Source organism: Cyclobacterium plantarum, assembly GCF_011290685.1.
In the GTDB taxonomy this organism is placed as follows: domain Bacteria; phylum Bacteroidota; class Bacteroidia; order Cytophagales; family Cyclobacteriaceae; genus Cyclobacterium; species Cyclobacterium plantarum.
Genome location: NZ_JAANYN010000003.1, coordinates 115,344 through 173,014, shown reverse-complemented (window position 1 = coordinate 173,014; position 57,671 = coordinate 115,344). Strand labels below are relative to the sequence as shown.

The 57,671-nt window shown below is 43.2% G+C and carries 41 protein-coding genes and 1 pseudogene (2 of these 42 cut by a window edge); 19 read left to right on the top strand and 23 right to left on the bottom strand.

All coding sequences use genetic code 11. The features are described from left to right. Nucleotides 1-73, bottom strand: partial view of a tRNA dihydrouridine synthase DusB gene (dusB, locus tag G9Q97_RS08695; protein WP_166145704.1) — the start only. 917 nt of this gene lie to the left of the window's left edge; 73 of the gene's 990 nt are visible here — the first part of the coding sequence; the start codon lies at nucleotides 71-73; its stop codon lies off the left edge, out of view. A gap of 148 nt (nucleotides 74-221) precedes the next feature. Between dusB and G9Q97_RS08690 the strand changes: the two genes are divergently transcribed. From G9Q97_RS08690 to G9Q97_RS08675, 4 genes are all read left to right on the top strand, one after another. After that, nucleotides 222-1,169, top strand: a complete 948-nt coding sequence (locus G9Q97_RS08690; RefSeq protein WP_166145701.1) for a CPBP family intramembrane glutamic endopeptidase — start codon at nucleotides 222-224, stop codon at nucleotides 1,167-1,169. Beyond that, a complete protein-coding gene (locus G9Q97_RS08685; protein ID WP_166145698.1) occupies nucleotides 1,153-1,359 on the top strand; it encodes a putative signal transducing protein in 207 nt (68 codons plus the stop codon). The genes G9Q97_RS08690 and G9Q97_RS08685 overlap by 17 nt, the downstream gene beginning before the upstream one ends. Continuing rightward, complete coding sequence (locus G9Q97_RS08680) at nucleotides 1,343-2,182, top strand: phosphatidate cytidylyltransferase (protein ID WP_166145695.1); 840 nt, start codon at nucleotides 1,343-1,345, stop codon at nucleotides 2,180-2,182. Before G9Q97_RS08685 ends, G9Q97_RS08680 begins: the two co-directional genes overlap by 17 nt. A gap of 108 nt (nucleotides 2,183-2,290) precedes the next feature. Beyond that, nucleotides 2,291-2,953: a phosphatidylserine decarboxylase family protein gene (locus tag G9Q97_RS08675; protein WP_166145692.1), complete on the top strand. Its 663-nt coding sequence runs from the start codon at nucleotides 2,291-2,293 to the stop codon at nucleotides 2,951-2,953. A gap of 1 nt (nucleotide 2,954) precedes the next feature. On the opposite strand, the gene G9Q97_RS08670 is transcribed toward G9Q97_RS08675, so the two are convergent. From G9Q97_RS08670 to G9Q97_RS08655, 4 genes are all read right to left on the bottom strand, one after another. Beyond that, complete coding sequence (locus G9Q97_RS08670; RefSeq protein WP_166145689.1) at nucleotides 2,955-3,599, bottom strand: response regulator transcription factor; 645 nt, start codon at nucleotides 3,597-3,599, stop codon at nucleotides 2,955-2,957. After that, nucleotides 3,592-4,371, bottom strand: coding sequence for a sensor histidine kinase (locus G9Q97_RS08665; protein ID WP_166145686.1), 780 nt, complete (start codon nucleotides 4,369-4,371; stop codon nucleotides 3,592-3,594). The genes G9Q97_RS08670 and G9Q97_RS08665 overlap by 8 nt, the downstream gene beginning before the upstream one ends. Next, nucleotides 4,361-4,957 (bottom strand): hypothetical protein, encoded by a 597-nt coding sequence (locus G9Q97_RS08660; protein WP_166145683.1) that lies wholly within the window; start codon nucleotides 4,955-4,957, stop codon nucleotides 4,361-4,363. Before G9Q97_RS08660 ends, G9Q97_RS08665 begins: the two co-directional genes overlap by 11 nt. 115 nt (nucleotides 4,958-5,072) lie before the next feature. Next, nucleotides 5,073-5,420, bottom strand: coding sequence for a hypothetical protein (locus G9Q97_RS08655; protein WP_166145680.1), 348 nt, complete (start codon nucleotides 5,418-5,420; stop codon nucleotides 5,073-5,075). Nucleotides 5,421-5,737: 317 nt separating this feature from the next. Here G9Q97_RS08655 and G9Q97_RS08650 point away from each other — a divergent pair, with 317 nt between their 5' ends. After that, the gene (locus G9Q97_RS08650; RefSeq protein ID WP_166145677.1) at nucleotides 5,738-6,286 is read left to right on the top strand and encodes a LemA family protein; all 549 of its coding nucleotides are present in this window, start codon (nucleotides 5,738-5,740) and stop codon (nucleotides 6,284-6,286) included. A 1-nt stretch (nucleotide 6,287) separates the two neighbouring features. Then, a complete protein-coding gene (locus G9Q97_RS08645; protein WP_166145674.1) occupies nucleotides 6,288-8,213 on the top strand; it encodes a DUF2207 domain-containing protein in 1,926 nt (641 codons plus the stop codon). A 65-nt stretch (nucleotides 8,214-8,278) separates the two neighbouring features. Here the strand turns inward: G9Q97_RS08645 and G9Q97_RS08640 are convergent, their stop codons facing one another. Together G9Q97_RS08640 and G9Q97_RS08635 are read right to left on the bottom strand one after the other, a co-directional pair. Next, a complete protein-coding gene (locus G9Q97_RS08640) occupies nucleotides 8,279-9,280 on the bottom strand; it encodes a hypothetical protein (protein ID WP_166145671.1) in 1,002 nt (333 codons plus the stop codon). A 43-nt stretch (nucleotides 9,281-9,323) separates the two neighbouring features. Then, nucleotides 9,324-18,224, bottom strand: a complete 8,901-nt coding sequence (locus G9Q97_RS08635; protein WP_166145668.1) for a non-ribosomal peptide synthetase — start codon at nucleotides 18,222-18,224, stop codon at nucleotides 9,324-9,326. A gap of 294 nt (nucleotides 18,225-18,518) precedes the next feature. Here G9Q97_RS08635 and G9Q97_RS08630 point away from each other — a divergent pair, with 294 nt between their 5' ends. Further along, a complete protein-coding gene (locus tag G9Q97_RS08630) occupies nucleotides 18,519-19,352 on the top strand; it encodes an ion transporter (RefSeq protein WP_166145665.1) in 834 nt (277 codons plus the stop codon). 22 nt (nucleotides 19,353-19,374) lie between these two features. Here the strand turns inward: G9Q97_RS08630 and G9Q97_RS08625 are convergent, their stop codons facing one another. Together G9Q97_RS08625 and G9Q97_RS08620 are read right to left on the bottom strand one after the other, a co-directional pair. Beyond that, nucleotides 19,375-20,139 (bottom strand): SDR family NAD(P)-dependent oxidoreductase, encoded by a 765-nt coding sequence (locus tag G9Q97_RS08625; protein ID WP_166145662.1) that lies wholly within the window; start codon nucleotides 20,137-20,139, stop codon nucleotides 19,375-19,377. 1,274 nt (nucleotides 20,140-21,413) lie between these two features. After that, nucleotides 21,414-21,596: pseudogene (locus G9Q97_RS08620) on the bottom strand (cytochrome d ubiquinol oxidase subunit II); the annotation flags it as partial. Nucleotides 21,597-21,710: 114 nt separating this feature from the next. Here G9Q97_RS08620 and pelA point away from each other — a divergent pair. Together pelA and G9Q97_RS08610 are read left to right on the top strand one after the other, a co-directional pair. Then, nucleotides 21,711-22,817, top strand: coding sequence for a pectate lyase (gene pelA / locus G9Q97_RS08615; RefSeq protein WP_166145659.1), 1,107 nt, complete (start codon nucleotides 21,711-21,713; stop codon nucleotides 22,815-22,817). 713 nt (nucleotides 22,818-23,530) lie between these two features. After that, nucleotides 23,531-24,349, top strand: a complete 819-nt coding sequence (locus tag G9Q97_RS08610) for an HAD-IIA family hydrolase (protein ID WP_166145656.1) — start codon at nucleotides 23,531-23,533, stop codon at nucleotides 24,347-24,349. Between the two features lie 1,118 nt (nucleotides 24,350-25,467). On the opposite strand, the gene G9Q97_RS08605 is transcribed toward G9Q97_RS08610, so the two are convergent. From G9Q97_RS08605 to G9Q97_RS08590, 4 genes are all read right to left on the bottom strand, one after another. Beyond that, the gene (locus G9Q97_RS08605) at nucleotides 25,468-26,292 is read right to left on the bottom strand and encodes an N-acetylmuramoyl-L-alanine amidase-like domain-containing protein (protein ID WP_246255538.1); all 825 of its coding nucleotides are present in this window, start codon (nucleotides 26,290-26,292) and stop codon (nucleotides 25,468-25,470) included. A gap of 1,225 nt (nucleotides 26,293-27,517) precedes the next feature. Further along, the gene (gene rluF / locus G9Q97_RS08600) at nucleotides 27,518-28,240 is read right to left on the bottom strand and encodes a 23S rRNA pseudouridine(2604) synthase RluF (protein WP_166145650.1); all 723 of its coding nucleotides are present in this window, start codon (nucleotides 28,238-28,240) and stop codon (nucleotides 27,518-27,520) included. Between the two features lie 20 nt (nucleotides 28,241-28,260). Continuing rightward, on the bottom strand, nucleotides 28,261-29,250 hold the full coding sequence (locus G9Q97_RS08595; RefSeq protein ID WP_166145647.1) for a D-alanine--D-alanine ligase: 990 nt from the start codon (nucleotides 29,248-29,250) through the stop codon (nucleotides 28,261-28,263). Between the two features lie 393 nt (nucleotides 29,251-29,643). After that, on the bottom strand, nucleotides 29,644-30,954 hold the full coding sequence (locus tag G9Q97_RS08590) for a TolB family protein (protein ID WP_166145644.1): 1,311 nt from the start codon (nucleotides 30,952-30,954) through the stop codon (nucleotides 29,644-29,646). Between the two features lie 354 nt (nucleotides 30,955-31,308). Between G9Q97_RS08590 and G9Q97_RS08585 the strand changes: the two genes are divergently transcribed. The 3 genes from G9Q97_RS08585 to G9Q97_RS08575 all read left to right on the top strand — a co-directional run bounded on the left by G9Q97_RS08585 (nucleotide 31,309) and on the right by G9Q97_RS08575 (nucleotide 37,847). Further along, a complete protein-coding gene (locus G9Q97_RS08585; RefSeq protein WP_166145641.1) occupies nucleotides 31,309-31,872 on the top strand; it encodes a Crp/Fnr family transcriptional regulator in 564 nt (187 codons plus the stop codon). A 67-nt stretch (nucleotides 31,873-31,939) separates the two neighbouring features. Next, entirely contained in the window at nucleotides 31,940-33,208 is a 1,269-nt protein-coding gene (locus G9Q97_RS08580) for an MFS transporter (protein WP_166145638.1), read from the top strand. Nucleotides 33,209-33,557: 349 nt separating this feature from the next. Next, nucleotides 33,558-37,847 carry a DUF7507 domain-containing protein gene (locus tag G9Q97_RS08575; protein ID WP_166145634.1) on the top strand — a complete coding sequence of 1,430 codons (4,290 nt, stop codon included), beginning with the start codon at nucleotides 33,558-33,560 and terminating at the stop codon, nucleotides 37,845-37,847. A 305-nt stretch (nucleotides 37,848-38,152) separates the two neighbouring features. Here G9Q97_RS08575 and G9Q97_RS08570 read toward each other — a convergent pair whose 3' ends face one another. The 4 genes from G9Q97_RS08570 to G9Q97_RS08555 all read right to left on the bottom strand — a co-directional run bounded on the left by G9Q97_RS08570 (nucleotide 38,153) and on the right by G9Q97_RS08555 (nucleotide 41,524). Next, nucleotides 38,153-39,811 (bottom strand): hypothetical protein, encoded by a 1,659-nt coding sequence (locus G9Q97_RS08570; protein ID WP_166145631.1) that lies wholly within the window; start codon nucleotides 39,809-39,811, stop codon nucleotides 38,153-38,155. A gap of 223 nt (nucleotides 39,812-40,034) precedes the next feature. Continuing rightward, nucleotides 40,035-40,559 carry a hypothetical protein gene (locus G9Q97_RS08565; RefSeq protein ID WP_222851955.1) on the bottom strand — a complete coding sequence of 175 codons (525 nt, stop codon included), beginning with the start codon at nucleotides 40,557-40,559 and terminating at the stop codon, nucleotides 40,035-40,037. Between the two features lie 64 nt (nucleotides 40,560-40,623). After that, a complete protein-coding gene (locus G9Q97_RS08560) occupies nucleotides 40,624-41,127 on the bottom strand; it encodes a hypothetical protein (RefSeq protein WP_166145628.1) in 504 nt (167 codons plus the stop codon). Between the two features lie 175 nt (nucleotides 41,128-41,302). Beyond that, nucleotides 41,303-41,524: a hypothetical protein gene (locus G9Q97_RS08555; protein ID WP_246255536.1), complete on the bottom strand. Its 222-nt coding sequence runs from the start codon at nucleotides 41,522-41,524 to the stop codon at nucleotides 41,303-41,305. A gap of 190 nt (nucleotides 41,525-41,714) precedes the next feature. On the opposite strand from G9Q97_RS08555, the gene G9Q97_RS08550 reads away from it, so the two are divergent. The 7 genes from G9Q97_RS08550 (at nucleotide 41,715) to G9Q97_RS25010 (ending at nucleotide 48,562) form a co-directional block, all read left to right on the top strand. Beyond that, nucleotides 41,715-41,972, top strand: coding sequence for a PqqD family protein (locus G9Q97_RS08550; RefSeq protein ID WP_166145625.1), 258 nt, complete (start codon nucleotides 41,715-41,717; stop codon nucleotides 41,970-41,972). After that, nucleotides 41,965-43,005, top strand: a complete 1,041-nt coding sequence (locus tag G9Q97_RS08545; RefSeq protein ID WP_166145622.1) for an ATP-grasp domain-containing protein — start codon at nucleotides 41,965-41,967, stop codon at nucleotides 43,003-43,005. The genes G9Q97_RS08550 and G9Q97_RS08545 overlap by 8 nt, the downstream gene beginning before the upstream one ends. Before the next feature lie 21 nt (nucleotides 43,006-43,026). Beyond that, a complete protein-coding gene (locus tag G9Q97_RS08540) occupies nucleotides 43,027-44,385 on the top strand; it encodes an alanine racemase (protein WP_166145620.1) in 1,359 nt (452 codons plus the stop codon). 13 nt (nucleotides 44,386-44,398) lie between these two features. Further along, complete coding sequence (locus G9Q97_RS08535; RefSeq protein ID WP_246255535.1) at nucleotides 44,399-46,435, top strand: urea transporter; 2,037 nt, start codon at nucleotides 44,399-44,401, stop codon at nucleotides 46,433-46,435. Between the two features lie 124 nt (nucleotides 46,436-46,559). Further along, nucleotides 46,560-47,915: a tetratricopeptide repeat protein gene (locus G9Q97_RS08530; protein ID WP_166145617.1), complete on the top strand. Its 1,356-nt coding sequence runs from the start codon at nucleotides 46,560-46,562 to the stop codon at nucleotides 47,913-47,915. Continuing rightward, nucleotides 47,903-48,295, top strand: coding sequence for a tetratricopeptide repeat protein (locus G9Q97_RS25015; protein ID WP_246255533.1), 393 nt, complete (start codon nucleotides 47,903-47,905; stop codon nucleotides 48,293-48,295). The genes G9Q97_RS08530 and G9Q97_RS25015 overlap by 13 nt, the downstream gene beginning before the upstream one ends. 45 nt (nucleotides 48,296-48,340) lie before the next feature. Beyond that, entirely contained in the window at nucleotides 48,341-48,562 is a 222-nt protein-coding gene (locus G9Q97_RS25010; RefSeq protein WP_246255531.1) for a tetratricopeptide repeat protein, read from the top strand. Between the two features lie 26 nt (nucleotides 48,563-48,588). On the opposite strand, the gene G9Q97_RS08520 is transcribed toward G9Q97_RS25010, so the two are convergent. The 6 genes from G9Q97_RS08520 to G9Q97_RS08495 all read right to left on the bottom strand — a co-directional run. Then, complete coding sequence (locus G9Q97_RS08520) at nucleotides 48,589-48,963, bottom strand: hypothetical protein (protein WP_222851954.1); 375 nt, start codon at nucleotides 48,961-48,963, stop codon at nucleotides 48,589-48,591. A 40-nt stretch (nucleotides 48,964-49,003) separates the two neighbouring features. Next, nucleotides 49,004-50,218, bottom strand: coding sequence for a DUF4998 domain-containing protein (locus G9Q97_RS08515; protein WP_166145611.1), 1,215 nt, complete (start codon nucleotides 50,216-50,218; stop codon nucleotides 49,004-49,006). A 2-nt stretch (nucleotides 50,219-50,220) separates the two neighbouring features. Next, the gene (locus G9Q97_RS08510; RefSeq protein ID WP_166145608.1) at nucleotides 50,221-51,435 is read right to left on the bottom strand and encodes a DUF5000 domain-containing lipoprotein; all 1,215 of its coding nucleotides are present in this window, start codon (nucleotides 51,433-51,435) and stop codon (nucleotides 50,221-50,223) included. Between the two features lie 22 nt (nucleotides 51,436-51,457). Further along, nucleotides 51,458-53,362: a RagB/SusD family nutrient uptake outer membrane protein gene (locus G9Q97_RS08505; protein ID WP_166145605.1), complete on the bottom strand. Its 1,905-nt coding sequence runs from the start codon at nucleotides 53,360-53,362 to the stop codon at nucleotides 51,458-51,460. Nucleotides 53,363-53,373: 11 nt separating this feature from the next. Beyond that, nucleotides 53,374-56,934 (bottom strand): SusC/RagA family TonB-linked outer membrane protein, encoded by a 3,561-nt coding sequence (locus G9Q97_RS08500; protein WP_246255529.1) that lies wholly within the window; start codon nucleotides 56,932-56,934, stop codon nucleotides 53,374-53,376. 106 nt (nucleotides 56,935-57,040) lie between these two features. Next, nucleotides 57,041-57,671, bottom strand: the 3' portion of a protein-coding gene (locus G9Q97_RS08495; RefSeq protein ID WP_166145602.1) for a FecR family protein. Its footprint extends 425 nt past the window's final position; the window shows 631 of its 1,056 coding nt (coding positions 426-1,056); its start codon lies beyond the right edge, outside the window — the gene reads right to left on this strand; the stop codon is at nucleotides 57,041-57,043.

The window sequence follows — 57,671 nt, the reverse complement described above, 5'->3', positions numbered from 1 at the left end:
GATCACTGACATCTTCCATAGGGGCCAGTAAAAGGGGAAATTCCCCCAGATTTAAATCTCCGATTTTTATCACGCCTGGGATTTTTTTGCAAAAATGATTGTTTTTCCTTGAATATCAATAAGATTGCCAATATTCTGGGCGATATGGCTTGAATTTATTTAAATGCTAATAGGGCAAGTACCTTGTGGTGCCCGCTAATTCATGTAAATTTACTGAGAATATGGAAATATATGAACATCGAGCAGGCCACAGCGTAAACCAACATTGGTTACTTTCCATCACCGTACTGGTATTGATCGTTTTTGGCACGCTGGCAATTTTACAGACCATTGCCATAGGTTTGATCCCGGTATTCTTCGGCATTTCGTTTGATGAACTTCCCGGCCTGCTCGCTACAACACTCGATCATCCCAACAGCAGAATGGCATTTTTGTTTATTCAGGGCCTGGGCGGGGGATTGGCTTTTCTGCTAGGTGGCTGGTTATTTATCCGGTTGGTGGATAAAAAGACGCTAAAAATCAAAAAACAATTTGCCAGGACAGCGCCCGGTAAATTATGGATAATACTCCCCTTACTTTTTGGCTTTGTGCTCTTCAATTCACTTTTGGTCTATCTGAACATGAACGTGGAATTTCCCGAGGCTTTGAGCGAACTGGAAGCCATGTTCAGGGAGAAGGAAGACCAGCTCATGGAATTGACCAAGTTCCTGACGGATTTTGATTCCACCGCTGAATTATTAATGGGAATATTGGTTATAGGCATACTGGCAGGTGTGGGCGAGGAATACCTTTTCAGAGGAATTATACAGCCCAAATTACATAATTACACCGGAAATGCTCATTTGGGTGTTTGGATCACAGCATTCATTTTTTCAGCCATTCATTTTCAGTTTTATGGATTTTTACCCAGACTCATGTTAGGAGCATTATTTGGTTACCTTTACCTTTATTCAGGTACTTTGATTTACCCGATGCTGGCACATATTCTAAACAATACATTTACATTAATCCTGGTCTATTTGAATAAACTAAGCCTTATCGAGTTCGACATGGAAGATGCATCGAACCTCTATTGGGAATATGTAGTCCTGGGATTGATTGTTTTTCTAATCAGCTGGAAAAAGTTTTTAACCTTCCAGAAATCCGAAACCTATGGGGAAGTGGCATAAAGTATTCGAAACGGATTCTCCGATCAGAGCTGAGATCGTGAAAGGAGTTTTGGAAGAAAAAGGCATAGCAGCAGTTATTTTAAATAAAAAAGACCCGGTTTACAGGATTCATGGTAACATCGAAGTGATGGTATTCACGGAAGATGCCGTTAAGGCAATAAATATTATTGATCATGAGATCTCGTTTTAGTATCAGCAATTACAGCAATCTCGCCCAACGCGTGATCACCGCACTGATTGGGGCCATTGCCATCATCAGTAGTGCCCTTTACAGCGAATGGTCTTACTTTGTCATATTTGCCATCATTCTTGGTTTTACCCAAATGGAATTTTATAAGCTTTCGGGATTGGACGGAATGCTGCCACTCAAAAGCTTTGGCACCTTTGTGGGGCTTTTGATTTTTACCTTTACTTTTCTGGAAGAAATGAAAATCATCCCCATTGCCTATTACTTTCTTGTATTTCCGCTGGTTTCGATGATTTTTTTCATCAAACTTTACAGGAAATCTGACAAAAAACCCTTCACCGGCATTGCCTATACCATTTTGGGTATATTCTATGTGGCCATCCCCTTTTCCCTATTAACCGTTGCTGCATTTTCCGTAGACAAGACATTTCATTACGAAATTGTAATTGGCTCGCTTTTTATCCTCTGGGCAAGTGATTCCGGGGCTTTTTTTGCCGGCACCAAATTCGGAAAAACCAAACTATTTGAGAGGGTTTCTCCTAAAAAATCATGGGAAGGTAGCCTAGGTGGGGCTTTTACTGCAATAGTGGTCACGTATTTTATTTCCAAAAATTTTACTATTCTTCCGGAATGGCAATGGTTTTGCATCATGACCATCATTATCATTGCGGGCACCTATGGCGACCTGATAGAGTCACTCTTTAAAAGAAGCATTGCCATCAAGGATTCCGGAAAAGGCCTTCCCGGGCATGGAGGGTTTATGGATCGTTTTGATGGATTATTGTTATCCACCCCATTTATCGTAGCATTCTTGAAAATATTTTAATATTTCCTTAAAAAAATTTTAATATTGTAAGGAGATGTGCCCACCTTATCGGTTTCCCGCTTTAAAGGGAAGCCAGGGAGCCTGTTTTTGAATTAACGTTTTATTACCATGACCATTCATAAAGAAGGAAAATCACTTTTGTTCTGGACGCTTATTGTCCTTGCCGGCATCAATATAGGACTGCATCAATTGATACCTGAAATGGATTTGTTTCTGAATCTGTTTTTATTGGGCAGCATCATATTGTACCTTGCTGTGTTGCAATTCTTCCGAAACCCTGCCATACCCCTTCCTGATGATCCACAGCTGATCTATGCTCCCGCTGATGGAAAAGTCGTTACCATAGAAAAAACCCTTGAGGATGAATTCCTTAATGAAGAAAGGTTGCAGGTATCCATTTTCATGTCTCCGATCAATGTACATGTCAACAGGTCTCCCATTACGGGCATCCTTAAGTATTTTAAGTACCACCCCGGCAAATTTCTGGTGGCCTGGCACCCAAAATCAAGTTCAGACAACGAGAGAACTTCTCTGGTAATTGAGCACCCCAGTGGCGTTCAGCTAATGGTGCGCCAAATTGCGGGTGCTGTGGCCAGGAGGATCAAATGGTATGTATCAGAAGGAGACCCTTTGGTACAGGGGCATGAATTTGGGTTCATCAAATTCGGGTCCAGGGTGGATGTTTTTATACCCACTGATGCTGAAATTTTGGTGGATGTCAATCAAAGTACCAGAGCAGGGATTACCCCCCTGGCCAGGTTCAAGGCCTAAGCTACCCCAGGCCCATCTCCAATGCCTTTTTGACCAATTCTGCCATAGAAGATACTTCGAGCTTTTGATGCAGGTGTTTCCGGTGTGTCTCCACTGTAAACACGCTCAGGTGAAGTGCATCGGCAATCTCCTTACTGGTTTTACCTTTTGCAATCCACTTTAATATCTCAATTTCTCTTTTGGAAAGTTTAAAGGCCATTTTGAAGTGATCGTATTGCTCAAAGTCATCGTCTTCAGCTTGCTTCAATACGTGGTCAAAATTGGCCAGGTACCGGTCTTCCATCACCTCTCTGATAGTAAAGATCAGTTCGTCAGTATCTGCATTTTTCAGCATATAGGCATTCACACCCTGTTTGATACATTTCCGGAAAATTTCTTCTTCATCGTACATGGAGAGTACGATTGTTTTGATTTTCCACCTTTTCTTTTTGATGTGCTGAAGAATCGCCAGGCCATTTGTGCCAGGCATGTTCATATCTGTGATCACGAGGTCTACCTTTGAATTTTCCAGGGCCTCCAGTGCCTCTTTACCGTTGTGGAATACCCCTACTATCTCAAAATCTGCCTCCCTGGAAAGCAGGTTTTGAATACCTGCCGCAAAAAGCTTGTGATCATCTGCCAATAATATTCTGGTTTTATTAACCATGTTTACTCAAAATATTTTTTTCTAATGATATGCATATATGTGTTCCCTTTTGCGGGGCAGACCTCACTTCTACCTGGCCTTCAATAGCCTGAATTCTGGATTTGAGGTTCTTTATACCTAAGCCATTGGAAGGCTTTGAGGCATCAAAACCTACCCCATCGTCTTCTATGGTCAATAAAAACTTTTCTTCATCCATAGAAAGTTTGATGCTAATCAAGGTAGGAGAGGCATGTTTTATGGCATTGTTCAGACACTCCTGAACCATTCGTATCAATACCAACTTTTTGTCTCCATCAATCACGTTGACCGGACTTCCGGATTTTTCGAAAGCCGTAGCGCAATAACCGCTTTTCTCGATCCTATCCAACTCCTCCATGAGAAAACGCTCAAATTCAACATCCCTGATATAATCCCTGTTGATGGATTTGGACAAGCTCCTTACCTCCCTTATGATTTGATTGATCAATTTCTTCCCTTCACTAAGGCCTGAACCATCCGGGTTATTCAAAACCAATTTCGTGAGAGACAACAACTGTCCGATGTTGTCGTGCAATTCCTGACTCACATGATACAAGGTTTGCTCACGGATCTCTTTTTCCGCGTTCAATATAGTGTTTTCATAGTCTGCCTTCAGAATTTGTATTTTGTGCCGGTTTTTAACTTGTCGCTGTCGGTGAATAACCACGATGGTAATAATAAATACTGCCATGATGACCATTAATACTACTCCGGTAAGAATGGCAAGGAAAGTATTTAACGCACTATCTTCCATTCCTGCTCATCCTATAGATCAAAGTAGAGTAAAAGGACAATCCAAAAATTAAATAAAGCAGGGCAGCAAAAATCCTGTTCATGGAAGCAAGTATCGTAAGGTACCATTTATCAATATCCCATAAAATATTAATGGAACCGAAATAAATGAAATTAGGGCAATAAAAAAGAAGGATGGCCGCAATATTCCAAAAATGGGGAACACTCAACAGCGGTTGATCCCAATAGCCTTCCACCAAAAAGACCCGGTACAACAGGTAACAACAAACTACAATAATACCAATGCTTCCCAAAAGATGTGTGTAATGCTGAAACATCAAGGTGGGGTTTTGGAAAAAAAAAGAATTGATAGTAGCGCAGGTCAAAAAAAAGAAGATAAAAATCAACAATAGCCGTTTTACCTTTACCTGATCTATCAGGGAATTCAGGTAAGCCAAAATCAATAAGGTCTCCCCGATCACGAAAAAAAGGTTGTAAACCAATACATTCCTTTGCTCCTGTTTAAAAAGGTAAAAGGCGTACAACTCAAAGGCCATGACGTATAGAATAATAAAAAAAATAAGTAGATGCGTTTTTTTCTCTTCCAAACCATATCTATGGTTAAAATAGAAAAAAACCAATGAAAAAGACAGTCCTAAACCAATAAAGGAATAGTATAAGAGCGGTGTCATGGGAATGGGTGGAATATATCAGGAAGCAATATCAACAATCCGGAGGGCAAACCTTGCCCCCATTTATGATCAGGGTTTCCTGATCGGGATCCTGATTATCGTCTGATGCCGTAAGCACCAGGGTTAATTTACCAATATACGCTTCGGCACGATCCTGGTCTTCTCTTTCTGACAAGGTATCCTTATCATACATGCCCAGAAAAATTTTAATCCCCCCTGATTTTGGATCAGTCTGTGCCAATAATTTTTCTATGGTTTCCCTGTCAAACCAAACGGACCTGGTCTGATCCTTTGCTGTTTCTTTATTGATGGCCTCTTCAGCTTCGGTGATAAACTTTTTGTAATTCAGCTTAAGGCTTTCAAATTTTTTAAAATCCATTATGATTTATATTTTTAGGTGATACTGTATAAGTCAAAATTAACCATTATTGTGTATAATTGATCCATTATTAAAAAATAATTCACCAGTTTGTTCTTGAAAAATAGTAATTTCAATCGTGAAACGTAAGGCAAATATATGCCCATATGCAATCCAATTTTGGGCTCCTGGCTTTTCCACAAAAAAATTAGCCGTTTAAATGGTCCTTATTTGTAAATTAATTGTACAAATAAAAAGACATAAACAGGATGCGATTTCTTTCAGAATAAAATGGTTATTTTGGTTCTTTATATTTACAATTAATTTCATTTGATGTCATGATTGTTACCCTTTTGGTCATTGGCCTTCTTATCTTCCAGGTCATTTTTATTTACAACCGCCTCATTCGCCTGAGAAATAACGCCCGCGAGGGGTGGAGCGGAATTGATGTTCAATTGAAGAGAAGGGCGGACCTGGTGCCCAATCTGGTCACTACCGTAAAAGGATATGCTACCCATGAAAAGCAGCTTCTGGAGGAAATTACCACCCTCCGTAACCAAAGCATTGCCGGGCAGACAGTTCCCGATCAGGCCAAAACTGCCTCCGAATTGGGCAGGTCCCTAAAGCGGCTGATGGTAATTGCCGAAGCTTATCCTGATTTAAAAGCAGATAAAAATTTTTTAAAGCTTCAGGAGCAACTTTCGGAAATAGAAAACTACCTGCAAAAATCCAGAAGATATTATAATGGAACAGTCAGAGAACTTAACATCAAAATAGAATCTTTTCCTTCCAATCTGATTGCCAGACTTTTTGGTTTTGCGAAGTTTGATTTCTTTGCACTTACGGATGAATCAGACAGAATGGTACCAGAAATCAATTTAAACTAATATGCGCCACATTATACTTTGTATTTTCACAGTTATTTTGGTTGGCACTTCCCCGTTAATCGCTCAGGACCGGGAAGAAATACTAAAATATCACAGTGAAATAGAAATCCAACCGGATGGATCTTTAAAGGTAACAGAGGAAATCCAGGTTAGAAGTACGGGAAATGCCATACAGCGGGGGATTTTTCGAAGTTTTCCTGTAAGATACAGGGACCGTTTCAACAATCAGGTAAGGGTAGGTTTCGATGTGCTGGAAGTCAGGAAGGATGGCACAAGGGAACCCTACCAAATTATCCGTCAGGGTGACTATGAAGTGGTAAGAATCGGAGAAGAGAACACTTTGCTTGAACCTGGAATATATGATTACACCATTATATACACCACCAACCGGCAGATTGGGTTTTTCGATACCTTCGATGAACTTTACTGGAATGCCATTGGGGACAACTGGGAATTTAGGATTCTGGAGGCAACTGCAAGAGTCATTCTTCCTCCAGGTGGTGTAATCGGCCAATATGCCGCCTATGCAGGCCCCTCCGGAAGTACAAATTGTCCCTGCAACATCAAAAAGGAATCCGAAAGGGAATTGTTTGTGGAGGTAACGGAACCATTAAATTCCAGGGAGCCATTAACCCTGGCCGTTTCCTGGCAAAAAGGTTTGATTGAGCCACCAGGTACTGCTGAAAAAACGAGAAATTTTTTGCGCGAAAACGCAGGAATTTTTGCTTTGCTAATCGGATTGTTGCTGGCTTTTGCCTATTACTTTTACGCCTGGACCAGAGTAGGCAAAGACCCCCATAAAGGAGGTATTTACCCGATTTTTGAAGTCCCTGAAGGGCTAGACGCAGCAGGGGTTAGGTACCTTTATAAAATGGGATTTGATACAAAAGCCTATGTTTCTGCCATAGTGGCACTGGCAACCAATGGCTGGTTAAAGATTTTAGAGGAAAAGAAAAAAAAGTATGTGTTGGAGAAAATTGATTTCCCCGAGACGACAAACAGTGGATATCAGCGCATTATGTCCAATTTATTCCCGGGGGGAAACCAGACGATCAGCCTGGACCAGAAAGAACACAAAAAGATTGGAGCAGCGATGAAAGGACTGCAAAAGGATTTGTACGAACGGTTCCATAGCACTCATTTTAAAAACAACTACGCCTGGTTGGTTCCAGGAATATTGATATCTATTATTAGTTTGGTATTAGGCGTAAAATATACCATGGATAATTCGCTGGAATCGGAGAATGTTTTCCTGATTATGGGTCTGTTTTTTTGTTTCTTTTTCCTCATGTTCTTGAGAAAGGTGTTTCTGACAGTGATGCATTACCTGGATTACGGTCATGTGAAAATAAGTACCATTATCAGTGAAGGCTTCAGCTTTCTTTTCATCCTGGCCTTCCCTTTTATTGCCATTTATTTCTTTGATGCCCGGTTTTCGTTTGGCTTTTTATTCGTTGCGCTGATGTTGGGACTTGTCAATGTAATTTTTGCATTTCTGATGAAAGCTCCCACGGAAAAAGGTAGAAAAGTAATGGATGAGATTGAAGGTTTCAGAATGTACCTGAATGCCGCTGAAAAGCCGTTATTGGAGTCCTTTAATCCACCTGGATTGACACCTGAAATTTTTGAAAAGTTTCTTCCTTTTGCCATCGCATTGGATGTGGGGGAAGCCTGGGGAAAAGCCTTTGAAAACAAAATAGATTCCCTGTCCTCCGATGACAAGCAAATGCGAAGTCGATACCGTCCTTCCTGGTATACCGGAACCGCCTTTGCTGCAGGTTCTCTGGCCGGATTTTCTTCCGATCTTGGAAAAACCTTTGGTTCTGCGTTGAGTAATTCAGCCAGCCCACCGGGTTCTAAATCCGGTAGTGGAGGTGGCGGCAGCTCCGGTGGTGGCGGCGGCGGAGGCGGCGGAGGCGGCTGGTAAAAAAAAGACACCCCTGAGCAGATCACTACTCAGGGGTGTTTTTTAATTAATTTTAGTTTGATTTACTATTCTTGTTGCAATACCATCTTCATGGCTTCCAGATAAGAAGGTTCAGGGACTTCCTGCTCTTGTAACAGCATTACAAAATGTTCTGCCAGTATTTCCTCGGGATGAAGGTTATAGTCGGTATTGTCTCCGATTTTCTGTTTCAGATCCGTTGCCGCAGCAAAGTTTTTAAGCACAGGCATATTGTCTACCAGGGATGCTTTTTTATCATCGGCTGCACCCTCAACAAACATCAATCTTTGTTTCAGGTAAGTAAAGAAGGAGCCCCCGTCCCATTCCTCTTCCGAGATCAGGATAAACACCACCTCTTCGCTTTCCCCGTCGATTTGCAAGGTAATGGTATGCTCCAGAAACGGTGCGTCCGGATTGGTGATGATAAAATCCCGGATCCCTTCCGGGTAAGTGATCCTGTTACTTTCGGTAAAATTGATGGTTTCGAATAGGGCGTTCCTTTTCTCCGGCTTAAACCGGGTTAATATATGAAACAGCTCGTGAATCAGAAAACTCTCATTGACCAACCCTCGGACGACAATGTAATTTTCCCGGGTATAACTTACCGCCCCGCCTTCTTCCAGCATGCTGGATTTAATTAGAAGGATTTCCTCAGGAAATTCCAACTGAAGTCCCATGTCCTCAATTTTATCCTTGATTCCCAGAATTCGCTCTTCCAATACTGTCTTTTCTTCCTCAGTCCATGCCTGCGCTTGCTGAGATGCGAAGGTCAGGTAATCCTCCTCTTCGGTACTTTCTTTATTTTGTGTCCTGGATGCCAGATCAAATTTACTCAATACCTGGGTATAGCTATCCGAAGTACCAAGCCTTTCTTCCGCTTCATCCAGGGGGGTAAAAATAATATTGGTTCCTTCAATAAATGGTACTTCAACATCCGGATCTCTGGGATTTTCCGGTTCTTCCGGCTCTTGCGGAGGAGTGGGTTCTTCTACGGTACAAGCTGCAAACAGCAAGAGCAGGAACAAGGGGTAAATAGCTAGTTTTTTCATTTTTAATTAATTAATAGATAGAAATGTTTTTATGTTTTATTTTTTATTCTGTATCAATGACCTGTTGCAATAACCTCGCAAAGGAGGCATCATTGGGTGTGGACAGCATGGTAATGTGCTCACCTTCTGCTTCCCAAACCCTCAGCTTGCCAACAAATGGTTTCCAGCCAAAACAGGTTTTATCGGGCAGATAACCAGCGGCTATTTTGGCCTTTATTAATTCGACCGATCCGGGGTATTTTTTGATTTCATATTCCTTACAAGCTTCCTTATAAACGTATTCTACTCTTTTATAAGTTTTCAATAAAGAAGATTCAGGATCTTCATCCACAGGGTTAAACCATTTATTAATTTTATTTATTTTCTTTTCAAATGATGCCTTCTTTTTCCTTTTAAATATGGATGGTTGATGAACCAGTAATTCAATATCGAATATTCTTTTTCCAATAAAATGCCTGATTTTATTGATGGTACGCTTCCAGACAGGTTTTTTATGATCGCTTTGAAATGCATAGGTATCAAACAGGACCAGTTTTTCTACATGCTTACCCATTTTAATCAATTGGGTTGCCATTTCAAAAGCTATAATTCCTCCTAACGAATATCCTGCCAAAAAGTATGGACCATCAGGGTTTTGTTTCAAAACTTCTGACAAATATTGGGTTGCGATCTCCTCAACTGTATTTAGCGGCTGTTCTATTCCATCCAATCCTTTGGCCTGGATTCCAAAAACCGGCTGATCCCGATCCATTTTTTTTGCTACTGCATAAAAAGGTAAAATATTCAATCCTCCTCCATGAATGATATACAAGGGGGGTTTAGTACCTGTTGTTTTGATAGCCACCAGACTTTTCCATTCACTATCACCTAAAACACCACTCCTCAAAGCCTGAGACAATTTCTGCACTGTAGGATATCTGAAAAGAACGGATAATGGCAATTTGATCCCATATGCCTTTTCTAATTGTACCATTACCCTAACTGCAGTAAGCGAATGACCTCCAATTTCAAAAAAATTATCTCCCTTATTGATGACGTTTAGTCCCAGGGCATTTTTCCAAATATCTGCAACCAACCGTTCTTCCGGACTCATTTCTTCCCGAACAGAGACAAAAGGGTGAGCTACCCTGTCAGGATAGGGCAAAGCATTCCGGTTGACTTTCCCGTTTTGCATAAGGGGAAACCTTTCCATCAAAACAAAATCCGTTGGGACCATATAATCAGCCAGCCTAAGGCTAAGTTGATTTTTCCATTGCCTGACCTGGCTTTGATTGAGCTGCTTTGATTCGAATTCCCTTTTGCCTGGACCAGCAGTCGGAATAATGTAGGCAACTAAAAACGCCACTTCATTTAAATCCCTTTTAACATGAACAATGGCATCTCCTATACCTTCCAGCCCACGAACGGCACTTTCTACTTCACCCAACTCCAACCTGTAGCCCCGTATTTTCACCTGATGATCCACTCTACCAGAAATTTCCAGTTCGTCCGCAGGATTAATGGTACCCAAATCACCGGTTTTATATAACCTGAGCCGTTGGCCTTTCTCCCCATTGATTTCTATAAACTTTTCTTTGGTAAGTTCAGGGCTATTGATATATCCCCTGCCTACCCCATAGCCTTCAATGTATATTTCTCCCCTTAACCCCTTTCTGACAGGATTTCTTTCGGTATCCAAAATATGAATTTTGGTATTTGATACCGGTTTCCCAACAGTAACCTGTTCGTCGGTATCCTTTACCTGCTTAATCGTGGAATAAACTGTGGTTTCAGTGGGGCCATAAACATTCCATACTTCCTTGCAAAGCGGCAATAACCGATCTGCCAGTGCTTTTTCAAGGGGTTCCCCTCCACTGATAATCTTAAGTCCTTCAAATTTTTTATCCCAACCATTCACAAGCAGCATTTTCCAGTGAGATGGGGTAGCAAACATGATAGTAATTTGATCTTTGCCCAACTTATCGAGGATAAGGTCGGGTTCTTTGCGCTCCATTTGGCCTAGCATAAAGGTTTGCGCTCCATACACCAGGGTAAGCAGTGTTTCCAATATTGCAATATCAAAAGATACCGAACTGACAGCCAACACCCTATCGGAAGAAGAAAGGCCAGGTTGCTCATTCACTACCGATATAAAATGGTATACATTTAAGTGGTCCAATCGCACTCCTTTGGGTTTTCCCGTAGTGCCCGATGTATAAATGATATAAGCAGCGTCGTCAGGAAATATTTGTATTTCCGGATTATCCCCGGAATAGGAAGTCCTGACGGCAAGGAAATCATGCCAAAGGATTTTTTCCACCGAAGTCTCCAAGGCAGTGTGCACTCCCTCCTGAGAAAGATAAAACCTGCATGAATCCTCTAGCTTGTAGTTGATTCTGTAGTCAGGTTCATCAGTATCCAGCGGCATATAAGCTCCTCCGGCTTTTAAAACAGCCAAAATACCTATGAAAAATTTAGGAGACCTCTCCAAAAGCAACCCTACGATATCTCCCTTTTTCAGCCCCCTTTCCAATAAATAAAAAGCCAGTTGATTGGCCTGACTATTCAATTCAGCAAAGCTCAGCTGCTGGTTACCAAAAATCACTGCCGTCTTAGCTCCATGATTTCTTACCGTATTTTCAATCAAACGATGCACAGGGGTGAAATGGCCTTCAATTCCATCCTTCCCATAATTTATCTCCCCAATAGTTTTTGCGGTCTGATCTGTCAATACATGTTTTAGCTTTTGGTCTGGGTTCTCCAAAAGGGCATCAAGGATGCATGCATAATCAAGAGAAAGTTTTTCTATAAATTTTTTTGCAAACAAGGCCCTTGCATACTCTATCCTTATATTGATGCCATTCTTGTCTTCATTTACCAAAAAGGTCAGGTCAAACTTGGAAGTATTCTGTTGAAAAGGAACGACCTCCATGGATAACCCTTCAGAAAAATTTTGATTCTCATTTCCGTACTCCATGACAAACATGACCTGAAACAATGGGTTTACACCCAATTCCCGTGATTGTACAGTGGCGGCAACTATTTTCTCAAATGGAACATCTTGATGTTCATGGGCTTCCAGTGCTTTTTGCTTCACCTGCAAAAGTATTTCTGTAAACGTACTATCGGGATTCAAACAGGTACGAATAGGAAGCGGATTTACGAAATAGCCCAAAAGGGCCTCGATTTCAGCCTTTCTTCTACCCCCCAAAGCTGTGCCCACACAGATATCCTGTTGACCGCTCAGTCTCTCCAGCAGGGATTTAAAGACAGCCAGTAAAATCATAAATGGGGAAAGCCCTAATTTTTTTCCCAATTCAAGCATTTCACGCTTTTGGGCAAGCCCAATCCGGAAGTCAAATGTTTCTCCTACATTGTTTCTTCTTCCAGGTTTACTAAATGGCTCCTGAAGTTTAATCGGTTTGACGCCCCTTAAATGCTCTTTCCAGTAATCCAGTTTTTTTTCTAATGTCGTTCTGGTAAACTTATTTCTTTGCCACAGGGCATAGTCTGCATATTGTATTTTCAGGTGGGGTAAAAGCAGGCTCTCTCCAGAAAGATCTGCTTTTAAAAGGGCAAAAAGTTCTTTGATAAATAAAGGAATGGACCAGCCGTCGAAGGCAACGTGGTGCACCACCACCATCAACAGACATTCATTTTCTCCAGTAATAAATTGCCTGGCCCGAAGCATAAAATCGTTTCCAAGGTCAAAGGGTCGATCCAGAAATTCTGCCATTTGCAAATCCAGATTTCCACTGTTTCCTGCCTGGTGATCAACGGTCATCTCCCATCCCAAAACAGGCATAACCTCCTGCCAGGTGTCTTCATCCATTTCTTTAATTACCGTCCTGAGAATCTCGTGACGTTCCATGATGCTTCGGATGCTGTCCATTAGCAAACCAGAAGATACAGCTCCTTTGATTTTCAGCAGAATGGGAATATGGTACTGTACGGATCCTTCCAGTTTATCCGTCAGCCACAGACTTTCTTGTCCAAAAGACAAGGGAATAAATTCAGGCCTGGGTTTTTGCGATGGAATGCGTTCCGATTCCCCTTCCTTAAGTCCCTTTCGCTCAATCAAAGTACTTATTTGTCTTACGGAAGGATGACCGAACAGCTCACTGATGCTGATGTCAAGACCCAAAGATTCCTTGATTCGGCCAATAAGCCTGACGGCCAATAAGGAATTTCCGCCATAGTCAAAGAAATCATCCTTCACTCCAAGACCATCGAATTGGAGCACTTTTTTCCATATTTCCAGTAAATCATTCTCCAAAACACTTGAAGGTGCTTCAAAAGGTCTGCTTTGATCCAAGGAGCCTGGATTCACTTTCACAGTCTCCAGCACCTTCCGGTCTATTTTCCCGTTGGGGGTCAGGGGTAATTTTTCCAAAATTTGTACCCTGGAAGGTACCATGTATCTGGGCAGACGATCGGATAGGGCTACCAACAAATCCTTCTCAATCAACTCTTCATGAGACTCCACAAAACCTACAAGCTGTTTTTCTTCGGTATTTCCGGTTTGTAACACAGCCACAGCATTTTTTACCCCTTTCAGGGATTGAAGCACTAAAGAAACTTCATCCAGCTCGATACGGTGACCATTCAGTTTGACCTGATTATCCAGTCTGCCAAGAAAATCAATTTTCCCCTCCTTTGTCCAGGCACCCAGATCTCCTGTTTTATAAATGGGAGGGCTGTCTTCCAAACCAAAAGGATCAGGAATAAATTTCTCAGACGTAAAACCTGGTTGGTTAAGGTATCCTGCAGCTACACCATGCCCACCAAGGTAGATTTCCCCGGGTACACCGATAGGGCAAGGCATCAAATCCTGATTTAAAATATAGGCAAAACTACCCGCAATGGGTCTGCCTATTGAAACCGGTTCACCTGGCGCAAGGATTTGACAGGTAGAATAGGTAGTATCCTCCGTAGGACCATAAAGGTTTCTTACTACCAGTCCTCTCCAATCAAGCTTTTCCAAAAGTTTGGCTGGTACTGGCTCCCCTGCCATGTTCAGTAAGCCAACCCGGTTGAAGTCCATCCTGGCCTCTACCAGTTTTTGCACCACACTGGGAACGGTATTGATCAAAATCTTATTGTCGCTTTCCAGGAATGCAGGAATATGCAGCGCATCGGGAAGTATCCTGACAGGCTTCCCAAAGGCCAAAGGGAAAAACAATTCGAAAACCGATAAGTCAAAACACATGGACGTTACCGCATATATTACCTCAAAATCATCCAGGGAAAACTCCCTGCCACACCAGTCCAGGAATGCGGCCAGATTGGCCTGTGTCAAGCTCACTCCCTTTGGCTTACCGGTACTTCCTGAGGTATAAATCACATAGGCCAGCCTATCTAAAGTGGTTACCGGATAAGACCTGGCAGAAAAATCTTCCGAAACCTTTTCCTTATCCAGGTTGACAATCAATTGTTTTCCTGAATCCTTAGACTTGCCTTCTGAAAGGGTATCAGTCAATAAAAAACTGGCAGCACTATCCGCTAAAATATAATTAATCCTTTCCTGTGGGTAATTTGGATCCACCGGAACATATGCTGCGCCCACCTTCCAAATACCCAGCATCCCAGCCACCATATCCAATCCCCTCTGAACCAACAGGGCCACTAACTCACCCTGCCTGACTCCTCTTTCCATTAACAGGTCTGCAACCTGCAATGCCCGAGTATTAAGGTTCTGAAAGGAGATTTCCTCCCCTTCAATTTTAATGGCTGTAGCATTGGGACGAAGATTAACCTGCTTTTCAAAACGCTCAAAAAAAGCCGTATGGAAAGCGGCTTCCTGATAGGTATCCCTTCCTGAAAGCTGGTTCAATTCATTGGCTGAAAGTAAATTGCAATTTTTAACCGGCTTGTCCGGGGCTTTTGGCAGCTGCAGGACCAACTCCTGAAAATGGGCCACCATTCTTTGAATCGTCTCAGGCAAAAACATGGCCTTGTCAAATTCAACATGTCCCTTTATCCCCCCATTTTCTTCAACAAGGGTAATGGTAATGGCAAATTTTGAGCTTTCCGGATCAACATTCAGCCGCTGGGAGACGATCCCTGGAAATTCCGGCATTTTGGGGTCCTCAGACCCTTCATGCATGACAAACATCAGGTCGAAAAAGGGTTTATGGTCCTTTTGTTGAGATACTGGAATGCTTGATACAAGCTTAATAAAGGGTACATGGGCATACTTTAAGGCAAACAGCACCTCATTCCTAATGGACGTCAAAAATTGTTCAAAGGAGGAATTCGGGTCCAAAGCAGCTCTAAGGGGTAAAGTATTGATAAAATATCCTATTGTCCCTTCGGTTCCGGGCAAACTTCTATCCACCACTGTGGTGCCTACACAAATATCTGTCTGATTACTGTAGCGGTAAAGCAATACCTTAAATACTGCCAGTAAGGTCATGAAGGGTGTAGCATCATGGCTTTTTCCAAATCCGGCCAAAGGTCTGAGGAGTTCCTTATCCCAGGTAAAACGAAATACTCCTGCCTCATGACCATTTTTTTCCCTGAAAGGAAAATCCCGTGGTAGTCTTAGTTTTTCCAGGCCTGACAATTTTTGCCGCCAATAATCCAAGCCCTCATTACTTCGGCTGCTTTCCATGATACCCTGCTGGTACTGTGCATGGCCTGTAAATACAGCAGAAGAAGCATCAGGAAAAATACCCTTTTCAAGAAATTTATAATTTTCAGACAGCTCTCTGAGAAAGATTCTCATGGACCAATCATCAAAAGCAATGTGATGGAAAACCAGCCCCAGCACATGTACCTGATCTTGAAAGCTGACCAATTGAGCTCTGATCATAAAATCGGCTGCAAGGTCAAAGGTCCGTCTGGAAAAAGGGATAAAGGCTTTGAAAAATTGTTCCCGGGAATAAATTTCTTCTGTTTTATTGATCAGGGTCAAATTCCACTCCTGTTCAGATTTAAATGAAACCTGGTCGATTCCCTGAAAGGTGGTTCTCAATACCTGATGTTTCCGGATAATCTCCCGGATGGCATTTTCCAAAAGCCCTGGATTGATGTCTCCCGATAGTTGGTATGCAACAGGTAAATGATAAGCCTTTGATCCTTCCATGTGATCAATTAGCCAAAGTGACTGTTGGGCAGGAGACACCATGGGTAAATCGGCTTTAAGCTCAGATAGGGAATTGACCTTTTCTTTCCCCACTTGATGCTTGATATGATGATACAGTCCCGAAACAGTGGGAAAATCAAAAATGTCTTTTATGTCAACCGTCAAATCCAGCTTGTTTTTTAAAATTGACAGCAGACGCATGGCAGCCAGAGAGTTGCCTCCCATTTCAAAAAAGTTCTCAGACAAGCCAAAATTAGTTTGTCCCAAAGTCTGGCTAAAGGATTGGTACAGCCTTTCCTGCAGCACATCAGTAAAAACCGGCAAATTTGATGAAGAGCCTGACTGCCGGAGTGCCGATAACAATGCAGGCAGATCCACTTTTCCATTTTCTGTAAGGGGAAAAGCAGCTACTGTTTCGATTTTAGAAGGAAGCAGGTAGGCAGGCAGTTTTGTTTTTAATTTTTCCCTCAACAATGATAGGTCAGACAAACCATTTGGAATTACGAAAGCTGCAATTTGATCAGGTATGCCATCATTCTGGGTAAAGGGGCTCACCAATACTTCCTTGATTTCACCTGTTTCCAGAAAGGCCTGCTCTATTTCTGAAGGATCTATCCGGTTACCCTGCCATTTAAACTGTCTGTCTTTTCTTCCCTCAAACAAATAACATCCATCCGGAAGCTGGCAGACCAGATCCCCAGTGGCATACAATGTTGCACCTTTTTTATCAGTATAGGGGTCTGGAATAAATTTTTGAGAAGTAAGGCTTTTATCTATCCAATAGCCGTTTGCCACCTGGTCTCCACCAATAAAGAGCTCACCGATACCTCCCGATGGAACTTCTCTTCCATCCTCTCCAAGGACATGACAGCTTACACCGGGGATTGGCTTACCAATCGAAATCACTTTATCATCAGGCTTTATGGATGCCACTGTAGCCCAAATGGTGGTTTCCGTTGGTCCATATTCATTGAAAAGCTGCGCTTTGGGCTGATGGTGAAAATGGGAATCGGCAAGTTCCTTTGGCAAACTTTCTCCTCCCAATATTACCCTTTCCATATTCAGGTCAGCCATTAAGCCTTCTTCCAGCAAGAACCTGTAATAAGAGGGTACACATAGCAAGGTGTCTGTACCCCGTAGCAGAGCAGGAATAATTTCGACATCTTGAAGGGATGCCTTTTTGGCCATGGTAAGCTTTCCACCTGTACACAATGACCAGAATATGGCAGCCTGAGCCGCATCAAAACTGGGAGCAGGTATCAGTAATAATTCCGGACTGCAACCATAGTGATTGATTCTTTTTTGGGTAGCATGATAAAGTTGGGAATGACCAACCATTACCCCTTTTGGAGCACCGGTACTGCCTGAAGTATACATGACATAGGCCAGGTTTCCTGCAAGGAATGGCTCCGGAAATTCGTTGACTTCTATCTGCCCTGATGAAAATTGTTTCCAGGATAATACCGAAAACTGCCTATGTTTTGTTTGACCAAAATCGTTTTCCGGTTCACCGGAAAGAACCCATTTGGCAGCTACCTGCTTCACAATATCACGCTTTCGGTTTTCCGGCCAATCCGGGTGAAGGGGTACAAAAGCCAGTCCGGATTTCAATACACCAAGCAGGGTAGCCACCAATTCAAAGGTAGGCTGCATACAAACCGGTACAATGCACTGATCGCTTGCGATTGACTTTTGCAAAAATACAGCTATCCGGTTGGATATAACATCCAACTCTTCGTAAGAAATCAATCGCTTTCCATCGGCAATGGCCGTTTTTCGTGGATTTGATTTCACCTGCTGCTGAAACAAATCGATCACGGTAATTGGATTACCTTTGGAAAAGGATAGATGAAATTCTGTTTTCAGTACATCAGACAAATTCAATGCAATTTTATTTTCAGGCTTTTTTCCCTGGATTGGGGAGAGAAAACCTTGTAAAGTTTTATAGGTTTAATAAATTTCGCTACCCAGTGAAATATTCATAATTCATTTTTTTGGTTACGAAATACAAATATATTGAATTTAAAATGAATTTGACTAGTCCTATAGTAAAGTATATTTAATTTTGATGTTTTGCAAAAAAAATTAAATCTGCTATTACATTCCAATAAATCAAAAAGTGTGCTTAATTTATAATCAGCAGTAAAAAAATGAAATAAATCTCGATTGCAGATGACATTCCTCCCCTCAAAAAAACGATTGGCGCATATTGTTTATGAATCTGACGACAGCGCATCTAAAAATTTCGATTTAATTCTTTTGGCTTTAATTCTTTTAAGCGTGTTGGTCGTTATCCTGGATTCTGTTCAGGATATCCATCAAAACTATGGCACATTTTTGTATTGGCTGGAGTGGTTTTTTACCATCGTATTTAGTGTAGAGTATTTATTGAGGATATGGCTGAGCAATGATAAGCCGGGGTATATCTTTGGTTTTTATGGTATTGTGGACTTGTTGGCTATTTTACCTGCCTTCTTGAGTTTAATTTTGGTTCAAAGCCAGTACTTAATGGTGGTTAGGGCATTGCGGTTTTTGAGAATTCTAAGGATTCTGAAATTACCAGAATACCTTAGAGAAGCTTCCCTTCTGATAAGCGCCCTGAAAAGCAGCCGGGCCAAAATCCAGATATTTGTGGGATCGGTTTTGACTATCGTGTTGGTTATGGGCTCAGTCATGTATATCATTGAAGGTCCGGAAAACGGCTATACTTCTATTCCCAGGGCCATGTACTGGGCCATTGTTACACTAACCACCGTTGGTTATGGAGATATTTCTCCCAACACCGATTTGGGTCAGTTTATGGCATCCATTATCATGCTGCTTGGTTATGCCATTATTGCGGTGCCCACCGGAATAGTCACTTCAGAGTTGACCCATGCCAAAAACAAAAGTGAAAAGTCAGATCGCCATCAATTTAAAATTTGTCATGGCTGTTCCCTGCAAAAGCACAGCCCGGATGCCATCTACTGCCGGAAATGTGGTACCAAGCTGGAGTCCCCGGAATAGCAATACCGGGAACTCCGGTTAGTCAGATCGTAAAACCGCCATCGATGACATAGGTAGCGCCGGTTATAAACTTACTTTTGTCAGAAGCCAGAAACAATGCCAGATCTGCGATATCTTCATTGGAGGCATACCTGCCCAGAGGAATCATTTTGGTGAAATTTTCCTTTACCGTATCTCCCATTCCTGGCGCAAAGCCCTCTTCAAGAGACCGCATCATGCGGTTGTCAACAGGAGAGGGATGTATGGTATTTACCCGGATCTTATCAGGGGCCCCTTCCAATGCACCTACACGCATCAAACCTACAGTGGCATGCTTGCTGGCCACATAGGCACTTACCTGAGCCGTACCCCTCAATCCGGCAACCGAGGAAGTGATGATGACGGAACCTCCCCCGTCTGTTTTCATAATGGGAAAGGCATATTTCATACCCAGCCAGACCCCTTTTACATTTACCCCAATAACCTGATCAAATGTCTCTTCCGGATAATGCTCCATGGTTTTTACCACTCCCTCCGTGCCGGCATTCAGAAACAAGATGTCAATTCTTCCCCATTCTGTTTTTACCTTATTGGTATAATTCTTTACTTCCTCAGCCTGACTGACATCTGCCTGTATGTACATCAGTTTGTCAGTACCGAGAACCTTCTCTGCCTCCTTTAAATTATCCTTACTGTAATCTATTATGGCTACTCCTTTGGCTCCTTCTTCCAAAAACAACCTGGCAGTCGCCAGGCCTATTCCGCCAGCTCCTCCGGTAATCAATGCAATCTTGTCTTTTATCTCCATGACCATGAATGTTTTATTAAACTTTTTCCCTTTGGTTTATTGACTTAAATGTAAAGCCTTTATAAAAAGAATATACAAAGACTTCTCAGCAATAAACATGAGAAATATCATGGAATAGGTTTCAGAAGTTCTTCCAGAGACACCCAGTCATAACCCATTTCCCGTATCAAGGTCAGAAATGACGAGATTTGGAAATAGAATTTATCCATTCTGCCCGAACCGGCACCGATATGCATCAGCAGAATAAATCCTTTGGGCTGCTGCTTGTTTAACAGTTAGGAGTAAAACAATACCAACCAATACTTGAATTCGAATGGTCAATGAAGCCTAACTGATCATGTCCTTTCACTTTATATTTACCAAAGCATTGTTCAAATTTCCTCAACCGGTGTATCACTGATTCCCTTCAGAAGTTACTCTCTTTTCTCCTGCTATACCAGTTTTATGGTGAAAAAGTGTTGTATAGTGAATTGTGGAAATGGGTTACGGGACTGATAAAGAAGAGACTACGGAACGAATGGGCGGGGAGATCTGGGAATTTTGAGGGGAGGAAAAAGAGATTGGCCTTCGACGAGCTGCCGTTTTAGGCTGATTTTTTTCAGTCCGACAAGCTGCCTTCGACAGGCTCAGGCACCCCAGGCACAATAGGGACCCGGTTGAAAAAAATTTAGAGAAGCACCAAATTCATTGAGCAATTTGCGCATTCTTGGTGTTTTATATGACTAATCTTTTGGTTTTATTAGGCAAGAAAAAAGCCATGAAACACTGTTCCATAGCTTTAGTCAATTAACAATAAACCCAAAATAACCTGCTGTAGGAGAAGGAGTCGAACCTCCACGGAGCAGTTGGGCAAAATACGAGCTCGCTATTTGCTTTTTCCTGTGATCTCCACCCCCGAGACAGGAGGGCATGTCTGCCAGTTTCATCACCCTACAGTGTGTGATCTTAATTTGTATGGAGATGAAAATGAAAAAGCAATATTACTTTTTACTTGCCTGCCGAAGGCAGGTTTCATCATCCTACAGTATCGTGTCAAATATTCCGGTTGCCAGAAGCAAGCTTCTTTACCAGATCAAGACCTTTTATCTTTATTTGATATTCCAAAGGTAATAAAGAAGTTGGTTTAATAAAAATAAAATAATAAAAATGATTAATTTATATATTATTTATATTATACAACTTATTTTATTGAATAAAATGTAATTAATAGGCTATAAAAAATGCTCCTGATTGTAAACTTTTTAATGGAGTAATCAATGGGTGATCCCAAGGGTCTAATTTCCTTCAGCATTCGAATCCACCTTACCCCAAAATGTCCTGTAGACAAAATAACTGTACAATAGCAACAGCGGACCTCCAACAGCTACGAAACCCATCATTATTTTTAGGGTCTTGGTGGAAGCTGCAGCATTGTATATCGTAATACTATTTTCCTCAATGGCATTGGACCACAATAACCTTGGATAAAGTTACTTTTAATAATTTGTGTTTTCTCGTTTTATTTCTGCTATTTTACTGATGTAGTTGTATGACGGAACCTGGAACTTTCCCCATTGAAAACCAAAATTTCCATGAATTCTTTACCCAAAAATAATCTTTACATAAAAATCAGTTTATTGTTGCTTTTTATGGTCCAGGCCATGAGCACTTTTGCCCAAAACATAGAAAAAGTGCCCTGGAAAAGAATCAATGAACAACCTGATACCTGGTATGAGAGTGAAGAAGCGATAAGAATCGCTGAAAACATGCTCCTGCACCAAAAGGACATTGGTGGATGGTACAAAAACATTGACATGTCCGTGCAGCTCAGTGAGGAAGAAAAAAGTCGACTCAGGAAGGATAAATCATCCAATATGGGTGCAACGCTTGACAATGATGCTGGCTTTATTCAAATAGCATTTTTATCAAAAACTTACCGTGAGACCAAGGATCCCAGGTTTAGTCAGGCAGTTTTTAAAGCCCTAGATTACATGATGGATGCCCAGTATGAAAATGGAGGCTGGCCTCAATACTATCCCATCAGAGAGGGATATTATGAACACATTACTTTTAATGACGGGGCCATGATTCAAGTCATGCAACTGCTCAGGAATGTGGCTGATGGTAAGAAAACCTATGATTTCGTAGATGCGGATCGAAAACAACGGGCCCAAAAAGCCATTGAAAAAGGGCTGGAAATTATTTTGAGAACCCAAATCAAAGTAGATGGAACCCTTACTGCCTGGTGTGCCCAGTATGATAAGGATGACCTCAGCCCGGCGAAGGCCAGGGCCTATGAATTGCCCTCCATCAGTGGCTCAGAAAGTGTGGGAATTGTCAGGTACCTGATGGCCATAGAAAATCCTGAGCCGAAAGTGGTCCAAGCCATAGAAAGTGCGATAGCCTGGTTTGAAGTAGTGAAACTGGAAGGAATAAAGTTGGTACAGAAAGAAGATGAAACTTTACCCCGGGGATATGATAGAATCGTGGTGAAAGACGAAACTGCAGGACCCTTGTGGGCCAGGTTTTACGAAATTGGCACCAACCGCCCCATGTTTGTGGGCAGAGACAGCGTGGTACGGTATGCCTTACACGAGATAGAACACGAAAGGCGGGTGGGCTATAGCTATCTCGGGCCCTATGCAAAAGAGCTGCTGGAAAGTGACTATCCGGAGTGGAAAAGAAGGATGGGGGATTGAGGGACGGAGGGACTTGGAGAATAATAGACTAAGGGACGGGGATACTGAGGTAGAGGAGGATTTGAGGACGATTGTTTCGGTGGAGACGAAGTGACGGAGAGAGGGGGAGTATTGGGGACGATTTTTGGTCTGAGGTGGTAAGACTTTTGAGTCACAAAGGACGCAAAGAGCCACGGAGGGCACGAAGGTTTTTGAGTTGGAGACTAAAAGACAGAAGAATGGTGAGATTTGGGGAGTGGGGGATTCGAGGACGAATATCTGACATGGGGACATAAGAGTTTCAGTCACAGCGACGGATGAGGAACGAAGGGCGTAGTGGGATTTGTGGAAAAAAATTGGGGTAAGATCAAAAAAAATGGAGAAAAATTTACTTCTGATTTGAGCAGTTAGACTTTCTCAATATAAAACTAAAATAATCGAAGCTCTCCATTCTTTACGAAAATTGGCGGGATCGGCACAAAACCGGGCAGTGCGGTAGGATGGCGTAGGATTAAAAAGGATTGAAAAAGATTGAGCGGGAGAGGAACGTATGAACTTTGTTGTTTGGTGGTAATCCAAAATCGAGGACACCAACAAAAATAGTTTTCTCAATATAAAGGTGTTTTTGATAATTAAATGTTAATTTTATGTTATTTTTGTTAAAAATAAAATAATAAATTTGCATTAAAATTACCTATATTGTAATTTTGAGTTTCACTAAAAATGAACTTGAAATGAAAAAAGATATAGGATTTTTGATCGATATGGATGGGGTGATTTATCGTGGAGGTGAATTGATCCCCGGAGCAAAGGAATTTATAACGAAACTTCTCAGGGAGGATTTTCCATTCCTGTTCCTTACCAATAACAGCCAAAGAAACTGCAGGGATGTGGTAGCGAAATTAAGCCGGATGGGTATTGAGGTAGGGGAAAAACATATATTCACCTGTGCCATCGCCACGGCCAGATACCTGGCCTCCCAAAAACCTAACGGAACGGCCTATGTGATCGGCGAGGGAGGACTGCTTACTGCCCTACACCAAAACGGCTATTCCATTGTGGATGATGAGCCCGATTACGTGGTGATCGGGGAAGGTAGAACCATTATGCTGGAATCGGTGGATAAAGCCATCAACATGGTCATGAGAGGTTCCAAATTAATAGCTACCAACCTGGACCCCTATTGTCCAAGTTCAAATGATTCCATTCGCTCTGGTTGTGGCGCATTTGTATCGATGATCGAACTGGCTACCGGCAAAAAAGCCTTTAGCGCAGGCAAGCCAAGCCCTGTGATGATGCGGATTGCCAAGGCCGAACTGGAAACCAGGTCGGCCAATACCATCATGATCGGGGATACCATGGAAACAGATATTTTGGGCGGAGTGCAGATGGGATTTAAAACCGTATTGACCCTGACAGGTTCCACCAAAAAAGAAGACCTTAAAGCGTTTGCCTACAGACCTGACCATATCATTCAAAGCATCAATGATTTGATAAACCCTGAAATTTTTGACAGCATCATTGATCGGGAGATGGTTTTAAGCCATGGATAAAGTTGTTTATTTTTTATTGATTTTTGCCTTATTCAAGGCATATTAAAATGAATTTTTGAATACCGGGAACCTCCGTTTCCGGTATTTTTATTTTTCAACGCCATGAAGCAACAGCTATTTCTGGTTTTTTGTAACATCCATTTTCGCTGAGTAGTGGACAGGGTGATTGACCCTTAACCATTGACAAGCTGGGCAAGCGACCATGCGTACCCCTTTATAAAAATTCTTTGTGACCTCTGCGTGATCTCTGTGACCAAAAAATTAGTTTTTTGGTGCAAGAAAAAAGCCATGAAACACTGTTCCATAGCTTTAGTCAATTAACAATAAACCCAAAATAACCTGCTGTAGGAGAAGGAGTCGAACCTCCACGGAGCAGTTAGGCAAAATACGAGCTCGCTATTTGCTTTTTCCTGTGATCTCCACCCCCGAGACAGGAGGGCATGTCTGCCAGTTTCATCATCCTACATTGTGTGATCTTAATTTGTATAGAGATGAAAATGAAAAAGCTGTATCACTTTTTACTTGCCTGCCGAAGGCAGGTTTCATCATCCTACAGTATCGTGTCAAATATCCCGGTACCAGAAGCTAGCTTCTTTACCAGATCAAGACCGTTTGTCTTTGTTTGATATGTCAAAGGTAATAAAAAGATTGACCTATTAAAAATAAAATTATAAAAATTATTTATTTTTATGTTATTTTTAATTATATCGGTCTTTTATTAAATAATATGTAATATAGATTTATGGAAGAATTATTCTGATGCAAATATTAAAACTGACAGTCGGAACCAGGTAATATTTCCCTTTTGGGTTTGGTGGTATTATTTGTTTCCGAACCTGAGCTCGAAGTATTTTTGTGAAAAAATCGTCATCGGTATGCCAGGTAAGCCATCCGATCCGGAGCGTGGGCAAAAGCTCTTCGAAAAATGACAGCAAGATCGAAATGACCTTTACCTGTTCCTGCGGACTGCCGTGAGTGCCGGGCGACTTTGGTCCATTCGGCCAAATACCAGGTTTACACCCCGACGATGACCTAATTGGAACTGTTTTTTTGTTAAGTATAACTCCTGAAGAAATTTAAAAAAGAAGACCTATAATAATACGCAAATAGGGCTGGACTCAGGGTGAGACTAACCTACCCACCATAATCCCCGACTGAGATTTATTGCCATTCAAATAATCAGTCAAAGGTATATCAGAAATCTCTACTTTCCCGGATCGGGTTCCTGCATGTAATAAATGAATGTGCCCATTTTGTTCAATGGCAAAACCGACATGCACGATATCCAGGTTTTTCATACTTGTGGTGATGGCAATCAGATCTCCGGGCTTGATTTTATCCACATGTCTGCTCAATTCCTCCTTGGGAACAAAAAAATATTTTCTCAATTTGATCTCTTCTTCGGTAGCTTTTATCTGAACCAAAAATTCAGGATTGCTCAACTGTGCATAAAACCGGGGGTTGGCTGACATAAAGGAGGGTGTATTTTCATAAAACCGGCCTCCTATATCCTCAGTAATATCCTTTGAAATCCCCTTAAGCTGATTTTCATATATCCAGTCTGAGAAATAATGCAATCGGGAAGTATAGTCCTTCCTGATACCGTCCCGGTACCTCACAAATTCAAGTTCCTGCTCATAATTCTCAAATGACAGACGCTCTTGTTTGGCAAGCCTGGCCAGGGTAACAACAGTCTCCAAAAACGTGGTGCAGTCCAGGCCCAGCAAATCAATCACTAATTTTTCTTCACCTGGCAATTCCAGGGTTTTCTCCACGTAGGGTGTATGCATAAATCGCCTGCCTATGTGGAGAATCAAATCATTCATAGACATTTTTGAATAGGCTGTTTGTGAAAGCTCACTGAAGGAAGCTTCAAGAATATCCCTGCTCTCTAAAGTGCAGACCGTCTGCCCCTGAGTCATTGCTGGAATAAATAAGAGCATTATGACAATTAATCGCATGGAATTCAAAAATCAAGTTACCCAAAGCCCTGTACCAATTATTGGTGGTTTTAAGTTACGAATCTTTTTAAAATTTTTGCTCTGGAATGCAAAAAAGAAAGCCTTAACGCTTTTACGAAAAAATGTAATCACATAGAAAAGGGTATATACAGGCTGTTAGAAAAAAGACTTTTTCTGATAAGAGACTGGGCGTAAAGGGGACTTAAGAATATATAGATGGAAAGAAATTGACCTTCGACAAGCTCAGCCACATAAGGTCTGGTTTGAAAGAGATTGGCTTCGACAGGCTGATTTTTTTCAGTCCGACAAGCTGCCTTCGACAGGCTCAGGCACCCCAGGCACAATAGGGACCCGGTTGAAAAAAATTTAGAGAAGCACCAAATTCATTGAGCAATTTGCGCATTCTTGGTGTTCTATATGACTAATCTTTTGGTTTTATTGGGCAAGAAAAAAGCCATGAAACACTGTTCCATAGCTTTAGTCAATTAACAATAAACCCAAAATAACCTGCTGTAGGAGAAGGAGTCGAACCTCCACGGAGCAGTTAGGCAAAATACGAGCTCGCTATTTGCTTTTTTCTGTGACCTCCACCCCCGAGACATGAGGGCATGTCTGCCAGTTTCATCACCCTACAGTGTGTGATCTTAATTTGTATGGAGATGAAAATGAAAAAGCAATATTACTTTTTACTTGCCTGCCGAAGGCAGGTTTCATCATCCTACAGTATCGTGTCAACTATCCCGGTTGCCAGAAGCAAGCTTCTTTACCAGGTCAAGACCGTTTGTCTTTGATTGATATTTCAAAGTTAAATAAAAGGGTCTAAAATTAAAATTAATTCAACAAAAAGATTTAAAAAATACATAATAATTAATTTTTATTAACTATTAATGTGAATTCCTTAAATTTGGTTCTAAAAATAACTTTGTTTTTGTCATATTTTCAGTGGTTAAAACAGGTGAAAGACTGTTTAAATGGATAAGGATAACAGAAGAAAAAAAACGTCTGCTATTTTTAGATAAATCAAAAAGAAAGGGAATTTAGGGTTAAAAATCTGCATTAAGTCCAATTTATGCAAAATTGGTTCTGCTTAAAGATAAAAACCAACTACTAGGTGGGAATAACTTAATATGCCTTCGGATTTTCCGATAGGCAACCTACGGTTTTCCATAGCATAAACCTTCTAGCTCAATGATAAACTAATTACCTTTCAATCGAAGGTTTTGGAAGAATCCGCCACCAGGGCATTTAATTCCTCCAGTTCTTTAGGGCTTAGATCTCTCCATTGGCCTACAGGAACGTCAAGATGGATATGCATGATCCTTGTCCTTTTCAGGGCAACCACCTCATAGCCCAGAAAATCACACATCCTTCGGATCTGCCGGTTCAGGCCCTGGGTAAGGATGATTCTGAAGGTGAATTTCCCGGTTTGCGCCACTTTGCATTTCTTAGTTACCGTATCCAAAATAGGAACCCCCTCCCGCATTTGCCGGATAAAATCCACCGTAATGGGCTGTCGTACTTTTACCTGGTACTCTTTTTCATGGTTGTTTTTGGACCTGAGAATCTTATTCACGATATCTCCATCACTGGTGAGCAGGATGAGTCCCTCACTGGGTTTGTCCAGTCTCCCTATGTGAAAAATCCTTTTCGGATGATTGATATAATCAATGATATTGTCCTTTTCTCCTTCCGTATCTGTGGTGCACACGATGCCCACCGGTTTGTTAAAAGCAATGTACACATGCGCTTCTTTCGGTGTTGAAATCAATGCTCCATCTACCCTGACCTCATCCCCCGGACTGATTTTAGTGCCCATTTCCGGCACCTGCCCATTGATGGTCACCCTACCGGCCTCAATCAGCTTGTCCGCGGCCCGGCGGGAACAATAGCCTACTTCACTCAAATACTTGTTGATTCTGACCTTGTCCATCAGTTACTAGATTCAATTTTTCATCTCCACATTTCTTCGATCAGGTCGGTATAAAAATCTTTCAGGCTCATCCCCATAGCCCTGACTTGCTGGGATATCAAACTGGTTTCGGTTTGTCCTGGCACGGTATTGATCTCGATAAAATAAAACTTTCCGGTATCTTTTTCCAAAAAATAATCCATCCTTACCGATCCCTTGCAATTGAGTTTGAGGTACACTTTTTCCGCAATCTGCTTTACCCTTTCCACTTCCCTTTCATCCATCCTTCCCGGGGTGATCTCTTCCGATACTCCGGGGATATATTTCGCTTCAAAATCAAAAAACTCCCGGGAACTGATTATTTCGGTAGCCGGCAATACGGTAACCTGCCCCGATGTTTTGTATATCCCGATAGAAAACTCCCTGCCTGTGACAAATTCTTCCACCAGCACCTGTTTGTCTTCTTTGAAAGCTCTTTTCAAGGCTTCTTCCAGTTCCTCCTCCTTTTTTACCTTGCTCATGCCGATGCTGCTGCCGCCATTATTGGGTTTGACGAAATAGGGAAGTCTGAGTTGATCCAGGACCATCGGGACATTATCCGGAAGATTGGAAAAAAGCTGCATGGACCTGGCCATGTACAGGTCATCAATACCCGATAGAATGGCCTTGGTATAACCCTTGTTCATGGTAATGGAGGAGGTCAGCGCATCACAGGTAGTATAGGGGATGTCCAGCATATCAAAATACCCGGCCAGTTTACCATCTTCTCCCGGAGTGCCGTGTATGATGTTAAAAATACCATCGAAGGCAAGCTCTTGCCCATTTTTCATGACTGTAAACCCGTTCAGGTCTACCGGATACTTTTCCCCCTTCTCATCTTCCAGGTACCAGTTGCCCGGATAGATATGCACTTTGTGCACCTCATAGCGGTCCCTGTCCAGGTGTTGTGCCACTATAGCGGCACTTTTTTCGGAGACCACCGCCTCCCCCGTATAGCCGCCCATGATCAGGGCGATTTTTTTCTTAGTCATGGAAAATCGTTTAATAGGTACGAATTACCGGAATTTTAATTTAAAATAGAAATAGAATGAGGTTCACGTACTTATTATACTATTATTTCCAAATTCCGATCCCTGTGGTACCTGAACCTTTCGAAACTATAGTTCCCGCTGTTCGGTATTTGCAATCCCGAACCCGGATAATCAGGATTTGCAATCCTGCTGAGGTGTAATGCACTGTCCGAGATTTGTTATCTCGGACGACAGATGAACAGGATTTGTAATCCTGCTTTCGTTCACTTCCGGGGATTTCAAATCCCCTTTTATCTGTCCCAGAGAATTGCACATTCCGCAGAGCTCTGTTGTTCGAAATTTGTAATGCGGAGGATATTCTCCAATGGTATATATATATGTCTACTCCCCTGTTTAGGGTTCCCAGATAAACTGCAAAAATCCGTTATACTGATTATTGCTCAGGCGCTGCAGGCCGCCACCGTTGGCATCGATGCTCCATATACCAAATTGGGTGCTTTCACCGGCAGGATGGCCATGGAAAGCAATCCGGGTTCCATTGGCATAATAGATGGGTGCCCCATTCCCTTCAGGCTCTGCGAAAATGAGGGTAGGGTTTCCACCCTGGCGATCAATCCTGTAAATCCCATTGGTATGCGTGTCCGAACTCCCACTTTGTTTGTGCCAGTTGAAAATCAGGTGTTCGGAATCCGGGGACCAGGCGTAGCCGGCCAGGTCATTCGATTCAACAGGGACAAGAAAGCGAGGGGATCCACCCTCTGCAGGCATGACAGCAAAATGGGTAATGCTCCCCGCATAGGTTCCATTCGGATTAAATGTTGACCTGGAATGTTTAAAGGCAATCCATTTGCCATCAGGCGAGACCATGGGTCCACTGGAAAAGACCCTAAACTGGGAAATAAAAACCTTTTCCACTGTTTCAATATCCACCCTAACCAATTCTCTTGCACGGGGATCTTCAGTTTGCTCCGGATAGCTTATCCGCTTGGAATAATACAGGTATTTTCCAGTCGGACCAAAGGTGGCGCCTTCCAGCTGAGGACCTTCTGCCAAAAGTCTACTACCAGATCCATCACAAGCTTCCAACCAAATCGTATAATTTCTCAGGTCGGAGAAATCCTGCCGGAGAAACCACTGCCCATTCGGCGAAATGTCCATCAGCCAATTCTGAGGGGAGAGCTCAAGGGTTTTAAAACTGCCCGATTCCATTCCGATGCCTGCCATTCCCGGATTTTCCCAGTTATTATTTCTATAAAAAATGGTTAGTTCATAAAAACAACTGGCTGCCTCGGTAATTTCGAAGGAAATATGATTCTCCCCCAAAAATTGATCGTTTTCCTCATTCAATACTTTTACCCTAAGGGACTCATTTCCAATATCGTCGGCCCTTACCGTGATGGTGGATGCAGAAGTCCGGGTTTGATGGCCTTTTTCTTCTTGCTCCACCATCAAAGTCCCTCTACCTGCTCCCAGAGACCATTCGTAAACCAGCGTAGGACTGCCATCGAGTCCGGAAATCTCAGCCTCAAATGTTGCTGTAGCGTTGAGAGAGAGGCTACCGTCCGGTTCCACGGTAGGAGATGAGACCGTTACCTCCCCCTGAGGTTCGGGTCCGATGTCTTCAGAGTCACAACTTACCATTATAAGACTGGCCAGAAATAAGCCCATCCACTTCCCGTTTAAACCAGTTAATAATTTTATCATAATTAATGCGAATTTGAACAACTTTACTTAGTCATCGAAAGGAGAACAAAATGTCATCAGAAAAAATGATAAAATCGAGCATGAGGCAGGCGACACACAAATGGGATATTATCCTTGCGAGGTGCTGCCGAAGGTCGGGACCAGCCATCCCGAATTGCAAATCCACTTTATCTGACCCACGGAATTGCAAATTCCGAAATCTTTTTTGTTTGGAAATTGTCAGGTTTTATTTGATGACATTTTGCTTAAAATCCGATTTATTATAAAACTAAAACATTTTATCATGAAAAATTTTAAGCAAAAATTTGAGATCCGGAAATTTTAAATCTTATTTTACACTTAAATTATTCTGGAATGTGGAGTATATTCGATTTTTTTGATACCATTTTCAGGGTCAATGACCAGGCAAAACAGGCATTGCAGGAAATAATCAGGGAAAAAACCTATTCCAAAAACGAAATCATTCAGGCAATAGGCAGCAGATGCCGGACAATTTACTTTGTAAAATCCGGAGGGGCACGTATCTTTTACTACAAAGACGGCACCGACATTACCGAACATTTTGCCTTTGATAATGACCTTATCGTTAGGGCAGAAAGCCTGTTTACCGGCAACCCTACCTCAAAAGGCATCCAGGCCATTGATGCAACCAGGATGCTGGCCATTGATTCAGAGAAGCTCTTTCACTTATACGACCAACACCATGATTTGGAAAGGTTGTTTCGGCTCATTTTTGAACGGGAATACGTGAATACCGTCAAGCGGCTCGAAAGCTTGCAATTTAAATCCGCAAAGGAACGGTACCTTGAACTGCTGGACACCACCGATTTTGTTCAAAAAATCCCCCTGAAGTACATCGCCTCCTACCTGGGAATCACACCCGTTTCCCTCAGCCGCATCCGGGCAGGAATAGATTGATTTTTTATCATTTGTTAATTTTTTTGTCTTGCAGCCTGGGGAACTTTGCAGGACTTAAATACCGGAAATGAATAACGCTAGCGTCCAACTCGGATTAAAAGAAAACTGGAAACAATTTACTATTCTGGTCATTGTAAACGCCTTTGTAGGTGGGATGATCGGTATGGAACGAACCATCATTCCCCAGTTTGCGGAGATTGAATTTGGTATCGCTTCCAAAACTGCCATCCTATCCTTTATCACAGCTTTTGGCATTACCAAGGCTATCGCCAATTACTATACAGGCCGGCTTGCCAACCGCTTTGGGAGAAAAAAGCTGCTCTTGTTTGGATGGGTCCTGGCCATGCCCATACCGTTTATTCTGATCTATGCAGGCAGCTGGAACTGGGTGATTTTTGCCAATGTACTTTTGGGGCTAAGTCAGGGACTCACCTGGAGCAGCACGGTGGTCATGAAAATTGACCTGGTGAGAGAAAAAAACCGGGGCCTGGCCATGGGCTTGAATGAATTTGCCGGCTACTTTGCAGTAGGGGTTGTGGCTTTCCTAACAGGCTATGTAGCCAACCAATATGGCATTACCCCCTATCCCTTTTACCTGGGTATCTTTATTTCCCTGGCAGGTTTTATCCTGACGGCCTTGTGGGTAAAGGACACCCGGGCATTTGTGCACAAGGAGACCGCAACTGATACCAGCCCACAGTTGGAAAATGTATTTATAGAAACCAGCTTCAAAAACAAAACCTTGAGTTCCGTGGCCCAGGCAGGTTTGATCAACAACCTGAACGATGGCATGATCTGGGGCTTGCTGCCGATCATTCTGGTCTCACTCAATTACAACAATGAAAACATAGGCATCATTACAGCCATTTACCCTACCGTTTGGGGTATAGGGCAACTTTTTACCGGTAAAATGTCCGACCATTATTCCAAAAAGGCCATGCTCTTTTGGGGCATGCTGTTGCAGGGGTTGGCCATTTTACTGATTCCCGTTAGCCATGAATTCTATATGCTTGCATCCCTTTCCGCTGTTCTGGGTCTGGGAACAGCCCTGGTTTATCCCACATTCCTTTCCACTATTGCTCAGGTTACCAGCCCGAAACAGCGCGCGGAGAGCATCGGCACTTTCAGGCTTTGGCGGGACCTGGGTTATGCCTTTGGTGCCGTAATTTCAGGAATAACGGCAGATGTATTCGGCATCGAATATGCCCTTTTACTTATTGGTGGATTGACCATTCTTTCTTCCCTGGTCATCCAGTTCCGTATGCCCCGGAAAATTTCTCCACCATTTGGGAATGACAAAAGAAGTGTTCGGAAGCAAAATTACCCAAACAGATAAACCCAGAGTGGATATCCTGATTTCATTTGAGGAAGGTGATAGCAAATTCTGGGCGGCCGGATTTTTTGGCGTTTATTATACGGGACACAAATAACCAGACGATTTGATGGAGCTGGAAAGGCTGGGGTGCGTAGGGAAGGGGCCAGACCGGGGGGGCAGGCAGCGCATTTCTAATGGTTCAACACCTCCGTTGAGGTCCTCATGGAAACCTTCCTAACGAATAAAAAAGTGGGCGTCCCTGATAGATACCAATAAATTTATTTATATATTGACGGCGTTTTTAGTCTGAGGAGCAATTGGTGCTTTTCTAACACTTTTTATTTGGCATAAATTTTTATTTCTGATTTCAATGAAAAGCCTTAAACGGATATTTTTTGAGAAAGTCCGCTTTTTCTGCTGCGGTGTGCTGTGCCTGTTGACAGTAGCTCCTTTTTTATCATTTGCCCAAAACGATAACCGTGTACCCTTCAGGCATCGGGTAGGGGTCAATCCGCCGGAGGGAAAGGTCTTCCGCCTAAAAGGGGATTTTACCATGATCGGAAATACAAACCTAACCTTAGAGAATTATAGCACCTCTTCCTCAGACAATTCATTGAACAGGATGGTATTTGTTGACGTCGATGACGATCCGGAAACCTTCAACTCCTCTACTGCCACGCTACAGTTTTCCCGGGAAAACGGAGCGGACCCTGCCTGCTCAGAAATCGTATATGCCGGTCTGTACTGGACGGGTAAATCGATAGTCGGACAGGGGTTTACCTTTGACCGGACGAAACGGATAACGGCTAAGGTCCCCACGGAAGTCAACAATGAAGAGCAAATCGCCTATTATGGGGACGATATCCGTTACAGTTCCTACCACCTGAGCTACGAGCTGAGGGAGGATGTGGCAGGGGAAATCTTTCCCAGGTATTACTTGTTAAACGAAAGTGGCCCACAACTTACACTGCAGTTTACAAATGACCCAGCAGCCACCGTGCAGTACCGGATTGGCGATACCGACTGGAAGGAGGTAGAAAACCTGAGTATTTCCCGATCGGAGCATACCGCTACGGCCAGCTTCGATTCCATTACTGTAGCGGATCTGGGCTTTTCATTTTCGATCCATTCACTAAGCCGAACAATAGGGAAGCCGGCAGAGGAGTACGCGCACGAGGATATGGGGGTGAAACTAACTGCTTCAGGAAGCTACTATGAGGAATACGATCATACGGTAAGCTTTGATAAGCGAAAGGTAAAGCTTAAGGGCCCGGGAGCGGCAGAGTACCTGGATATCTTTGCTCAGGGTAATGGGATTTTGTATCCTCATTATGCTATGGAGGACATTTACGTCGGCTATGCAGATGTAACAGATCTGGTTAAGGGTTTTGGCCCGGGGGAGTACACCCTGGCGGATCTGGCGACCATAGATGAAAAGGGAAATGATACCGGCTTTTTCGGCAACTGGGGCCTGGCGGTGGTTTATCAAAATTCCAAAATGAATTGGCGGGATATCAGCATTTTTGATGGCTATTCCTATGTTAGATCCATGGATGGTGAGGAACAATTCGGCGAAATTGAAATCAAGGGGTTTGAAACCATCGACCAGGGACCTGTCAAGCTAAAGCTGGGAGTAATGACCGGGGAGGGCGACCGACAGATCAAGGGAGATTTCCTACAAATCATGAATCAAGACAATCAATGGCACAACCTGCGTCATCCATTGACCACGACGACCAACTTTTTCAACTCTTCTATTTATACACCGGTACTAAACCAGGAAGCTGAACTGGAAGAAACGCCGAGGAATCCGATGCTATTGCACAATACTGGCGCCGATATCGCTCAATGGGAGGTCCCCAATCCCAATAATTCCATCATTGCCAATAATCAATCGACTTTTAGGTTTCGCTATGGCACCAATCAGGACCAATACACGATTTATGCATTTGCTTTCTCCGTGGAAGCATTTGTGCCTGAAATCCAGGTGTTTAATCAGATTAAACAGGTCAATGGTGTCCCTCCAGGGGAAACTCCCTCCCTGCAACCCGGAGAGGAAATTACCTATACCTTAAGCCTAAAGAACTTCGGAACGGAAGCTACCGGTAACAACCGCATTACTATTCCACTGCCCCTTACTGCCACCTTCAAGGAGGCGAAGACCTTCCCGGCGGACCATGGTATTGTCAGGTTCGACCCGGAATTGGGTGTAGCAGGATCCATTGTCTGGGAAATCGGAGAGATTCCCCTGCCAGAAGATCCGGAGGAAGTGTTGGCGCTGCTGGAATTCACCCTGATGGTTACTACGGATTGTTTTATATGGGCGAATTTCAATTGTGAATCCACCTTTTCGGTCGATGGCCAGCTTTCAGGTACGGGAAGCATTTCACAAAGTGCCTATTCCAATGTACCCTTTGCCTCCGGCTTTATGGGGGAAGCCTGCGAAGCGGCAGCCAGGTTTGGACCCATAGAGATTCCGGTAGTGGGCCAGGCTGAATTTGTGGCTAGCCAGTGCAGCGGTCAGGAAAGTGGGTCAACGTTAGGGCCCACCCAACTTCCCGATTTTTGTGAGGGTGATCCGCCTGTTGATCTGAGTACCTTAATTTCACCGATCCGGGAGGGATTGTCGGTTTATTTTTTTACTCAGGAAGAAGGAGGTTCCCCCCTTCCTGCATTTCAAGTGGACACCTATACCCGCGGCATGACGCAGCTATGGGTAGCAGAGGGGCTAACCGGATCCTGTACCGGAGCCCGGGTTCCTCTGTGGGTCAACGTCATCTCGAAGGCGCATCAGCCTTCGGTTTTTGATCTGGAAGTGTGTCAGTTCTCAAAACCAGTATTTTTTCCTGTTCGTGAAAACGAGGCCTATACTCGAAATTATTACCTGGATGATGACCCGGAAAGCATGCCATTAGACGGCATTCCCCAGGTGGATCCTGTTCGGGAAGGTTTATATAGGGTCTACGTCAGCCAATTCAGTGAAGTGGAATGTGAAAGCGAACGTGTGCCGGTTTATATCACGGTGATTGATTGTAGCTTTATACCGACTATTGAGATCGAAAAATCTGCGAGCGTGGATAAGTACACCAAGATGAATGATACCATACAGTATACCCTGGTCGTAACCAACCCCCGGAAACTAGACCTGGTAAACGTCCGGGTCCGAGATGAGCTGACCCAGGATTCCTGGTCAATCCCTTTCCTGAATGCCGGCGACTCCCTGACATTCAAGACGACCTACCACATCAAACCGGAGGACATCGAACGAAGATTTGTACGAAATCAGGCCTATGCATGGGGATATACGGTAGAGGGAGAATATGTCACAGACGGCGCTCAGGTCGATGTACCAGCGGTAATATTTCCCGATGGTTTCCTTGATTACGAAATCGCCTCCTATCCGGAAAGCTGTTCATCGGAAGAGGAAAACTCGGGAATGATAGAAATACAATTTCCCGACTTCTACCCTCAGACAGGTACCTACCTACTAATACGGCAAGTGGATGGTCAGGAATTTTCAGGGTCATTTGAAAACCTAACGCGTGTAAAAATAGCTGTGCCACACGGTGAATATAGCCTGGAACTAACTGACCTGGAAGGCAATACACTGAACAATACCCGGCGCTATACTGTTGCCCAAAAAGCTTTTGTAGACTTTTCTGTACCTGAAACTATTGAGGCATGCTACCCCTATTCATTTTTTCCAGAGGCCCCTGCGGCCCTGAGGTACGAACTCATCGACCCGAGTGGGGACCGGGTAACTCAAAACAACGAAGGGGGATTTGGTCTCACCGAATCGGGCGCTTACCGTATGATCGCCAGCGATCCCTCCGGGATCCTATGCCCCCTGGAGAAATCATTTATTGCCAGCATCGCTCTGCCGGAATCCATTGATTTGGTACTGGCTCCCTTTTGCCGGGATGATGTGTTTACGACACTCAGCTTGCAGGAGGACGCCCCCGATTTGAGCATCCAATGGTTTTTGATTTCATCCCAGGGACCAGTTCACCTTTCAGATTACGACGAAAACCCCACACTTACCATCCAGCAGGAAGGTTTGTACGAAGTGAGGTTAACCAGCCGAAAAGGATGCATGGTAGGTAAAGAGCAGGTGGAAGTAACGCAATCTGTCTCCGTAGCACCAGTGCTGCAGGCACTTTACTCCCTTTGTGCTACCAAAAACATGGCGGTAACCATAGATGCCGGGGAGTCCTTTACGGAAGCAGAATGGCTTATGGATGGACAAATACTCAGCACAAGCACCCTGTTTTCTCCCCAACAACCTGGAACATACAGCCTGTGGGTCCGGGATACTCAGGGATGTGAGTTTATGGTAGATTTTGAAGTGGAAGATGCCTGCGATCCGCTTATAAGGTATCCGACCGCCATTCGCCCCGGAGATCCGCAACGACCCTTTGTAGTTTATCCCAACAACCTGACCGCAGAAATAACGGTGTTTATTCAAAACCGCTGGGGAGAATTGATCTACTATTGTGAGGACAAAAACCTCCAGGCAAATCAGCCTTCTATCTGCCTATGGGATGGCTTTGTCAATAACCAAAAGGTTCCGAATGGAAATTACTCAGTAGTAATTCACTATAAATCCAGGGGGGAAGACCTGCTGGTTACGGAAAAGGGATTGATAACCGTAATCGATTAGCGACTCGAAAAATAGGATCCGTTTCCTCTTTCTGGCTACAGGTAGGCTTGTACCTTTAGCTCAAGGCATCCCCAATAAGATGTATGATCCGGTTCAGATTACTTCGCCGAAGGGAGAACAATAAGAATTCTATTAATGAGGCACTTAGATTCTATTCTTCCGAATCGGCAATTGCCAACCGCTTTATAAATTGGGGTTTTCAATAGGTATTTTCGCATATAAAGGAGGATCAGATGGCAAAGGCTAATATGGCTATTCCTGATGAACCATAAAGGTCTCTCTGTCCCTTGACAAAGTCGAACAGGCTAGTCGATGCGCCGGATCTCCACATCTTTAAACAAATACGGATTATCGCTAACGCGAAGATCCTTGCCACTTTCCATAGTTACATTTTCGAGAATCACTTCTTTGGTACGTACATGGGGATACTTTTCCACATAAGAATCGCTCGTCATTTCCGGGTTGAAATTACCAAAAATGGCTGGCCCCTGGTAGTCCTCAGGATGGTTGGAATCGTCTATGTGCAGGTTTTCAATTACGATGCGCTCCGGCATATAGGTCGTATATCCGAAATCGTGTTGACCGGAGTTGGAGCCGCCTATAAGGCTGGCACTGGCAGAAGCTCCGCCCGCCGGAATAAATACGCAATCCCGGATAATAAATTCTCCCTCCCAGGTGCTGCCATAATCAGAACGCAAATTGATGAGGGTCCTGCCGTTCAAAGTGGAATTTTCCACCAAAAAGGTGCCGGTACCGATGGCGTTTATCCCCATGTGGCCTAAAGTGGAATTACGGACCGTGGCATTGGCCACTCCCATATGGGCGTCAAACCGGGAAAAGGTACAATGGTCCAGAATCAGGTTTTTGCAAAAATTAGAACCCATAATGCCCCAGTAGGTGCGGTCGTTGATGTCATTGGTCTGGCTGCAATGTTCGAAGGAGACATTCAGGGAACGGCTCAAGGATATGTCATAGGTTCCCATGGAGACGGGCACACCCGCAGAGCCAATGGTACGATAGGTTTTGTGACCGGTCAATACGGTGTTTTTTACGGTAACATAGGCACAATCCCGAAAATTAAGAAAACCTCCATAGGGAGCACCCTGCTCTCCCTCCCCGGTAACCCGGTGCTCCAGGCCATCCAGCAGGACATTGGATCTTCTGATGGCAATGCCACGACTGTAATACGTGTATCTGGATTCGTCCTGGTTGGCTATGGTAGTAAACCTGCCTCCCCTGATGGTGAGTTGGTCCTCGTCCATGGGGAGGGCCGTAATTTCGGTAATCTGATCAAAGTCCCATATAATGGGTGCATCTGCATCCACATTCCCATCCTTGTCTACAATAAAAATATCTGTCTGCGGGGAACCGTCATTTTGGTTCGGCCCGTACCGTATATAGCGCCGGACATTGGCATCGGTCACTGTCACCAGGCAGGGACCGGGCAAATCTGCCTTTATTTTGTCCTGGTCCCTTTTCAGTGAAGTAACTCCCTGCAGGTTAAAAGGCTTAAGAGTGGAACTGACCAAAAACACGTGTTTGGTCCGGTCCACTACTTCGGTATCGTCTATGATAAATTCGGCCGTTCCGAAATCTGTGTCAGTCTGTATCACCGCCGTGCGCAATTTCCCGCTAATATAGTAGGTATAACCATCATCTGCCTTCACTTGCAGGCCTTGTTGATTGGCTACAGCATGGCTGGCAGCAATGGCATCAATGTCGTCGGTTTTGCCGTCACCCTTCGCCCCAAAATCACTGTAGCGGACATAGGCCTGCGTCATAAAGTCCCGCATGTCCCCGGGGTTCACATTGACCACCAATTCCCCTTTTCCATTGGTGCTTATCCCGGTCGCTTCCGTATTGTTGGTTATCAAAACACGCTCGTGGGGAGCAAGTTCCTGGGCTATGGCTTTTGGAAGGATCAAAAGTAAGCAGACAAAAAGGGTAAATATCTGGTATTTCATGGTATCTGGGTTTATAGAAAACTGCAAAATCCGAAACCGCTTGGATTGCAGCTATAAGATGCTCAAAAACTAGGAATTTTCCCGCATAAACCCAAAGTAAATTCAATCAACGGGGCAAAATTTAAATACAAGGGCCTGTTTCAGCATTGAAGCAGGCCCCTGGCTTTTGGAATGAGATTAACTGTGCTTGCAACTACTTTTTCTTTTTGGCAAATACCAGTCTTTAAAGGGCTTCAATTCGCGCTATTTTGATGCCGGTAAAACAATCATCGACACAATTATTTTCCACATAACCACAGGTAGAGATCATCCCGTTATTCTCCCTCTCAAAATAGGTTATAGCGTTTTCTCTTTCCACAAGCCACTCTAGTTGGGCTTTTGTATATACTTCGTCCAGGGTCATTGGTTCGGCTCCGTTTTGGTGGCTGCCCAGTTCGGTTTCGTTTTCAGTCCATTCCAATTCTTCTTCTGGAATCGCCTCTGACAGGTCTTCTGGTAATGTTGTATACTTAAAATGTCTTTTGCTAATGGACCCATCGATTACAGTAAGGGTGGTTTCCCAGGAAAAACCTACCCAACTTCCAAAAACGACTGTATAGGTATAGGAATTGTCCGACGATTTTTTAAAGTCCATCCACGCATTTTCACTTATTTCGAAGTCATTTTGGTGTTCCAGAACATTGGATACACAGGAGAAGAACAAGCTCCCGATTGGCAACAAAGCCATAAAGTAAAATAAATTTTTCATTGATTAACAGGTTTTTAAAAATGATGGCTAATTCATAATTTGTCCCACTTCCATTAATTCAGGTCTAAGTGGTTACCCTTGAATACACCGGATTCGGAGCACACATAGAAAGTAACACATCATTGCATGCTGTAATAAGGGCCAATTTTGACCCCTCTTCCCTATATTCCAAAGTAGAAATTACAGGTTGGGCATCGGCATTGATTTCCATTTCAATAAGGTCATCCATGGTTCCCCATGTCGCTTCGTTTCCGATAAAAAGATCTTGTTCGGCCTCAAAAACGATCGTTTTGGCCTCAAGGGTAAAACTTCCCTCCTGAAAATGGTAATAGCCAACGATTGCATCCGTCTCGGGATCACGATAAGTTATAGATTTTTGGTAGCTCCCATCCCGGTTTAGCACCAGGGAATTGACCTGGTTCAATTGGTGGTCCTCGTGAAAATCAACCATTTCCCAGGAACCGTAAAGTCCTGCATGGTCAAAGTCATCTCCGGAGTCGGTGCAGCCCTGGACAGCGATCAATAGCACCGTCATAAAAAGGGAAAAATGTAAATGGTGTTTGGTCATAATTTTTAAAATTTAGTTTTAGCCTATACGAAAGCAATAACCATTACGTCCTACCGATATAAAAAAAGGGATTGAATGCTGCTCTGTCATACCAATCCCTTAAAAGATGAAAAAGGGTCAGACGGTTTAGAACCGTCAGACCTTTTTCAATCTCTAAGAAACTTCTTACAAAAATTTAAACCCGCTCCAGCTTCACCGGATAGGTTTTTTGGGAAGCCCACTGGGGTAAGTAGATGTTTGCATCCCAGTCTACACAGACACCATGTGGATGCATAAAGACCTGGATGTTAATACCTTTCCGTTGTTCCTGAAGGTTACCGGTTACATATTCAGGGGCGGTACCTCCCGGAGTAGAAACCACCCAGTCCTGATTATACAAAACGGTAATGTATCCCAAATTAGGAAAGGTTTGCGAGGTGCTACGGTATATAGCCGCATACATGTTATCACCTCGCAATACTGGTCGGATACAAGATAACGCCAGGTTCGGTTGGTATTCTTTTCGGACGTGTGACTAATGTCATAAAAATTACCCAAAACATTATGTACTTTTCGGCAACACCTTGGTTCCTTTTATGCCGAATACCATGCCAAAAATCAGAAAAAATATCGCCATAAGTGAATCGGGATTCGTCTTTGATCCGCTTTCGGGAGAGTCCTACTCCTTAAACCCCCTTGGACTAGAAATCATTCATTTGATCAAAAATGGGCAAACCTACGAAGATTTGTCGGAGGCACTGCTAGCGAAATATGAGGTGGACCAGGAAACGTTCGACAGGTATTTCTATGATTTTGTAGCTGCACTCAAGCAATTTAACCTAATAGAAGTGGAAACAGATGCCTAAGCTCACAATTGCACTATCCGGGCTCAACAATATCGATAGCCCCGGACCGGGTATTCCTGTCATCCGTGGAATCCGAGATTCCAAAATACTAAATCCAAGGATAATTGGACTGGCCTATGAAAATCTGGAACCTGGTGCTTACATGCATGATTTAGTGGATAAAACCTACAAAGTCCCTTATCCTTCCGACGGAGTAGAACCTTTGCTAGAGCGTTTGAAGTACATCCAAGAGAAAGAACAAATAGACGTATTGATCCCCAATTTTGATTCGGAACTTTTCACCTTTATGAAGTCTGAAAAAACACTTCGGGAAATCGGAATCACTACCTTTCTACCCACGCTCAACCAATTTGAAGAAAGGCATAAATCCAACCTTCCGGAGTATGGGAAAAAGTACGGGGTCAACGTACCGTACAGTGAACCCATCAGCAGTGTGCAGGATTTTTTGCAGCATAAGGAAAAATTCGAATTTCCTGTGGTCGTAAAAGGAAAGTTCTACGATGCATACATGGCGTATGATCTGGATCAGCTCGGAATGTATTTCAACAAAATCGCCTCCAAATGGGGACTTCCTATCGTTATTCAGGAATTTGTCAAAGGCACTGAAGTCAACGTCGTGGCGTTGGGAGATGGCAAGGGAAACACCATTGGGGCCGTACCCATGCGTAAAACGTATATCACGGACAAGGGGAAAGCATGGGGAGGAATTACCTTGGAGGACCCTACCATGCTGGACCTGACAGATAAAATTATCTCCCAGACCCATTGGAGGGGAGGCATGGAATTGGAACTGATTCGCACGGCCAAAAATGGATTATACCTGATCGAAATCAACCCCAGATTACCTGCATGGGTTTACCTGGCTGTTGCAGCCGGGCAAAATCTACCCGAAGCTTTGGTTCGGCTGGCGTTGGGAGAAGAGGTAAAACCTTTTCAGGGGTATGCTTCCGGAAAAATGTTTATCCGGTATTCCTTTGACATGATTACAGACTTAGACGAATTTGAAAAACTGTCCACCAAAGGTGAACTGTAACCCCTAAAAAACCAAACCGTCATGGAAAAGCTACCATTTGAAAGACCCACAATTCAAAAAATCAGCGCTGGTATTCCCAGCAAACACGGTATTTCAAGAAAACTGGAACCGCTATCCCATATAGATGGGCTTTCCATCAAATCCCTGATCAATGAATATGGCTCACCCTTATTCATTTTATCAGAATCCAGCATCAGAAAAACCTACAAGGAAGCCTACAGGGCCTTTAGTTCCCGGTATCCCAATGTGCAATTTGCCTGGTCGTACAAGACCAATTACTTGAATGCTGTTTGCAAGGCGTTCCATCAGGAAGGCGTCTGGGCAGAGGTGGTTTCTGGTTTCGAATATGACAAGGCGGCGGCCAACGGCGTTCCCGGCGAATCGATTATTTTTAATGGCCCCAATAAAAGTAAAGAAGACCTGAGAAAGGCCATTCAAAACAGTTCCCTGATTCATATCGATCACTTTGACGAACTCTATGAGATCATCCACCTATCCAGGGAAATGGACGAGAGGCCAAAAGTTGCCATCCGAATCAACATGGACGTAGGTGTTTATCCAAAGTGGGACCGATTTGGTTTCAATTTTGAAAATGGAGAGGCCTGGGATGCGCTGAACAGGATCAAGGCCAGCAAAAATCTGGACCTGATCGGGCTGCATACCCATATCGGTACCTATATGATGACGACTGAAGCCTATAAAATTGCAGCGTCAAAACTTGCCCAACTGGCTGTTAGCCTGGAAAAAAAACACGGTCATGTCATCCAGTATATAGATATAGGAGGGGGTTTTGCTTCTAAAAATACAGTCCGTGGAGCCTATTATCCTGGTACGGATACTACGCCTTCTTTTGATGATTTTGCAGAGGCCATCACTTCTGCTTTGATGAGTTCTGAAATCAAACCAGATCACCTACCCATGCTCATACTGGAAACTGGTCGGGCGTTGATAGACGATGCCGGTTACCTGGCAGGCACTGTATTGGCTAACAAAAGACTATCCGACGGACGAAGAGCAACCATCATTGATACAGGGGTTAACCTGCTCTTTACGGCATTCTGGTACGAACACGATATCCGCCCCATCGAACCCATTTCAGACCAAATGGAGGATACGACCATTTATGGGCCTCTTTGTATGAATATCGATGTCATCCGGGGAAACGTCATGTTTCCCTTGCTCAAAAAAGGCGATCACTATGTGGTAAGGCGTGTAGGCGCCTACAATACCACCCAGTGGATGCAGTTCATCAACCTTCGTCCCCAAATTGTGATGCTGGATATGAAAGGCAAAGCTCATCTGGTTAGAAAAGGCGAAACCCTGGATACTATTAACTCACAGGAAATAACACCGGAACATCTCCAGAATTTTAACCTCTAAAAGGCCCGGATCCATGAAGAAGCTGGAATGGTTTCCACAAGCCCTGGTCAACAGTTATGCTCAGGTGTTTTTTTCGAACAACAAATGGTTTGGAATCATCTTGTTGCTGCTCACTTTCGTGGACTTTTATGTGGGAATTTATGGCTTGCTTTCCGTTTCCGCAGCCCTGCTTACCGGATATATCATCGGGCTAAGTGAGTACCCTATCCGTCAAGGGTACTATGGATTCAATAGCCTACTGGTAGGAGTCGGTCTGGCGATTTATTTCCAGCCAGGTCCTCTGCTTTTGTTTCTAATATTGATTTCAGGGGTATTAACGCTTTTTGTTTCACTGGCCTTTGAGGGCATCTTAGGAAAATACGGTCTTCCATTTCTTAGTTTGCCTTTCATACTGGTGTTTTGGCTGCTCCGCCTGGCTTCCAGACAGTTTGAAGCCCTCGGACTGAATGAAAGAGGCATTTATGTGCTGAATGAACTTTATCTTCTGGGAGGCAATCAATTGGTGAGTCTGTATGAATGGTGGAACCAATTTCCTTTTCCTTCTTCCCTAAAAACCTATTTCCTCTCTTTAGGAGCCATATTCTTTCAGCAAAATATATTTGCCGGAGTATTTGCGGCAATCGGCCTGCTGATATATTCCAGAATAGGTTTCACGCTTTCCCTATTGGGATTTTACATAGCCTATGCCTTTTATTTGGTGTTAGGGGTTCCTTTTACGGGAATCTCCTATAGCTTTATAGGCTTCAATTATTTCCTTACCGCAATCGCTCTGGGGGGATTTTTCATTATTCCCAACAAAAGCTCTTTTGCCAGTCTATTGATCATTATTCCGATAGTTGCTGTCCTGAGTATTTCCCTACAGGAAATCTTCAACCTTTTTTACCTACCTGTACATTCCTTCCCTTTCAATCTGGCCGTACTGACTTTCCTGTATGGGTTAAAGTTTCGGATGGACAACCGCATAGGCCTAAGCACCATTTTCTGGCAACAGAATTCCCCAGAGAAAAATCTATACAACTATCGCAACTTTATGGACAGGTTTGGTAAGGACAGTCCTATTCCTATCTACCTCCCCTTTTTCGGGGAATGGGCAATTACCCAAGGCCATAAGGGATCCTACACCCACAAAGATGAGTGGAAGCATGCCTGGGATTTTGAAATCAAAGACGAAGAAGGAAAAACCTTTAAAGATGAAGGAGACTATCCTGCTGATTATTACTGCTTTGACAAAAACCTTCTTGCACCTGCCTACGGAACGATAGAAAACGTGGTGAACGATGTGGACGACAACCCTATCGGGAAAAGAAACCTGGAAAAAAACTGGGGCAATACCATTGTCATAAGACATTCGGATTTTTTATTCAGCCAATTAAGTCATTTACGAAAAGGAAGTATTGTCCCGCAAATAGGAGATAAAGTCAAAAAGGGGGACATCATTGCCCGATTGGGCAATTCTGGAAACTCTCCCTTTCCACACTTGCATTTTCAGCTACAGTCTACTCCCCATATCGGTTCCAAAACAATAGATTACCCGATTTCGGATGTTTGGATGCGTTATCAGAATAAAGACTCCTTGTTGTCGGTAGCCACTCCACCTGTGGGAGCGATGGTGTCCTCATTGAATCCGCATTCAGCACTGAAAAACGCATTTTCATTTGTTATCGGTGAGCAATTGAAGTTTAAAAATAAGGAAGAACAGCAAATCACCTGGACTGTAAAAAAAGATTATTCACTAAACCGGTATCTGGAGTGCGAGCCGAGTGGGTCCAAGGCCTATTTCAAACTGGATGAGGCCATGCTGCATTTTACTCATTTTGAAGGAGACCGAAGATCGACCCTATACCGATTTTATTTGGCTGCATACAAAATCAGTTTCGGTTTTACCAATGGCTTAGAGTTGAGGGATAGTTTTCCGATAAATATGGTCTTCCATCCCAAGAAAATCTTCTTGCAAGATTTTATCGCTCCCTTTCTCAGATATCTGAGGGGGAATACAGACTTCGCTATCCTGAAAAAGGAAACGGACTTTCCCTCAAGCCTATTGAATTAAAAGGAGAAATCATCAAAAGTTCTTTCGGCAGAAAACTGGACACGTATTCCTTTGAATTCCTTATCGACAATACCGGAATCAGAAGTTTTCATTTTCAATCCGGAAATTCAATCCTAGAAACGACATGGATAGAATCACTATCAGCATAAGCATTATTTTGGTGCTATTCGGGTCCAATTTTGTAAATGCCCAGGAACAAAAAAGTCTGCCTGAAACTGACAGGCTCACCTATGTTTTATTCCAACAAAAAAACTGGGATGAATTGATTTCTGAAGGACGAAAGGCCTTGAAATCTGGTATAGACTATTATTACCTGAGGGTCAGATTGGGCTTGGCTCATTACGAAAAACAAAATTTCCATCTGGCGGCCAGGCATTTTGAAAAAGCCTTAAAAATGAATGATTCCGAAGCTTACGTCAACGAATACCTGTATTATTCGTATTTGATGGCGGGCAGACAGGCTGAAGCCAGTTTGGTGGCTGCGGATTTTTCGCTTGAACTCAAGACAAAAACAAAAACGGAAAAACGAAACTTCATTTCTGGTTTGGATCTGGCTTACAACTACACGGGAATCACTGAGACGGGTGTTTTGGACAATTTTACTACCAATATCCCCTTGGATAAAGACGGTACTCAATTCATTCCAAAACAGCATCATTATTTTTTCCTGGGCCTTCAGCATCAAATAGATCCACGTTGGTCTTTCTACCACGGATATTCCAACCTTCAAGTGAATCAACTCCGGTACACCCAGGCTTCCAATGAGTCGCAGTTGGAGAATGATTTCCAATCGGAATTGCATCAATATTACGGCCATATGAGCTTTCTGGTTACGAAAGGACTTACCCTTTCCGGAGGCTTACATTATGTCAATTCAAATTACCAGACATTGACTGAGATATTGACCGGATCTCCAGGCCGGCCTTCCATTCGCACAGTTGCTACTACCGTCAACACTAATAATTGGGTTGGTTTTGTCTCGGTTTACAAGCGATTTGAATACATCAGCCTCGGAGCTAGCTATTATAGAGGAAACATTTCCGATTTCATTCAAAATCAAACTTACTTTAAACTGATCACCTATCCCCTGGGCAACCTCCATTTATACACCATTACAACAGCCTCTTATCAAAACCAGGACTTCATAGACGGAAGCAATAATAACAGGCTGGTCATTGATCAACAATTGGGATTGAAGGCGACTGAATGGCTTTGGTTGGAAGCCTATGGCACCTTTGGGGAAATCGAGAACTACTTTATGAAAGACGGGTTGGTCATCTTTAACCGCATGGATTTGGTCAAGCAAAGGTTTGGTGGACGCTTTATCTTTCAAGCCACACCTAAATGGTCCTTTACCGTGGATTATACCTACTTGAAGAACCAAAGCCAGTTTATTCAGACCCCCTTTACAGGAGAAACTTTCAATCAAAAAAATTATCAATTACATTCCCTTACTGCAATTACATCATGGAGATTCTAACGTTCCCCCGCAAGAAAGGCGTCCTGGCAGCTTCAAGGCCCTTAATCAAAAGCTACTTACTGGCTTTTATGCTTTTGCTATCTTTACAAGTGCATGCGCAGGATAATGTCATCAATGCTTTCAAGCAAAGTTATGCGCTTGAAAAAACTGGGAATTACAAGGCAGCGGCAGAAGCGTTACAAGCTATCTACCAATCAGACGGCTATGAGATCAATTTGAGACTGGGTTGGCTCCAATTCCAGGCAGGGCAGCTCGAAGAATCCGTGAATTATTACCAAAAAGCAGTCAACTTGAAGCCTTATGCCATTGAACCAAAATTGGGTTTGGTTTTACCCTTATCCATGCAGGGAGACTGGAATCAGATCATAGGGATATATTAGAAAATCCTGCAATCGGATCCTCAAAATTCCCTGGTTAACTACAGGTTGGGGCTGATTTATTACAATCAGGGTATCTATGACAAAGCCGATCCATACTTAGAAAAAGTAGTCAATCTATACCCCTTTGATTACGATGGTTTGATTCTTCTGGCCTGGAACAAATTAAATCTTCAGAAGACAAGAGAGGCGTCAGTACTTTTTCAAAAGGTACTGATGAACAATCCTGACGATAAATCAGCCCTGGAAGGATTGAAATTGATTAAATGACCATTGAAAAGGTCAGTTATTACATTTCAGCTTATTGATGAATATACCGGATGGGGTGCACACATAGATAATATTACATCATTGCATGCCGTAATAAGGGCCAATTTTGACCCCTCCTCCCTGTAATCAACCGTTGAGCGCAAGGGCTGGGCCTCGGAATTAATTTTCATTTCAGTAAACTCTTCCATGATTCCCCAGGCCGCTTCGTATCCGATAAAAAGAACCTGTTCAGCCTCAAAAGCGATCTTTTCTCCCTCAAGCCTGATGGCACCAGTAACATAGTAGTGCCGTCGAAGAGTAGGTGGGTTGATAAACAACTCGCTACCAAAAGAAATCAGGACTCGGTTATCAACTTTATCTTTTAAAAACCCCTTTTTGTTTAAGTTCTTAACCTGAAACAAAAAGGGGTTGAAATTCCCATAAGCTAAAATTAGTGCTGGCCTATTTGCCCCAAAAGGTAAATTCATTGAAATTTCCTGCCAGGCCGCCCCCTATAGAAGCAATCCCCACTAGCCGCACATACTGATATTCGGACGCCAGGTTGCTAATGGTTACTTCAAATGTTGGTTGGCTGTTTCCTGTGACTTCCAATGCCTTGGTCCAGCCTTTGGCTTGGGCATCCTCTTCCCAATCTTCCAAAGACATTTCGTCAATATTGCCTGTAGCAGCCCCATCAATATCATTTGTTACCCAAATTTGGTATTCCGCCGGACTTCTTTCCCCGCAGCAACCCGCTCTTTCATCCAACCTGAATTTGCTGATAAGGGCGGGATCCCCCAAATCAAAACTCATAACCCAGGGATACAGGTCTTCAGCATTTGTCTCCGGATCCTCACAACTGTGCCAGAATTCCGCAGTCGAACCATCAGTTAGCCTGGTGTAGCTGCTTCCATAACAACCGTCAGATGCATCAAAAGGCAACTTTAAAGCCGTGATATTGGCTTTGTTGATCATATACTGCTCGGGCAATTCCGTTTCTATTGGGCTTGCCTGAAAACTTTCAATGGCATTTGCATTGGGCAGGAAACTACTGGTCACAGAAAACACACTTCCTCTTTTGTAGTCAGAAAGGATGGTTTCCATGCTCTCATTTTCTACGTGAATTGATTGTGAAACACCCTGACGATCCTCATAGGTGATGGTGGTAGTCTGCGTATTCGGCTCGGCTTCCGACCAACTCACTACCGCATGGTCTTTATAAGCCGAAATTTTCTGCACGGTTCTGTTGATCAGGTTTTCCCTGTATTTTTCTCCATAAACGGTGGCGGGAACTTCCTTCCTGACGGAGCTATTGCCGGCATCGTCCATAAGGAAAAGTCCGAATGTATATTCTCCTTCGGGAAGGTCAAGGTCAAAGCTGATTGTATCGTTTCCGGGCTTATTTCTTTGAATTTCAAATTCATGACTGATTTCACCATTCGAACTCTCCAGAAATCCCTTTTTTATCTTCGGATCAGCATTGATGGCCACCCAGAACCGTAATTTATTGAATCCCGAACCTACAAATACGGTATCGGCGGCACCGATGTAAACGGTTTCACCTTCTTTGACGAACTCATCATAAGTTTCCAATGTAGTCTCACAAGCCGTGGACATTACAATAAGAGCAAAGAAGGAAACCAAAAACAGGATATTGCTAACTGATAAATTTTTCATGTTTATTCCTCTATTTGTCCCCAAAAGTTTAACTCCATCAAATGCATAAATTTCCCTGTTGACCAGGATTCCAGGTTTACAAACCGAATATAGCGAACGGGCGGAGCGTCGATGGGAAACTCAAATTCCTCCCCATCTGCAGCTTGAGCCACATCTTCTGCACTGTTTGTGCCCAGGGGTCCTCCCGATGGTTTTACCACTTCTCCGTTTTCTATCATTTTGGTCCACCCCTCCAGGGACGCGCCATTGTCTTCAGGAAGCTCATCAATTCCCCAGATTTCGAAGTGCCTAGGATTGCCGTGGGTAAAAATCCAGGAATCCTGCCTTTGCCAGAATTTAAACCGACTGAGTTTTGCAAGGACCCCAAGGTCCAGGGTGAATATATGGTAGCCTTCGGAATAAGGAGGGACAACTGTGCCAGGCTGTCCTTGTGCTGTATGGAATCCTGATCCTGCAATGGACCCGTTCCATAAATTTGACTTTGTCCATCCAAAGGCATCGGACTCATCTCCGGTTAAAAACACGTCCCTGAAATTCTCAATATTCAGTATTACTTCTTCCAGAGGGGTCTTTACCGCTTCCATGATTTCAGTGGAATTATCCCAACGGTCTATCGCTGATACACCAAATTTCTTTGACAAAGGTGGAAATCCCCTAAAGGTTTGATGTGTTCTCTGGTCATCACTGATAAATGTAGATTGTTGGTAAATCAGGTTCCCACTTTCATCTTCGGCATACAATAGTAATTCGGCTGCAATCTGGTCTTCATTGTTGTATTTCAACCTAACTCCCCCAAAATCTTCATCCAGTTCAAAACTGGCATACAATTTATCAATGGGGGCTGTTTCTGGCAAAATGGTGACATTTACCGGTTCAGATTGATTGTTGCTCCTGTCTATTGTCACCAATTCCACTACCTGTTCTTTTATTTCCCTTAGTCCCTCTACAACAATATGGTTTTTGAATATAGAAGATTTAGAAGTCACTATTTTCCCATTGTCGAGTTTATAGGTGGCCTGAACCAGCAGTGCATCCTGATCGGCAGGAACACTGTAAGTGATTTTGGCGCCACCTGGCAAGTTGGTTACCGTGACTTCAGTCACCGGGGAGGGAGGTACACCATCATTGGTCAGAGGACCCCTTTCCTCTTCTTCGCATGCAGAAAGTACCATGCAAACTGCTATAAATGTGCAAATAATAAATTTGTTCAATTTCATAGTTCCTTATTTTATATGTAGCTCACCAACCAGGATTTTGTACGAGATTGGAATTGGCAATAAGATCTTCTTCTGCAATAGGCCATAGGTAATCTCTATTCAAGAATTTATAAGTTCCAACATTGATTACATTATAGTAAGAAGCAGTGGTTTCACCCTCTACATTCCAGGCCTGTATGTCGCGGTTTAAAAACTCGGCAGCTCTTTTCCAGCGCCTAAGGTCCCAAAACCTTTGCCCTTCAAAAACCAATTCGATCATCCTTTCATTCTGCAGGATTTCTCTAAAACCTTCTTGAGTGGTGGGTTTTGACGGCTGATTGGAAAATTCACTCCAGGACTGCAGTACTCCTTGCAATCCTGCCCTTTCTCTTACCAGGTCAATCCATTCGTAGGCGCTGGACGGGCCTGAGGATTCGTTGAGGGCTTCGGCATACATCAGGTATAAGTCCGCCAACCGAACAATAGGAAAGGGGTAAGCCCGGCTGGTGTAGCCTGATCCGGAAGTGGCTTGAACATTTTCGTAGTATACCAGCTTTTTTGCCCAGTATCCACTTTGGGACCATCTGTTGGCATCCAACCTTCCGGCTTTCTCTCCTCTTTTTCCTTCCACAATCAATGCATTATCATCACTGTTTACCCCATGGCCAAACCAAACACCGCCGTCAAAACCCAGGGAAGCATAAAACCTTATTTCCCGGTTCAAATTCAACCGGGCGGTATTGAACCCAGGTTGAACGTAATGTTTATGAGCAATACCCGCCTCAGCTACTTCATAGCGATCTGCATAATTGTAACTCACATCTTCATCGATGGGCACTCCATTTTCAGAGTAAAACATTTCGGCAATCTGTAGGGGTGGTGACCACCAGGATTGGGTGCTTTCCCGGTTTTCTGCTGTAAGGCCAGGTGCTATTTTTGCCTGGGCCCAACTTTGAAGTTCTCCACCAGCCGGGCTGTCGGAACTGCCCCAGATCAATTCATCATTCCACCTTTCGGTGACACTACCGCGCACACTGAGTTTTACAACTGTGGTATCAGACCAATCTGATGGTGCACCTTCAAAACGATAAAGTAAATGCCCAGCTTCATGGGCTAGATCGATGGCTTCCTTGCAGGCCTCTGCAGCCCTCACCCATTTGGTTTCATCAAAAGTGGTACTGATAAAGTTATTTCCCTCATGGTCAAGAAAGTTACTATAATCTGAATTGCCATTGAAAAGTGGGCTGGCAGATGTCACCAAAACTTTCGCCTTAATCGCAGCTGCTGCTGGGGCAGTTATCCTTCCTAATTCAAGTCCTCTATCCTCAATGATCAAAGGCAAATCCGGAATGGCTTCATCTAATAATTCCACAATATAATCGGTTACTTCATCCACGGAATTTCTTCTTACCCTTACAGCTTCCACTCCACTGCTGACTTCGATATTTTCACGGATAATGGGAATAGGACCGTACATCCTCATCAGGTAAAAATGAAAATAAGCCTTTAAAAATTTGGCTTCCGCGATCCATTTTACCTTCTCCGTCTCGGTGAGGTTAAATGGTCTGTCCACATTATCCAGAAAAATATTACAGTCTCTCAATGCGATAAACATGTTACTTACCGTTCCGGTGTTTCCCCAATAGCCCAGACTTGGAGAGGTGACATTTTGCCCTCCTCTGGAAATAATTCTCGATTGCCAGTTCCTGGACACATTATCATTCACAGATATTTCATCACCTGCGGCCAAGGCAGGATTATTTATACTGGAATAAGGAGGCAGGTAATTGTAAAGAGTCGCTAAAAACCTCAAGGCACTTTCCCGGGTTTCAAAGGCCCCTTCGATCACAGCAATGTTATCAGGAACCACATCTATAAAATCGCCACAGGAACCCATTGAAAAAACCAGGCTCAGACTTACAATAAATTTTATCAATTTAATCTTCATAATTTCTTTCTTTAAAATCCGATATGAATCCCCAAGTTAATTACCCTCTGCAAGGGATAATTCAGCCCATTGCCGCCCAACTCCGGATCCCATAGGTCAAACTTACTCCAGGTAAAAAGATTGGTCCCGGTGGCATAAAGCCGAAGATTGGTCAAGCCAATTTTATTTTCAGGATTTTTCAACAAATTATAGCCTACCTCCACTTGTTTAAGCCTTAAAAAGGAGCCATCCCGTAACCACCAGGTACTTCTCACCGTGTTATTGGGAACCACGTTTGATGACAACCTGGGCCACAATGCGTAGATATCCCGGTTTTCTTCCGACCAATGGCTATCAGCATAAGCCTGAAGCATGCCATTTTCGCTTAAGATACCATTGCCAAATCCATTCCCGCTCCCATCGGTAACGGCATTAATTCCTGCATCTTGAATGGAATTGACAAATGGACCGGTGGTAACCGGATTGATAAAAAATGAAACATCGCTCAATCCCTGAAAAAAGAAGTTAATATCAAACCTTTTGTACCCCGCCGAAAGCCCAAGTCCATAAATGACCCTGGGTATTTGGGGTTTACCAATAGGAGCCTGATCAAGTGTGGTAATCACTCCGTCGCCATTGAGGTCTTTGTACTTTATATCACCGCCGCCATAGTCAATTCCAGGAGATCCAAACTGTGCCGGAGAATTCATTGCCTCTTCATCATCCACAAAAAGCCGTTCTGCTATATAGCCCTGCGAGACGGTCACATTGTTGCCGACATTGGACCTCCATGGAGCACCGACGGCGGCATAATTGGGTTCTTCATACACACGGAATTCATTGTCAGCATAAGTAAAGGTACCCCTTCCCGTTATCCAAAAATTGTTGTTGATATAATGGTTTACATCCAGGGAGGCATCAATGCCTTTGGCGGTAACCTCTCCCACATTGGTCTTCAGATTGGCTTGTAATCCCAGCGTAGAAGGAATGTCAGCCCGTTCTTGTAATATACTGGTTCGAATTTCATTGAAAGCATCCACCCTGAATTGGATTGCATCATCTAAAAAGTTAAGTTCCAGACCCAGGTTGGCTTTTCTGGATTTTTCCCAGGTCACCATTGGGTTGGCATATCTTCTGATGATTACTCCCGGGAAGGTAGTATTCAGTTCTCTTCCGAAAGTAGCTTGGTTCTGATTACTGCTCAGGTCTACCTCTGATAGGTAAAAAAAGCGGTCATTCCGGTCATCGCCTATACGGTCATTTCCGACCCATCCAAAGGAGGCCCTAAGTTTTACCCGGCTAACTCTTGGGGATAATCCACTCAGGAAGGGTTCATTGGAAAGCAGCCAAGCCAGACCAAAAGACGGGAAGAAGCCAAATCGGTTGTTTTTGGCAAAGCGCTCCGAACCATTGTAACCGAAATTAAATTCTGCGAAATACCGGTTATCATAATCATAATTGTACCGTCCGGAAACGCCAAGATTTCTACTGGGCAATGAGAGCTGCACCGTATTAGCATTACCGTCCAGGTATTCTCTGGCCACAAAAACGAGAAGGCCTCCCACTGTATGCTTATCAAAAGTTTGGTTATAATTGACGGCAGATTCCATATAAAACACGGAATTGTTTGTACGCTGCCCACCCAATAGCGAAAGAGACTCATCTCCCGAACCCTGAGCAGTCCTTACCAGACGATAATCTTCTGTAAAAGGGTCAAAAGTAGACATTCTGTAAAAGAATGGCGTATATCCCCTACGGTTTTCGAAATAAGAAGTAGTATTGGAATTGGCAAGCAACCGGGCTGTCAGACCTGGAATTATTCCGCTAAGATTCTGTTTCATTTCAAACTGAACCAAAGATAATTGTCGCCTGGTATCCCGATAACCCCGTTGAAGTTCTGCATAAGGGTTAAACCAAACCGGGACCGTGCTATCATCTCCTCCGCTCGCCGTTCCTTCACCCCTAGGGGGCAGCCCATTTCCAAATAAGATATGAGGTACACCTTCCAGTGTAGGATCCGGCTCATAAATGGCGGGAAAACGAGTCGGGCTGGTACGAACGGCCGCATTATAAATTGCATTTCCTCCCTGTAGGGGACCTCGGTAATCATCTATGGTGGAATGTAACCGGACGATCATTTCCGTATTTTTATGCAAATCAATATTGATATTGGACCTTAATAAGTACCGTTTTAAATCAATGCCATTGGTGAAATTATTGGTTTTGTTCACCTGCAATAAGCCGTTGTCCTTATTAAATGACCCTGCTACATAATACCTCACCTTTTGGCCACCGCCTCTGACATTTAAATTTACCCGGGAAGTGTTGGCATAATCCCTGAATAATTGTTTGTACCAATCGGTAGCAGGATAAATATTGGGATTTCCTCCCCTTAGGGTTCCTGCGATCTGTTCTTCCGTAAAAGTGGCAAAATCCCCCCTGGTTCGGTTGGCTTCATTCTGTAACCTCATGTGGGTCACCGGATCTGCCAGATCTACCAGACCAATGGGCTGGCTGAGGGAACTCTCTATTCTTAAGTTGACCACTGCAGGTCCCTCTTTTCCTGTTTTGGTGGTCACCAAAATTATCCCATTAGCCCCCCTGGCACCATAAATAGCAGTGGTTGTAGGATCTTTCAGGACAGCAAAGCTTTCAATATCATCAGGTTGAAGCCTTGCCAGGTCGTCTGTAGTAAGTTCCACGCCGTCAATCAAAATTAAGGGGCCATTTTGACCGTTAAAAGAAGCAACGCCCCGAACAAAAAATTGCGCATTGTCGGCCCCAGGTTCACCACTTGTTTGATAAGAAACCAAACCGGCAATTCTTCCAGCCAAGGAGGTAGTTAAGTTACTGGAAGGGATCCTCAATTCGGAAGGATTAATAGAGGTCATGGCACCAACGATACTTTCTTTTTTCTGGGTGCCAAATCCAACCACTACTACCTCATCCAGGGAGGATAAATCTGTAGATAGGTTGATGTTGATCACGCTGCGGTTGCCAACTACTTCTTCCTGGGTAACAAAACCGATAAAAGAAAAGATTAACACAGCTTCTTCATTGGGAACTGTAATGGAATAGTTGCCCTCCAGGTCCGTAACTGTGCCAATGGTCGTATCTTTAATGCGAATATTAGCACCGGGGATACCTTCTCCATCATCCGCGACAACTTTACCCGTAATGGTTTTTTCCCGCAATCCTCCAATTTTTTGTTTTTGATCCTTTAAATTATTGGCTATGGCAACATGGATGGTTTTGTTTACCTGTTTGAATTTCAGCCCATATTTTGCCGATAATTCCTCTAAAACAAACTGGAGTTTCTGATCCTTTACATCAATATTCAAAGGACGAATCTGCTCAGCCAGTTGATCTTCAAATGCGAAGAATACATCGGATTGTGCACCAATTTCCCTTAAGACTTTCAGCACTGGTGCAGCCTCTGCCCGGATAGAAATCCTGGTCTCCATCACATTCAAATTGACCTGGCCAGCATCTCCTCTGAAAGCATATTGTTCGGCACCCAGATCTGACCCTGAAAAAATAAGGGTACCAAATACCAAAAGGAATTTCAAATAGGTGAGTACAAATTTTTTCATAATTTCACATTTATGGGTTTACTAACAAATAGAAAACACCATCCCAGTAATCGGAACTGATGCTTTGTGAACTTAATAATCTGGTTAACTTTGGTCTTTTTCATAGTCATTTGGGTTTATAGATATTTACTTTTTTTCGGTTCAGTTTGAATTCAAAATTTTTGGCATAAGAAATACCCAGAAGGATATTTTTCAACGATTCATTTTCATACTTTCCACTATAAGTACCTTTCCAGTTTATTTCGTTGCTTAAATAAAATTCCACCCCATACCATTCACTCAAAATCTCAAACACTTCTTGATATGGAGTTTCCTGAAAAATGATGATTCCGTCCTTCCATCCGGTATACCTTTCGAGATCCACCTTCTTTTTCAAAATTTTTCCATCAGTCTCATTAAAGCGAAGCATTTCTGTAGGAAGTACGTTTAAATAGTCGCCAAACTCTGTTTCAACAGCTACCTCTCCTGTGAGTACCACCACATTATGCTCCTCATTTCTGGAATAGGATTTTATATCAAAGGAGGTTCCAAGCACTTGAACCTGAAAACCCTCAGCCTGGACAATAAATGGCAAGTCCTCATCCCGCTGCACATCAAAATATCCCTGTCCAGAGAGTTTAACCAGTCGCACAGAATCAGAAAAGCTTTCCGGAAAAGTAATTTCACTTGATGAATTTAGTTTCACCATACTTCCGTCGGGAAGGTAAAAAATGGATTTAATTCCAGGTTTGGTGGAT

Bases quoted from the DNA above. Each gene is read 5' to 3' on its own strand.
- G9Q97_RS08570 (WP_166145631.1), bottom strand. From the start codon at position 39,811: ATGAAATACCAGATATTTACCCTTTTTGTCTGCTTACTTTTGATCCTT.
- G9Q97_RS08605 (WP_246255538.1), bottom strand. From the start codon at position 26,292: ATGCTCTTATTTATTCCAGCAATGACTCAGGGGCAGACGGTCTGCACT.
- G9Q97_RS08535 (WP_246255535.1), top strand. From the start codon at position 44,399: ATGAAGAAGCTGGAATGGTTTCCACAAGCCCTGGTCAACAGTTATGCT.
- G9Q97_RS08545 (WP_166145622.1), top strand. From the start codon at position 41,965: ATGCCTAAGCTCACAATTGCACTATCCGGGCTCAACAATATCGATAGC.
- G9Q97_RS08630 (WP_166145665.1), top strand. From the start codon at position 18,519: ATGACATTCCTCCCCTCAAAAAAACGATTGGCGCATATTGTTTATGAA.
- G9Q97_RS08515 (WP_166145611.1), bottom strand. From the start codon at position 50,218: ATGAAAAATTTATCAGTTAGCAATATCCTGTTTTTGGTTTCCTTCTTT.
- G9Q97_RS08540 (WP_166145620.1), top strand. From the start codon at position 43,027: ATGGAAAAGCTACCATTTGAAAGACCCACAATTCAAAAAATCAGCGCT.
- G9Q97_RS08505 (WP_166145605.1), bottom strand. From the start codon at position 53,362: ATGAAGATTAAATTGATAAAATTTATTGTAAGTCTGAGCCTGGTTTTT.
- G9Q97_RS08640 (WP_166145671.1), bottom strand. From the start codon at position 9,280: ATGAAAAAACTAGCTATTTACCCCTTGTTCCTGCTCTTGCTGTTTGCA.
- G9Q97_RS08550 (WP_166145625.1), top strand. From the start codon at position 41,715: ATGCCAAAAATCAGAAAAAATATCGCCATAAGTGAATCGGGATTCGTC.
- rluF (WP_166145650.1), bottom strand. From the start codon at position 28,240: ATGGACAAGGTCAGAATCAACAAGTATTTGAGTGAAGTAGGCTATTGT.
- G9Q97_RS08585 (WP_166145641.1), top strand. From the start codon at position 31,309: ATGTGGAGTATATTCGATTTTTTTGATACCATTTTCAGGGTCAATGAC.
- G9Q97_RS25015 (WP_246255533.1), top strand. From the start codon at position 47,903: ATGGAGATTCTAACGTTCCCCCGCAAGAAAGGCGTCCTGGCAGCTTCA.
- G9Q97_RS08675 (WP_166145692.1), top strand. From the start codon at position 2,291: ATGACCATTCATAAAGAAGGAAAATCACTTTTGTTCTGGACGCTTATT.
- pelA (WP_166145659.1), top strand. From the start codon at position 21,711: ATGAATTCTTTACCCAAAAATAATCTTTACATAAAAATCAGTTTATTG.
- G9Q97_RS08500 (WP_246255529.1), bottom strand. From the start codon at position 56,934: ATGAAAAAATTTGTACTCACCTATTTGAAATTCCTTTTGGTATTTGGT.
- G9Q97_RS08510 (WP_166145608.1), bottom strand. From the start codon at position 51,435: ATGAAATTGAACAAATTTATTATTTGCACATTTATAGCAGTTTGCATG.
- G9Q97_RS08690 (WP_166145701.1), top strand. From the start codon at position 222: ATGGAAATATATGAACATCGAGCAGGCCACAGCGTAAACCAACATTGG.
- G9Q97_RS08580 (WP_166145638.1), top strand. From the start codon at position 31,940: ATGAATAACGCTAGCGTCCAACTCGGATTAAAAGAAAACTGGAAACAA.
- G9Q97_RS08685 (WP_166145698.1), top strand. From the start codon at position 1,153: ATGGGGAAGTGGCATAAAGTATTCGAAACGGATTCTCCGATCAGAGCT.
- G9Q97_RS08655 (WP_166145680.1), bottom strand. From the start codon at position 5,420: ATGGATTTTAAAAAATTTGAAAGCCTTAAGCTGAATTACAAAAAGTTT.
- G9Q97_RS08610 (WP_166145656.1), top strand. From the start codon at position 23,531: ATGAAAAAAGATATAGGATTTTTGATCGATATGGATGGGGTGATTTAT.
- G9Q97_RS08595 (WP_166145647.1), bottom strand. From the start codon at position 29,250: ATGACTAAGAAAAAAATCGCCCTGATCATGGGCGGCTATACGGGGGAG.
- G9Q97_RS08575 (WP_166145634.1), top strand. From the start codon at position 33,558: ATGAAAAGCCTTAAACGGATATTTTTTGAGAAAGTCCGCTTTTTCTGC.
- G9Q97_RS08625 (WP_166145662.1), bottom strand. From the start codon at position 20,139: ATGGAGATAAAAGACAAGATTGCATTGATTACCGGAGGAGCTGGCGGA.
- G9Q97_RS08645 (WP_166145674.1), top strand. From the start codon at position 6,288: ATGCGCCACATTATACTTTGTATTTTCACAGTTATTTTGGTTGGCACT.
- G9Q97_RS08560 (WP_166145628.1), bottom strand. From the start codon at position 41,127: ATGACCAAACACCATTTACATTTTTCCCTTTTTATGACGGTGCTATTG.
- G9Q97_RS08650 (WP_166145677.1), top strand. From the start codon at position 5,738: ATGATTGTTACCCTTTTGGTCATTGGCCTTCTTATCTTCCAGGTCATT.
- G9Q97_RS08670 (WP_166145689.1), bottom strand. From the start codon at position 3,599: ATGGTTAATAAAACCAGAATATTATTGGCAGATGATCACAAGCTTTTT.
- G9Q97_RS08680 (WP_166145695.1), top strand. From the start codon at position 1,343: ATGAGATCTCGTTTTAGTATCAGCAATTACAGCAATCTCGCCCAACGC.
- G9Q97_RS08665 (WP_166145686.1), bottom strand. From the start codon at position 4,371: ATGGAAGATAGTGCGTTAAATACTTTCCTTGCCATTCTTACCGGAGTA.
- G9Q97_RS08530 (WP_166145617.1), top strand. From the start codon at position 46,560: ATGGATAGAATCACTATCAGCATAAGCATTATTTTGGTGCTATTCGGG.
- G9Q97_RS08565 (WP_222851955.1), bottom strand. From the start codon at position 40,559: ATGAAAAATTTATTTTACTTTATGGCTTTGTTGCCAATCGGGAGCTTG.
- G9Q97_RS08590 (WP_166145644.1), bottom strand. From the start codon at position 30,954: ATGATAAAATTATTAACTGGTTTAAACGGGAAGTGGATGGGCTTATTT.